40 protein-coding genes and 1 CRISPR repeat array are annotated in these 42777 nt (G+C 43.8%); of the genes, 32 read left to right on the plus strand and 8 right to left on the minus strand.

Annotated elements, in window-relative coordinates:
- The 3 genes from HY960_10250 to HY960_10260 form a co-directional block, all read right to left on the minus strand.
- Positions 1–434: hypothetical protein (locus HY960_10250; GenBank protein MBI5216120.1), on the minus strand; the 434-nt coding region annotated here is incomplete at its 3' end.
- Between the two features lie 643 nt (positions 435–1077).
- Positions 1078–4329 (minus strand): choice-of-anchor B family protein, encoded by a 3252-nt coding sequence (locus HY960_10255; protein ID MBI5216121.1) that lies wholly within the window; start codon positions 4327–4329, stop codon positions 1078–1080.
- 46 nt (positions 4330–4375) lie between these two features.
- A complete protein-coding gene (locus tag HY960_10260) occupies positions 4376–6820 on the minus strand; it encodes a choice-of-anchor B family protein (GenBank protein MBI5216122.1) in 2445 nt (814 codons plus the stop codon).
- Between the two features lie 142 nt (positions 6821–6962).
- On the opposite strand from HY960_10260, the gene HY960_10265 reads away from it, so the two are divergent.
- Genes HY960_10265 through HY960_10275 form a run of 3 tightly spaced genes read left to right on the plus strand, consistent with a single transcriptional unit; the run spans position 6963 to position 8703 of the window.
- Positions 6963–7373, plus strand: coding sequence for an EVE domain-containing protein (locus HY960_10265; protein ID MBI5216123.1), 411 nt, complete (start codon positions 6963–6965; stop codon positions 7371–7373).
- Between the two features lie 4 nt (positions 7374–7377).
- On the plus strand, positions 7378–8133 hold the full coding sequence (locus HY960_10270; protein MBI5216124.1) for a dienelactone hydrolase family protein: 756 nt from the start codon (positions 7378–7380) through the stop codon (positions 8131–8133).
- Positions 8134–8151: 18 nt separating this feature from the next.
- A complete protein-coding gene (locus HY960_10275; protein ID MBI5216125.1) occupies positions 8152–8703 on the plus strand; it encodes a hypothetical protein in 552 nt (183 codons plus the stop codon).
- Positions 8704–8706: 3 nt separating this feature from the next.
- On the opposite strand, the gene HY960_10280 is transcribed toward HY960_10275, so the two are convergent.
- Positions 8707–9735 (minus strand): hypothetical protein, encoded by a 1029-nt coding sequence (locus tag HY960_10280; protein MBI5216126.1) that lies wholly within the window; start codon positions 9733–9735, stop codon positions 8707–8709.
- 439 nt (positions 9736–10174) lie between these two features.
- Here HY960_10280 and HY960_10285 point away from each other — a divergent pair, with 439 nt between their 5' ends.
- From HY960_10285 to ftsZ, 29 genes are all read left to right on the plus strand, one after another.
- Positions 10175–10735 (plus strand): DUF177 domain-containing protein, encoded by a 561-nt coding sequence (locus HY960_10285; protein ID MBI5216127.1) that lies wholly within the window; start codon positions 10175–10177, stop codon positions 10733–10735.
- A gap of 11 nt (positions 10736–10746) precedes the next feature.
- Entirely contained in the window at positions 10747–10929 is a 183-nt protein-coding gene (gene rpmF, locus HY960_10290; protein ID MBI5216128.1) for a 50S ribosomal protein L32, read from the plus strand.
- Positions 10930–11015: 86 nt separating this feature from the next.
- Positions 11016–12023, plus strand: coding sequence for a phosphate acyltransferase PlsX (plsX, locus tag HY960_10295; GenBank protein MBI5216129.1), 1008 nt, complete (start codon positions 11016–11018; stop codon positions 12021–12023).
- A 16-nt stretch (positions 12024–12039) separates the two neighbouring features.
- Positions 12040–13032, plus strand: coding sequence for a ketoacyl-ACP synthase III (locus HY960_10300; protein ID MBI5216130.1), 993 nt, complete (start codon positions 12040–12042; stop codon positions 13030–13032).
- 108 nt (positions 13033–13140) lie between these two features.
- Entirely contained in the window at positions 13141–14046 is a 906-nt protein-coding gene (gene fabD, locus HY960_10305) for an ACP S-malonyltransferase (protein MBI5216131.1), read from the plus strand.
- A gap of 138 nt (positions 14047–14184) precedes the next feature.
- Positions 14185–14931, plus strand: coding sequence for a 3-oxoacyl-[acyl-carrier-protein] reductase (fabG, locus tag HY960_10310; protein ID MBI5216132.1), 747 nt, complete (start codon positions 14185–14187; stop codon positions 14929–14931).
- Between the two features lie 48 nt (positions 14932–14979).
- Complete coding sequence (locus HY960_10315) at positions 14980–15216, plus strand: acyl carrier protein (GenBank protein MBI5216133.1); 237 nt, start codon at positions 14980–14982, stop codon at positions 15214–15216.
- 51 nt (positions 15217–15267) lie between these two features.
- A complete protein-coding gene (fabF, locus tag HY960_10320) occupies positions 15268–16521 on the plus strand; it encodes a beta-ketoacyl-ACP synthase II (protein MBI5216134.1) in 1254 nt (417 codons plus the stop codon).
- A gap of 7 nt (positions 16522–16528) precedes the next feature.
- Complete coding sequence (rnc, locus tag HY960_10325; protein MBI5216135.1) at positions 16529–17296, plus strand: ribonuclease III; 768 nt, start codon at positions 16529–16531, stop codon at positions 17294–17296.
- A gap of 31 nt (positions 17297–17327) precedes the next feature.
- The gene (locus HY960_10330; GenBank protein ID MBI5216136.1) at positions 17328–18653 is read left to right on the plus strand and encodes a BamA/TamA family outer membrane protein; all 1326 of its coding nucleotides are present in this window, start codon (positions 17328–17330) and stop codon (positions 18651–18653) included.
- The gene (locus tag HY960_10335) at positions 18654–19373 is read left to right on the plus strand and encodes a 16S rRNA (uracil(1498)-N(3))-methyltransferase (GenBank protein ID MBI5216137.1); all 720 of its coding nucleotides are present in this window, start codon (positions 18654–18656) and stop codon (positions 19371–19373) included. It abuts the gene before it with no gap.
- A 287-nt stretch (positions 19374–19660) separates the two neighbouring features.
- On the plus strand, positions 19661–20110 hold the full coding sequence (mraZ, locus tag HY960_10340) for a division/cell wall cluster transcriptional repressor MraZ (GenBank protein MBI5216138.1): 450 nt from the start codon (positions 19661–19663) through the stop codon (positions 20108–20110).
- 41 nt (positions 20111–20151) lie between these two features.
- Positions 20152–21081 carry a 16S rRNA (cytosine(1402)-N(4))-methyltransferase RsmH gene (gene rsmH, locus HY960_10345; protein MBI5216139.1) on the plus strand — a complete coding sequence of 310 codons (930 nt, stop codon included), beginning with the start codon at positions 20152–20154 and terminating at the stop codon, positions 21079–21081.
- Between the two features lie 3 nt (positions 21082–21084).
- Complete coding sequence (locus HY960_10350) at positions 21085–21501, plus strand: hypothetical protein (protein MBI5216140.1); 417 nt, start codon at positions 21085–21087, stop codon at positions 21499–21501.
- Positions 21502–21537: 36 nt separating this feature from the next.
- A complete protein-coding gene (locus tag HY960_10355; GenBank protein MBI5216141.1) occupies positions 21538–23610 on the plus strand; it encodes a PASTA domain-containing protein in 2073 nt (690 codons plus the stop codon).
- A gap of 9 nt (positions 23611–23619) precedes the next feature.
- Entirely contained in the window at positions 23620–24357 is a 738-nt protein-coding gene (locus HY960_10360; GenBank protein MBI5216142.1) for a hypothetical protein, read from the plus strand.
- An 11-nt stretch (positions 24358–24368) separates the two neighbouring features.
- Positions 24369–25874 carry a UDP-N-acetylmuramoyl-L-alanyl-D-glutamate--2,6-diaminopimelate ligase gene (locus tag HY960_10365; protein MBI5216143.1) on the plus strand — a complete coding sequence of 502 codons (1506 nt, stop codon included), beginning with the start codon at positions 24369–24371 and terminating at the stop codon, positions 25872–25874.
- A complete protein-coding gene (locus HY960_10370) occupies positions 25871–27298 on the plus strand; it encodes a UDP-N-acetylmuramoyl-tripeptide--D-alanyl-D-alanine ligase (GenBank protein MBI5216144.1) in 1428 nt (475 codons plus the stop codon). The genes HY960_10365 and HY960_10370 overlap by 4 nt, the downstream gene beginning before the upstream one ends.
- Entirely contained in the window at positions 27298–28422 is a 1125-nt protein-coding gene (locus tag HY960_10375; GenBank protein MBI5216145.1) for a phospho-N-acetylmuramoyl-pentapeptide-transferase, read from the plus strand. Before HY960_10370 ends, HY960_10375 begins: the two co-directional genes overlap by 1 nt.
- Positions 28419–29789: a UDP-N-acetylmuramoyl-L-alanine--D-glutamate ligase gene (locus tag HY960_10380; GenBank protein ID MBI5216146.1), complete on the plus strand. Its 1371-nt coding sequence runs from the start codon at positions 28419–28421 to the stop codon at positions 29787–29789. The genes HY960_10375 and HY960_10380 overlap by 4 nt, the downstream gene beginning before the upstream one ends.
- Before the next feature lie 2 nt (positions 29790–29791).
- Positions 29792–30940, plus strand: coding sequence for a cell division protein FtsW (locus HY960_10385; protein ID MBI5216147.1), 1149 nt, complete (start codon positions 29792–29794; stop codon positions 30938–30940).
- 1 nt (position 30941) lies between these two features.
- The gene (gene murG, locus HY960_10390) at positions 30942–32051 is read left to right on the plus strand and encodes an undecaprenyldiphospho-muramoylpentapeptide beta-N-acetylglucosaminyltransferase (GenBank protein MBI5216148.1); all 1110 of its coding nucleotides are present in this window, start codon (positions 30942–30944) and stop codon (positions 32049–32051) included.
- 4 nt (positions 32052–32055) lie between these two features.
- Positions 32056–32589, plus strand: coding sequence for a hypothetical protein (locus HY960_10395; GenBank protein MBI5216149.1), 534 nt, complete (start codon positions 32056–32058; stop codon positions 32587–32589).
- A gap of 15 nt (positions 32590–32604) precedes the next feature.
- Complete coding sequence (locus tag HY960_10400; GenBank protein MBI5216150.1) at positions 32605–32967, plus strand: sulfite exporter TauE/SafE family protein; 363 nt, start codon at positions 32605–32607, stop codon at positions 32965–32967.
- 70 nt (positions 32968–33037) lie between these two features.
- Positions 33038–34423, plus strand: a complete 1386-nt coding sequence (locus HY960_10405) for a UDP-N-acetylmuramate--L-alanine ligase (GenBank protein MBI5216151.1) — start codon at positions 33038–33040, stop codon at positions 34421–34423.
- Positions 34424–35344, plus strand: coding sequence for a UDP-N-acetylmuramate dehydrogenase (gene murB, locus HY960_10410; protein ID MBI5216152.1), 921 nt, complete (start codon positions 34424–34426; stop codon positions 35342–35344).
- A complete protein-coding gene (locus tag HY960_10415) occupies positions 35344–36141 on the plus strand; it encodes an FtsQ-type POTRA domain-containing protein (protein ID MBI5216153.1) in 798 nt (265 codons plus the stop codon). The genes murB and HY960_10415 overlap by 1 nt, the downstream gene beginning before the upstream one ends.
- Positions 36142–36153: 12 nt before the next feature.
- Positions 36154–37401 (plus strand): cell division protein FtsA, encoded by a 1248-nt coding sequence (ftsA, locus tag HY960_10420; protein MBI5216154.1) that lies wholly within the window; start codon positions 36154–36156, stop codon positions 37399–37401.
- A gap of 203 nt (positions 37402–37604) precedes the next feature.
- Entirely contained in the window at positions 37605–38774 is a 1170-nt protein-coding gene (gene ftsZ, locus HY960_10425) for a cell division protein FtsZ (GenBank protein ID MBI5216155.1), read from the plus strand.
- 183 nt (positions 38775–38957) lie between these two features.
- On the opposite strand, the gene HY960_10430 is transcribed toward ftsZ, so the two are convergent.
- The 4 genes from HY960_10430 to cas1 form a co-directional block, all read right to left on the minus strand.
- A complete protein-coding gene (locus HY960_10430) occupies positions 38958–39812 on the minus strand; it encodes an FAD-dependent thymidylate synthase (protein MBI5216156.1) in 855 nt (284 codons plus the stop codon).
- A 40-nt stretch (positions 39813–39852) separates the two neighbouring features.
- On the minus strand, positions 39853–40023 hold the full coding sequence (locus tag HY960_10435) for a hypothetical protein (GenBank protein ID MBI5216157.1): 171 nt from the start codon (positions 40021–40023) through the stop codon (positions 39853–39855).
- Positions 40024–40179: 156 nt separating this feature from the next.
- Positions 40180–41062: a CRISPR direct-repeat array (repeat unit 46 nt; unit sequence GTTGTAGTTTGCTTTCAAATTTTGTTCTACATAGATTTGCACCAGT).
- Between the two features lie 113 nt (positions 41063–41175).
- Complete coding sequence (gene cas2 / locus HY960_10440; protein ID MBI5216158.1) at positions 41176–41505, minus strand: CRISPR-associated endonuclease Cas2; 330 nt, start codon at positions 41503–41505, stop codon at positions 41176–41178.
- Positions 41492–42412 carry a type II CRISPR-associated endonuclease Cas1 gene (gene cas1, locus HY960_10445; protein ID MBI5216159.1) on the minus strand — a complete coding sequence of 307 codons (921 nt, stop codon included), beginning with the start codon at positions 42410–42412 and terminating at the stop codon, positions 41492–41494. The genes cas2 and cas1 overlap by 14 nt, the downstream gene beginning before the upstream one ends.
- Positions 42413–42777: the final 365 nt, after the last annotated feature.

A 42777-nucleotide genomic window follows, 5' to 3' on the forward strand; every position in this document is an offset into this window, starting at 1 on the left:
ATAATGCTGTTCTGTCCTTCACCGAGAATGTATTGTGTAAACGTGAAGTCGTGGCTTGTCGTGTCTAACGTTGTCACATGAAGTATTGTGCCGCGCCCCGCTTTATATGTGTAAGTATGTTTCGGCAACAATTCTTCATCAAAAATTACTGTAACAATTGGAGGGTGGAGAGTGGTAAGTAAACTATCATCCCGGTGTACCGTAAAATCATCGCTGCCGTTACTCATTGTAACACGGAGCCATAGTTCTGTTACACCGTTCTCCTCTAAGGTAAGTTGCGGTATGGGGATTATCTCTACTCCAGTTTCGTTGCACGAGCAACCAAACATTACAAGACAGAGAAAAAGAAAAAGGATAGCAAGTCGAAATATTATTTCGACTGAATCAAGTCGCCTGATGTTCTCAAATCCCTTGGTGTATAAGTTAGTAAACATTATTCACCTTATTGGTTATGGATTCTCCTGTAAACATACGGAGAGCAAACGTAATATTCAATCTTCCTTTCACGATACCTTGTATTGTAATTGTACTGCCGCAACGTTAAAAAAATCTCTGTCCGTGTAAAACCTCAAACTAAACCACCCCGGCATCTCCCAAAATTACCGGGGCGATAAAGAAAGGTGAGCCGGCTTTTCCTAACCAGCTTTGAGATAGGAATGGCTCACCTTTTTGGTTGTTAAAACCCCCTGTCCGGGCTCGCGTTAGTATTGAAGTTTAATCCACGAAAACTTCGGATGATGATGGTCTGAAGAGCAATACGTTGGATTAGTGTAAAGGAACGGAAATTGTGCTTGATTATCAATACGTAATCTACCCTATTTTTGGGTAGTAAATTACCCTCGCGTCGTAAAACTACGATACGAGGATAAAAGAGGGGGAAAAGAGGAAAAAACGAGAAATGCCACTCCTGTACGAGCGTCGTTACAATATGATGTGGCCTTTTTTGCTTGCGTATTTTGTGAGAAGCGCTGGAACGAGATGGCTATGGTGTATTTCAGTTTTAGACATTACAAAAAAACCGTTCTGTTAGAACACAGAACGGTTTTTTTAAAAGTCAATCCATCATTTCACATGGATCTATTTTACATAAATTATTTTCTTAACTTCAGAAAATTCTCCTGCAACCATCCGCACCTGATAAATTCCGCTTGACATTCCGTTCGCATTCCATTCAACAAACCTGTACCCTGCAACCTGCAACCCGTCAACCAACGTTGCTACTTCCTCACCGAGTGTGTTATATACTTTAATCGTAACAAAACCTTGTACCGGAAGTTGATAACTGATAACAGTACTCGGGTTAAACGGATTCGGGTAGTTCTGATGTAATGCAAAGGAGGTCGGGAGCGATACTGCATTACTACCGGCATAACGAAGCGTAAGTTTGTTCGACTGTAGAGAAGAGAAACCGACGTTTGTCATTTCCTTCTGTCCGTCTTCCGATTCGAGCATCCATTTTCCTTTTTGCATTGGCTGAATATTCCATTCAATTGTCAAGGGATATTCGGGAGACTGAATCGAGATGGGGAGTGATTTGTTTTCTTCTTGTACAGTTTCAACAAATTGTTGTGATGTAAACCGAACATCGAACGCGCCAACCGGCGGAACAGGGGGGAGTTCGAAATATTCTATTGGCACAAGCGATAGTTCTTTGTTCCCAAAATATAAAACTTGTTTATGATTGAAGTTATCCTTGAGCGTCAATGTGTTCAGTTGGGATATTGTTTTCTGAACAACTTCTTCTGAGTTTGAAGACTTGGCGAATGCGGATAAAACTAATTTTCCACTGTTCGATGTTTTCACCCAATATCCTTTTCCGGGTTGAAGAGTCGTTGCCGCCTGATAACTTCCGTCAAATCCATAGTACGAGGAAGAGACAATCCCTGCGGGGATGCTGGAAATCTTCGAGGTCGCAATTGCTTCGCCTGATGCGCCGATGATGTTCCACTTGCTGTTTACATAGATAGTATCTTTCAGTGTCATTGTTCCAGTTACCTGAACAGAATCAGTTTGGTCGAACTTCAACCAATAGCCGGTTCCGTGTTCAAGTGAATCTGCCGACACATAGCCGCCCTCGTAGGCAAACGCTTGTGAAGTTGCGGAAGGAAATAGTGTACTCACACTTTTGTCTTCCACGGAAAGAGGGAGCGAAAGTAAATTCCAACTTGCATTGAATGAGATGTTGCTCGTCGTTTCATACATCGTCGGTCCGATATAAATATCATCTACATACCAACCATCGGCATTGTTCGAAGAGTTAGCAACAAGACGAAAACGAACAATCACAGTGTCGTTCGTATAGGCAGAAAGGTCGAAGCGTTCTGTAAACCAATCGTTTGCATCTGCTGAATAATCAGTCCATTCAGGATGCAAGTTCATGTTATAGACTCGTAACGAGGTCCAACTTTGTCTTTGGTTCTTACTGATTTCAAGAAATCCAAAATCGGCAAAAGCAATAATTGCTATCGTTTTGAATTGAAGCATGCCCGTGCTACCGAGAATAACCGGGGGCATTTCAACATATGAAGTGGTTGAATGTGGATACAACCCACCCGGACTATCAGTTAAAGAATGTGTGCCGCTTGCAGATGCATCCATGGTTGAATCCCAAGTTCCTGTTTTATTGAGATACGGAAGGGATGATTCAAAATCTTCCGAGAGCAGTGTGAGAATTCCGCCATAGGCAGTTACCGATGATGTTGCCGCGCTGTAATGGACTGGCGTTTCATTATCTCGTGCTTTGATATAGTAGGAATGAAATCCCTGGACACTATCAATGTGTGAACGTGTTTGACCGGAATCGGGAGAAGTTTGTGCAACACTATCAACAAGGACTCCATCCCGGTAAATTAAAATATATGCAAGGTCGTTGAGCGGTGTTCCGTCAACCTGACGAGAGGGGTTTTTCCACGTAAGTAATGCGCCGCCCGTTGCATCGAGCGCATTGAAATTAGATGGAACGTTCGGAGTAGCATGTCCTCCGGCATACGCACCGGCAATCGCTCCGGTACTCGAATCGGCTGCCGTTACAGCACGAAGGGTGTAATTGTAATACTGATGCAACGTTAACGAATTATCTGTGTAGTGTTCGATTCCCGAATCAACGACTGCGATGAGAGTGGTATTTCTGTACAAGTGCATCTCATAGTTTGTCAGAGGGTCGCCGGAATTCGTTTCCGTCGGGTCGTTCCATGTCAACTGAACACTGTTCGGGGTTTGGTAATCGCTGTATGCAGTGAATGACTCAGGCGTTTTCGGTCCGTTCAAATTTACATCAACAACATATAATCCTGATGACATATCGCCGACGATAATTTTTCCGGAAGGAAAATACGGATAGGTTGACCACGCACCATCGTAGTTTGCATTGTCATTACTTGGATATGTATCGTATCCTCCTACTTCCACAGGAGAAGCCGGGTTCGTTATATCAACTACTTTTACTCCGGCAGTATAGTACGACATGATTGCAAGATTATCTTTCACAAACACATTATGCACAATTGCAGTTGGGCTCCCGACATACTCAGCAACTTTTGTAAACGTTGGAGGATTTTGCATGTCCCAGATTTTGAGTGTCTTTGCTGTTCTTCCAATTTCATCTGTTGATAAAACGTATCTCCCATCAGAAGTTGTTGTTGTATTATGAGTGCCTGCATCGTCATAAGAAATAGTGTGAAGTAATTGCGGACTCGTCTTATTCGTTGCATTAATAATTTGAACACCTACTCCGTAAATTGCCGCACCGTAAATTGTATCGTTGCGAACAAAGCAATCATGAATGTAGTTGCCTGCAAACTCGCCTTGATACGCTGGGTTGAGCGGGTCAGCAAGACTAAAGATGAGAATTCCGCCCGGAGACCAGTTTGCACATCCATTGAGATACATGTATCCATCTTTGATATGGAGTGTATGCCCGCGTGTGATATTTTTTGAGCCTTGGGAGTAATAAAAACTCTTGACGAGATGAACGGAATCGGGTAAATATGAAAGGTCCATTATCTGAACACCGCCGCCACCTTCACTGACATTATAGGCATAATTGCCGTGAACCTGTAACTCCCGCCAACTCGAACAAACACCGGGTACAAAATCCCGTTCAACCATATTGTTTACGTCGGTAATTTCAACAAAGGAAGTCCCGCAATAACTGCCAAGGATTGCATATTCCCGACCGCTTCCATCAGTCCATCCCCAAGCGCCGGAAACGTATGAACCACCCTGAGGGGGAATAAAATGCCCCAGATAACGGACTGCGCCTGTTGCTTGAGCGAATGTTTGTACTTGCGTACATAAAAGAATTGTTAAAATGATTTTCAAATAGAACATTGATGATTTCATTATATCCCCGATGAATATTTATTTATGAATTACGTTATCGTAAAATAATCAATTTCTTCCTCTGAACCGCATGTGTTCCATCACGTTCATTCACTTCTAATTGATAGAAGTACACGCCGCTTGGAACACCTTGCGCATCCCATTGAACAGAATATTTTCCTGGCGACTTTTCCTCATTCAGTAATACCACTGCTTCTCGACCCAGCACATCGAATACCTTCAACGTCACAAATCCGAAATCCGAAATCCGAAATCCGAAATTCGTTGTCGGATTGAACGGGTTCGGAAAGTTTTGTTCAAGCGATATTCCGGCAGGAGTATTTATTGACTCTTCTTCCACGCCGACTGTCGAAGCGACTGTAATATCATCAATGTACCAGCCATCCATTTGCCTGCTTGCATCAGTGACAAGTAAGAACCGGAGATACACTGTATCACCTGCGTAACGGGATAAACTTACTGTTTGAGGAAACCAATCACCACTATCGGCAGAACTGTCTTTCCACTCTGCATGATATGATGAGTGAGCGACATAGAGCCGGGTGAATGTTTTGTTATCGGTCGAACCTTCAACAAAACCAAAATCTCCCAGACCAATCGTTCCAATTTGTTTGAATGAGAGAACATGATTTGCCGTCGCCCTGAGCGGCGGAAGTAAAAAGTACGTGCTTGAATTCGTCGGATAAAATCCTTCAGGACTATCGGTTATTGATGCGTTACCTGAAACTGAAATAGCGTGGGTTGTATCCCAATCACCCGTGTGAAAGACTGAGGATAATCCCGAATCGAAATTTTCTGAATAAGAAGAAGAGACCGAACCTGCGTAATCAAAAATTGGCTCAGTCAGGGAACTGGTATTGTTCGGAGTTTCATTATCGCGCGAGAGGATAGTATATGTATGATATCCGGATGTTGAATCAATGTATTCGCCATACGATGCAGTGTCATCCGTATTCACATTCACTGTTCCAATCAAAGCGTTGTTTCTGTAAATATCAATAAATGCTAAATCGTTCAGCGGGGTTCCGTCTAATTGTTGAGATGGAGTTATCCATGAAATTTTTGCACCAGCATCAATACTGGTAACATCGAATGAAGTAGGAGGTTTGGGTTGCGCATGTCCACCCGCATACACGGTGAATCCTGTTGCTGAACTTGAATCAGTTGCAGACACAGCACGAACCGAGTAACGATACGCTTGGTGAAGTACCAATCCTGAATCGGTATATTGCTGAACGCCTGAATCAACCTCCGCAATAAAAATACCATCACGATAAATATGAATTGAAAAATCAGTTAAAGGAGTTCCCGAAACAATTTCAGTCGGGTCAACCCATGACATTGTTGCAGAAGATGGAGTTTGAAAATCACTGTAGGCTCTGAAGAACGTTGGAGTCCGTGGGGCGTTGGGATTTATATCAACAATGTACAACCCGGTTTCCATATCCCCGATGATGATTTTGCCAGAAGGAAAGAATGGATAGGTTGACCATGCGCCCGTGTATGCTGCAATGTCAGAATTCGGATATGTATCGAATCCACCTACTTCGACGGGATGAGTGGGGTCAGCAATATTCAGAATTTTTAATCCCGCAGTGTAGTATGACATGTACGCTAAAGTATCTTTAACAAAGACATTGTGTACAATCGCTGTAGGATTGCCTTGATATTCTGCAACCTTCGTTACTGTTGGCAAGTGTTGGATGTCCCAGATTTTTAGAGTCTTCGCAGTAGTCCCGATTTCATCTGTGGTGAGAAGATATCGTCCATCGGATGTAGTTGCACAATTATGTGTGCCTGCACCCGTATAATTGAATCTAGTGATGAATATTGGATTCGATTTATTAGAAACATCAACAATGTCAATTCCTCCATCATAAATTGCTGCGCCGAACAAGGTATCGTTTCTTGCAAAACTATCATGGTAGTACCGTTCGCTATATTCTCCCTCGAATGTTGGATTTTCCGGGTCGGCAAGGTTGAAAATAACTGCGCCACCGCGAGGCCAGTTACTGCATCCATTCAAATACAAATATCCGTCCTTGATGTGGTTGGTATGAGAGGAAGAAATATTTTTTCCACCTTGAGAGTAATTAAAACTTTGAACAAGATGTACCGAATCGGGTAAATACGAAAGGTCAATAATTTGAACACCGCCACCTCCTTCAGTGACGACATAAGCATAGTGTGAATGAGTTTGAAGTTCTCTCCAAGTTGATGAGGGTCCCGGCACGAAATCCCTTTCAACAGGATTATCGGCGTCGGTTATCTCGACAATGGATGTTCCCGAATAACTTCCCAACAATGCGTACTCTTTTCCCGAAACGGTATCTGTCCATCCCCAGCATCCGGCGACGTAGGAACCTCCTTCCGGCGGAACATAATGACTTAGAAGCCGCACTCCCCCTGATTCCTGAGCAGGAGATATGTGTAACAAAACAAATACTGTGATAACACCTATAAATAAAGTACGAACCATTTGTTTTCTTTCTCTGAACGGATTAAATAATGGATAAAGATAAAAAATGTGAACTAAAGTACAGAAATCAAATAATTCACACAACAACTTGAGCATTTTGCTTGACTATCTCAATTCCTTTTCGTATTCTTATCCAACAACTATGACGTACTGGCTGTTGAAAACTGAACCAACATCGTTTTCTTTCGCTGACTTACTTCGTGAGAAGAAAGCAACTTGGGACGGTGTGTCAAATAATCTCGCCCTTAAGCATCTCCGCTCAATCAAAAAGGGAGACATTGTCTTTATCTATCATACCGGAGACGAGAAATCGGTTGTCGGATTGGCGGAAGTTGTCTCAAATCCATATCCCGACCCAAAGCAAAGCGATGAAAAACTTGTTGTCATTGACATAAAACCTAAACGAACTTTCTCCCGAAAAGTTTCTCTTTCTGAAATAAAATCAAGAAAAGATTTTGCACAGTTTGATTTAGTCAGGAATTCCCGACTTTCCGTTATGCCAGTGAGTGAAACCCACGCAATATCACTCTTGAAATTATCTGAATCTGAATAATCCCATGAAAAGTACAACCTTCGTTCTCTTCTATATTATTTTCTCTGCTTGTTTGATTTCACAGACGAGGAATATCACTTCAACGATGGTACATTACACAAGCGGAGAAGATACAGTCCATGCATACCTAAGTATTCCTGAAGGAAAAGATACTGTTCCGGCTATCATTCTGATTCATGAATGGTGGGGTCTGACAGATTGGATGAAACAAAACGCTCGCTCTTTTGCGAGAAATGGGTATGCGGCGCTTGCTCTTGATTTATATCGCGGAAAAGTTACTACGCTCCCGGATGAAGCAAGAAAAATGAAAACCGAATTACCGAAGGCGCGTGTTTCACAAGATGTCCGAGCCGCGTTTCGTTTTTTGCAGCAACAGCAAAATATATCGCCGGAAAAAATCGGCGCGATTGGTTGGTGCATGGGGGGAGAATATTCATTGAAGGCGGCGGCGGAAATCTCTGAACTTGCTTCCACTATTGTAGTGTACGGTGAATTGTTGAATGACTCTTCATCAATCAAAGCAATCAACTGTCCTGTACTGGGAATTTTCGGGGAAGCAGATGCCTCAGTAACTCCGGCAAAAGTTAAAGTTTTTCAGGATGCGGCTTTATCATATGAAAAACAATTTGAGATGGAGATGTATCCCAACGCCCGACATGCGTTTATGAATCCGAATAATGAAGCAGGATACTCCGTGCTTGCCGCGTCGGGAGCGTGGATTCGGATTTTTACTTTTATTGAAAAAACTTTATCGCACTAACCTGATGAAAACAGAACGATGATGAAAAATTTCACTTTGAAAATATGGCATTGGACGAAATCGTATGTGGAACGATATCCTATTGTTATTGCTGCTGTTGTTATCTATCTGTATTATTTCGTTACCTCACTCAATCTGTTTGAACACTCGGACCAAAAAAGAACATTCTTCGATTTTCTCGTCCAGTTCGATTCACTAATACTGCTGTGGTTGATTGCCGCGGCGTTGCTTCAGATCCAGAAGTATCGCAAAGCGAACAAAAAAGAAATCGAACGTCGGCATGAAGTTGAGCGGATTATTGACCGCCAAAAAATTTACAAACAGATAGTCAACGATGTTACGATGTTGATGCAGGACAGTGTCAACAATCCTCTCGCAATTATTTCGGTTACCACACAGGAACTGCGCCGCAAATTTGAAAAAGACGAAGAAATGCTTCGCTGGATAGGAAGAATCGAAACATCCGTCGCCCGTATCAATGATACGATGCGCGGCTTGCGGGGCTACGAGGCGGAAAAGATGCTCGAATCAACGACCGAGATAGTAACTCACAAAGAACCGGCAGACTAATTTTTATCGTTGGAAAATATTTCCGCCTTCGGCGGAGGAACATTTCACATCTATCTTCATTTCTTTTCCGTCTCGACGCACTAAAAATCTAAGCGTTTTCCCAACCAATGCTGTTCGCGGATTGAATATCTTCGCAAACGACGCTATTGATTGAAATTCAATGAGAGTTTTTTCTGCGCCGGAGGTCGGGTCGAGTTCAGCATCGCCGAGCGATGAGTCTTTCACGGTGATTGCCCCGAATTTATATACGCCAAGTATCACATCGCCTGTCTTCAAAGGAGAACCGGAGATGTACGGTTCGGAAACAACGATGTTTTGCGCTCCGACTTTATACCAGATTCCAAAGAACGGCGCCCCGACAGGTGCAACCGTGACATGAAGTACCGGCGGTAATAAATCTGAAACAACTTTTGATTCGACATATGGCATTTTCGGAGTTTCCATTGTCTGGAGGAGGTTGAAAAATTCCCGCGACTTTGTCACCATATCGCGCATAGATTCCCATACTTTCGTCCAACCGCCATTCTTTTGAACTTCACCTGTTTGAACTTCTGTTTTTTGTTTCCATGGCGTAGTATAAAATTTCAAAATTTCGTCCACACCTTCCTGAGCATTTTGTACGGCGTGATGAAATCGCTGTGTCAATCGGTTGGTGTTATCATCGAACGCCGCTTGTGTGAGAATTTCCCGTTCGTTGTTGAGCGTTCGTAACATACTCTGACCGGTAAAAAGAGAATTATCAACATAGGGGAGTAGCGATTTCACTTTTCCCTGAGCATCGGTATTCCACTTCAAATCCGATTTGTAATGTCCATCTTTGATTTCATCAACTGCACGGAGATATTTCCATAACATCCTGTTGTATTCGTTGATGTATTGAAACTCGCGTTGGTCATATGCCAACCGCTGTGGAGTTTGAACCGAATCTCCTGATGCTTCCAGAAGTGAAGTCGCAGTGAACATCAAACAAACAAGTACCAGAAAATAAAAATGAAGCACAGAAATAAATCTACTTCGTACCATTATAGACATTGTAATTCTCCAAAATAGTTCTTGAAAATATTGTATTCCGAAAAGGACGCTTGCCAATACACAGGTAAGCATTCTCGTCGAGAGATATAGCCGAATCAGTGATTCGACTTACATTTCAATCTGAATATACATAAATGAATAAGAAATGCAATTGAACGAAATCAACAAAATTGGTTCTGTTCAGAGTAAAAGAAAGAGATTCTTGTCGCGTGAAATTCAACTTCTTATGTCAGCGTTATAAAGAGTTGGAGGATGGGTAGGCGTTACAATTGTAATCTCGTCTGTTTGAAAGCCTCATTTCTCAGCGTCATCGGATGATTCGGGAGTCAGTAATTGAATGAGTGGTTTTGTTTATGCCCATTTTTTATTATATTTCTCCGTCTTTTTTCAAAAACCAAGTGAATTTGGTGTGATTTAATCGTTCTTTGGAGGGATTACTATGAAACATGTACAATCAGATTTAAGAATCAGAATTTCCCAACTCTCCGAAGGGATTCACAATTATCAGTTAATTTCACATCCGACCGAACTTGACTTGGCGGAGAATTTTCAGGAGTCCATCTCTATAGATGCCTCCCTCGAAAAAACAAAACGCCAACTCTATTTGCGGGCTTCGGTTTCAACTAAAGCAAAATTTCAGTGTGACCGTTGTGCGGTTGAATTTGATTTTCCGATTCAATCATTGTACAACATCTGCTACACATTCGACGAAAAGAACTCCGAGTCTTTTCCTGATGATGAGTTGAGGACAATTCACATCGGTACGCCATATCTCGAACTTGTAGATGACGTTCGGGAGTGTATCATGTTGGCGGTTCCGATGAAACTCATTTGCAAGGAAGAGTGCAGGGGACTTTGTCCGCACTGCGGCGTGAACATGAATGAGAAAGATTGTGTCTGCGCAGAAGAAAACACTGATTCACGGTGGGTGCATGAGCCCCATGGCGCATCAGCGCCATTTGACGTATTACGAACATTGATATCAAACAATAAAAATTAAGGAACAAGAGAATGCCAAATCCGAAACGGCGACATTCGAAATCTCGTGGCGCAAAGCGCCGTACACATTACAAGGCAACTGCGCCGTCAACGGGCGAATGTCCCAACTGCCACGACCAGAAACTTCTTCACAGAGCCTGTCCGAATTGCGGCTACTATAATAGTCGCTCTATCATGATTCCGAAAGAATCATAACTCCATTTCTACCATTGTTCATACACCGATGAATTTTCGGTGAACTTGTGGACGACACACACACGATACGAATTGCAGTGGATGCGATGGGTGGCGATTACGCTCCTCAAAATGTTGTCGCGGGCGCGCTTGATGCTCTCCGCGAATCCAACAACAGGTTCGAGGTCGTACTCGTCGGACAGGAATCTCTTATCCGTTCGCATCTCCAACCATCTTCCGCTGAGCGATTGAATTACAAGATTGTTCACGCGGCAGATGTGATTGATATGCACGACGGCGCAACAGCCGCGCTCCGACAGAAGAAAGATTCCTCCATCGGTATCGGAATGACTTTGCATAAAGAAGGGAAAGTTGACGCGTTCGTCAGCGCGGGACATACCGGCGCGATGGTCTCCGCTTCAACGCTTATTCTTGGTCGGCTTGATGGCGTGAGTCGCCCGACAATCGGCGCATTCTTTCCAAGCGAAAAGGGTGTTTGCCTGTTGCTCGATGCCGGAGCGAATGTGGATTGCCGTCCTCAGCACTTGTATGAGTTCGCCATCATGGGGAGTATCTACGCGAAGGAGATGTTTAATTTTTCCAATCCATCGGTCGGACTTCTCAGCGTCGGCGAAGAAGAATCGAAAGGAAATGAAGCAGTGAAAGAAGCGCACAAACTTCTCTCGCAAAGCGGGATTAACTTCATTGGCAATGTCGAAGGGCGAGATATTCTGAGTGGCAAAGCGCAGGTGGTTGTGTGCGATGGATTTGTCGGAAACATCGTCCTGAAATTCGGTGAAAGTATTCCTTCGTTCATCAAGAACAGATTGAAAGAAGCATTCAGCAAAAATCTTTTCTTGAAATTGTTAGGCGGAATGATGAGGAATTCGCTCCGCTCTGTTTTCAAGAGTATGGATTATGAAGAGCATGGCGGAGTGCCGGTGCTTGGAGTGAAAGGCGTGGCGATTATCGGTCACGGTAAATCCACTCCGAAAGCAATCAAGAATATGATTTTGAAAGCGGAAGAGACGGTGCGCAAGAACATCAATGAACGGATACAAGAAGCGCTTTTGTCCGCTGATGGTGGACTCAAACAAATAGCAATTGAAAGGTAAAGAGTTGTCAGAACGAATTCGTGCGGCAATAACTGCCGTTGGTCATTACGTTCCCGAGAAAATTCTCTCGAACAAAGATTTGGAAAAAATGGTGGAGACAACGGATGAGTGGATTCTCACACGAACGGGAATCCGTGAGCGCCGAATCCTTGAACACGGCGCAACGTCCGACCTTGCGGCGCCTGCCGCGCTTGCCTGTTTGAAAAACCGTGGCATTGAAGCGAGCGAGATTGATTTAATCATTGTTGCCACAATTTCTCCCGATATGTTTTTCCCTTCGACTTCGTGTTTAGTGCAGGAGAAAATCGGCGCGAAGAATGCGTGGTGTTTTGATGTTTCGGCGGCATGTTCAGGTTTTGTGTTTGCACTTGTCACCGGTTGTCAGTTCATTGAAGCGGGAACGCACAAAAAAGTGTTGGTAATCGGCTCGGATAAGATGAGCGCAATTACGGATTACACAGACAGAAATACATGCGTGTTATTCGGTGATGCCGGCGCGGCTGTTTTGCTCGAACCAAGCGATGACCCGAACTTGGGAATTATTGACCATCGCCTGTATTCTGATGGCGCTGGAAAAGATGCGTTGTATCAAAAAGGGGGTGGAAGTCTTAACCCGCCAACCTACGAAACGATTGATAACAAAATGCACTACATCTATCAGGATGGAAAGTCGGTGTTTAAAGTTGCCGTGCTCGGAATGGCTGATGTCTCCGCCGAAATCATGAAACGGAATAATCTTACCGGAGCCGATGTAGATTGGCTTGTACCGCATCAGGCGAACTTGCGTATCATTGACGCGTGCAGGGAACGGATGGGACTTGACCCATCGAAAGTCATGATTAACATTGACAAATACGGAAACACAACCGCCGCAACAATTCCGCTTTGTCTTTCAGAATGGTGGCAAGCGGGAAAATTGAAACGTGGGCAAACAGTTGTGCTTGCAAGTTTTGGTGCGGGCTATACTTGGGGAGCGGTGTTGGTGAAGTGGAGTGTGGATAAGCGGTGAGCCGTAGCGTTATTGTGCGATACGAGATGTGTGATATGGTATGTGTTGAATTTGTTGACGACTAAGAACATAAAAGCAAGACTAAAAACAAGAAACGAAAAACTGTAAATGCAACAAGGTGCATACATATTTCCCGGTCAAGGTTCCCAATACGTTGGAATGGGAAAAGATTTGTTTGAGCAAAACGAGACTGCTCGTGAGATGTTCAAGCAGGCAGATGAATTGCTTGGAGTTTCACTCAGCAAGATTTGCTTTGAAGGACCGGAAGAAGAACTCAAGCAAACGAAGAATACACAACCTGCGATTTTCTTGCACAGCGTTATTCTTTCGAAATTGCTCGGGCAACAGGATGTTTCTATGGTTGCCGGACATTCGCTTGGAGAATATTCAGCGTTGGTGTATGCAGGTGTTTTATCGTTTGAAGATGGTTTGAAGATTGTTCGCTTGCGAGGTGAACTTATGCAACGAGCAGGAGAACTTCAACCCGGAACGATGGCGGCAATTGTCGGACTTGAATCGAATATTCTTGAATCTGTTTGTGCAGAAGCAAGCACAGAAGGAATTGTTCAGTGTGCAAACTTTAATTCTCCCGGGCAGATTGTTATTAGCGGCTCAGTTTCCGGAGTGAAGAAAGCAATGGAACTTGCCAAAGCACGTGGCGCAAAGTTAGTGAAAGAATTGGTTGTCAGCGGTGCGTTCCATTCTCCGTTGATGGAATATGCTGTTGAAGGATTATCGAAAGCGCTGGATGCAATCACGATTAATGATGCAACGATTCCCGTGTATGCAAACGTGACAGCAAAGCCCGTAACCAAAGCGCCGGAAATCCGTCAACTCCTGAAAGACCAATTGACGAAACCGGTTCGATGGGAAGAATCAATAAAGAATATGGTTGCAGATGGAGCGAAGAGGTTTGTCGAAGTCGGACCCGGAAAAGTTCTTCAGGGTCTTGTAAAAAGAATTGATGCAAGTGTAGAAGTAATTGGCATTGACAAGTTTTCAGATATAAAATAATGCAAAATGCAAAACGCAAAAATGAAAAAAGATGCCCGGTAGTTGATTCCCGAATGACCAATGACGAATGACAAATAACTAATTACAAAGTATTCAGCCGCCAAAGGCGGGCAAGAAGAATTAAGTACAAATATGAAACTGAATTTAGAAAATAAAATTGCCTTAGTAACCGGCGGTTCGCGGGGAATCGGACGGGCGATTGCTTTGTCGCTTGCTTTAGCCGGAGCGAAGGTAGCAATCGTCTATCGGAGCGCGGCAAGTGAAGCGGAAGAAGTTGTTCAGGCAATCAAAGCGAACGGTGGCGATGCCGTTGCATTTCAAGCAGATGTTGCATCGTTCAATCAAGCGGTGGAGATTGTTACAAAGGTTGTTGCTCAGTTCGGACGACTTGATATATTGGTCAACAACGCAGGCATTACGAAAGACGGTTTACTTCTTCGCATGAGCGAGGAGGATTGGGATGCGGTTATCAACACGAATTTGAAAAGTGTGTTCAATTTTACAAAAGCATCAGCCAAACAAATGATGGGGCAAAGGGCTGGCAAGATTATCAATATCACGTCGGTTGTGGGAATTACCGGGAACGCAGGTCAGGCGAACTATGTTGCTTCAAAAGCCGGAGTCATCGGATTTACCAAATCAATGGCAAAAGAGTTATCTTCACGCAACATTCACGTGAACGCTGTCGCTCCCGGATTCGTGGAAACAGACATGACAGGGAAATTAACTGAAGAACAGCAAAAAGCGATAGCGGAGAAAATTCCGTTGAAGCGAACGGCAAAGCCGGATGAAATTGCAAGCGTGGTAACATTCCTCGCTTCGTCAGCTTCGGATTACATCACAGGTCAAACGATTTGTGTTGATGGCGGGCTGACATTATTATAATAGAGTATATAAATCATAATTCATTAACAATATTACATAAAGGATCCAATCATGGATATCGAAGCAAAAGTTAAAGACATAATCATGAACAAGTTAGGTGTAGAAGCATCGCAGATTACACCTGCCGCATCATTTACCAATGACCTTGGTGCAGATTCGCTTGACACAGTCGAGTTGGTCATGGAATTTGAAAAAGAATTCAACGTTCAGATTCCCGATGAAGATGCGGAAAAAATCACCACTGTCGGTGATGCAATCAGTTATTTAACAGGTAAAGCAAAGTAGTTCATTTGGTCGAAAGACTGAATCATTTTCTAACACGAACAGGAATTGGCTATGAATAACCACCGTCGTAGAGTTGTTGTGACCGGAATGGGAGCGGTCACGCCCATCGGCATCGGCATCGAAGAGTATTGGAAGAACGCAGTCGCAGGTGTGAGCGGCGGTGGACCCATTACATGTTTTGATACCGCTCAGTACGATACGAAAATTGCATGTGAAGTGAAGAACTTCAATCCGCTGAACTTCATGGACCGCAAAGCATCGAACAGAATGGATTTGTTCACACAATATGCAATGGTGGCGGCGGAGATGGCATTCAAACATTCCGGTTTGAGTTTGGAAAAAGAAAACGGTGAGCGCATCGGGGTGATTTTCGGATCGGGAATCGGCGGCATGTGGACTTGGCACAAGCAAATGCAGGAATACATGAACGGCGGTCCCGGAAGAATCAGTCCGTTTTTCGTACCGATGATGATTGCCGATATCGCTGCGGGACAAATTTCGATGCGATATGGTTTCAAAGGACCGAACTACGCAACAACGTCTGCTTGTGCAACTTCATCTCATGCTATTGCCGATGCGTTTATGTTGATACAACGCGGCGATGCAGAAGTGATGTTCTGCGGCGGCTCGGAAGCGGCGATAACACCGATGGGAGTCGGCGGTTTCAATGCGATGAAAGCAATGTCAACACGAAACGATGCGCCACTCACGGCAAGTCGTCCGTTCGATGCTCAACGCGACGGATTTGTGATGGGCGAAGGCGGAGGCGTATTGGTGCTTGAAGAACTGACTCACGCTCTTGATAGAGGTGCGACGATTTATGCAGAAGTCGGCGGTGTTGGGTTAACGGCGGATGCTCATCATATCACAGCGCCGGCGCCGGGAGGAGAAGGCGCGGTTCGTTCGATGCGGATTTGTATTCAGGATGCAGGATTGAAACCGGAAGATGTTGATTACATCAATGCTCACGGAACATCAACTCCATATAATGACAAGTCAGAATCGGAAGCAATCAGAACATTGTTTGGCGAGCATGCGTACAAGTTACACGTCACATCAACAAAATCAATGATTGGACATTTGCTCGGTGCAGCGGGAGCGGTTGAAGCGATTATCACCTCGCTCTCGATTCAGAATGATTTGCTCACGCCAACCATCAACTACGAAAATCCCGACCCGGAATGTGACTTGAACTATGTACCGAATCAGGCGATGAAGAAAACCGTGAATGTAGCTATCAGCAACACGTTTGGTTTTGGCGGACATAACGCTTCGATTCTCCTCAAGAAATATCCTTTGAATTAATTGTTCTATGAATGATTTCATTCGTCGCATACTTGCATGGCTTCGGGAGGAGCAGACGAGTGATTCTTCATCAATTACGGCTGAGATAAATTTTGAACGGCTTCAGCGCGTCATAAAGCATCGAATAAAAAACAAATCGCTTTTTTCTGAAGCGCTTTCCCATCGTTCATACATTAACAAGCCGGAAAACGGAACGTTGGTTTCCAATGAACGATTAGAATTTCTTGGAGATTCTGTTTTGAACATGGTTGTGGGAGAATATCTCTTCCATCGTCACGCATCTTTGCCGGAAGGCGACCTTACAAAAATGCGCTCTCGGCTTGTGAACAGAAAGGCGCTTTCCGCCTATGCCGGTTTGATTGACTTACAGGAATTTATCCTGATTGGAGCGAGTATTCCTCGTTCTGTAGAGCGCGGGTTGGAAAAAATTCTTGCCGACGCATACGAAGCGCTCGTCGCCGCTATCTATCTCGATGGTGGGTTTCGGGCGGCAGAACAATTTGTGCAACGACAAATGGTAGCGGCAGTCGAACAACGATTGGTTGTTACTGAAGATGCTAATTTCAAGAGCCAGTTGCTTGAATATTCACAGGCAGAAAGTCTTTCTATTCCCCGCTATGTTACCATCAAAGAGGATGGACCCGACCACGACAGAGTATTCACAGTTGAAGTCTATCTCGGCGATGAACCGTATGGTGTCGGGATGGGAAAAAACAAAAAAGATGCAGAACAAGCTGCGGCAGAAAAAGCGTTACAAAAATTTCAACTCGTTTAGTCTTCATCTCATCATCAAAGAATAACAATTGATGAGAACTCTTCTTTTCATATTTTTATTTTTCTTTTTTGTTGAATTTATTTCGGCGCAAATTGATGTTGCTGAGGATTCAACCACATACACGTTTCCGGATTCTTCATTCCGACTTGGTGAAGTGAGCGTATTCGGAAATGAAGATACCAAATCGTTTGTCATACTCCGCGAAATGACAATAAAGCAAGATTCACTTATCACACACGAAGGTGTTGAATATGACCGGAACAGAATTTACAGTTTGGGATTATTCAATAAAGTGGAAATGGAAGTCGAACCGGTTTCCGCCGTAAAAGCGAATCTCAACATTACTGTTCATGAGCGATGGTTTATTTATCCGTATCCGATTTTCGGGTTGAGGGACCGTGATTGGAGTAAGATTTATTACGGTGCGGGATTAGCCCATACTAATTTTCGAGGACGAAACGAAAAAGTATTTGGTTCGTTCGCACTCGGTTATGACCCTTGGGTTGCGTTATCATATCGAAATCCGTTTTTAGAAGAAAGCGGAACACACTTTTTGGAAGGTAGACTTGTCTATAATAAAGTGAGAAACAAAAGCGTCCAGTTGCAACAGCAACATGGTGATTTCGATGAACAACATTTTTTATTTTCGGCAACAGTAGGAAAAAGATTGGGTACTATGCACACGGTTTGGGTGAATCTCGGCTATCGAATAGTTGATATCCCGGAAAATTTGTTTTCCGGAAATCAATCAGGGAAAAACAGGTTTTTACAGGGAAGCGTTGGATATACTTATGATACAAGAGATTTGCATGAATATCCCGGTTTCGGAACATACACCGGAATAAGCATAACGAAGTTCGGCGTGCCTTCCACGACGATAGATTTTACACATTTCAATGCAGATTATCGCCGGTACATTCCGTTGAGTTCTGAGTTTGTTTTAACAGCGCGTGCATTCGGTGTTCTCACGGCAGGCGATGAGAAGCCCGTTTACGAACATGTTTACTTCGGTTATGGTGAACGGCTCCGGGGACATTTCAGAGAAGTAATAGAAGGGGAAAACCTGTTCGGCGTTTCCACGGAATTGCATTACACAGTATTGGAACCCACGTATATCAAAGCAGAATTTCTTCCAAAAGAATTTTCATTGTGGCGATTCGGAATCACTGCCGCCGCGTTTGCCGATGCAGGAACTGTATGGTTTCGCGAACAACCAGCTGTGCCAACACCGTTGCCGAGCGGGTATGGAGCCGGGTTGCATTTTCTCTTGCCATACAGTTTTGTTGTACGAACAGAAATTGCGTGGAATGAATTCGGGAAGAGTGAATTCATTATTGATTTAGGAGCGTCGTTCTGAATGTCGTTAGATTATTTTTATTCACCAAAAAAAAATATCTCAGGCGATACTGTACATATTGAGGGAGATGAATTTTTACATCTCGCTCATGTTATGCGAAAAAGGGAAGGAGAAAGAGTGCGTGTTGTGGATGGAGAAGGAACTGCTTATGATGTTGAACTTACAAATCTGACAAAGAAAGTTGCAGAAGGAAGGATTCTTGAAACGTTCCAAAATCATAATGAGTCTGAATGTTCCATAACGCTCGCTGTTAGTATTTTGAAAAACCCTTCGCGTTTTGATTTTCTTATAGAGAAAGTAACGGAGCTTGGGGTGAAGGATATTATTCCACTTCACACCGAACGAACAATACCTTCACATGCAAAGGTTGAGCGTTGGCAGAAACTTGCACTTGCAGCAATGAAGCAATCATGTCGCTCTTATCTTCCTAAGGTACGCAGCTTGGCAACTTTGGACGCACTTGCTGTTACCGATGTACATTATGAACAGAAAATTTTCTGTCATGAAAAATCGGATGAGAGATTTTTTAATATCGAACATGGAGGAAAACAAAATACATCCGTTCTTCTATTAATCGGACCGGAAGGTGGTTTCAGCGAGGAAGAAGTCACGAAGCTTTTGGAGAGAAGATTCAGAGTTGTAAGTCTCGGGGAAAGAAGGTTGCGAACGGAGACTGCCGCTATCGTTGCAGTTTCATTATTTACCGTTCCCAACAAATAAATTTGAAAATATTTTTTCTTTTTACAGACTCACAAAAAAAATATTTTTAATATTCTCTCTTATAGTTTGAGTGTAATTTATCGGGACGGTTTTATCCCTTGAATTTGTTGGAGTTGCGGATGGCGAATTCAAGGTTTTTCTTATCTGACATAATCAAAAATATATTTTAAGTTACATCTGAAATTCTTGACAAATTCAAGAATTAGTCTATATTTACAAGAACTTTGTGGGTAAATATGGGAATTTATGTCAATAAATGTTATTATTCCACAGGGTTTTGGTAAATTATGTCATCATTCAAAGGAACATATCAATATTCTGTTGACGCAAAAGGTCGAATCAGTCTTCCAATGAAATTGAAGAAGAATGTTTCACCTCAAGCGGATAACTCGTTTGTGATTACTCGCGGGAAAAAGCAATGTCTCTTTCTTTATCCACAGGATGAATGGGACAAGATCGAAACCGAGTATCGTAAACTGAACAGTTATGTTGATGATGATGATAATTTTCTGCACTTGCTGTATGAGTGTGCAGAAGATGTATCGCTTGATTCACAATCTCGAATAATGATTCCGCCATCGCTCCGCGAATTTGCTAACATTCAATCCGATGTTCACGTTATCGGACTGTTATCAAAAATCGAGATATGGAACCCGCAACTGTATGTGGAATATAAGAAAAGTATTCCGGAATCGTATGAACAGATTGCGACAAAAGTTATGACTTCAAAGGGATAAGGTTTGCCGTAGTTAGGTTGGACGGCAGAGTTGTTCTTTACATGATAGAAGGTTATCACAAGCCCGTACTTGTCGATGAAGTTGTTCGATTATTATGTGCAGGGCTTGATGGAGTATATGTTGATTGTACTTTAGGGGGCGGCGGTCACGCCGCAAACATTTTGCAACATGTAACGCCTCAAAGCACGCTCATCGGAATTGATAGGGATACCGATGCGCTGGACGAAGCAAGAAAAAATTTAATTGAATTTACCGGGCGTGTCCTGTTTGTTCAAGACAATTTTGCAAACGTTCGTATTCGTGTTGAGGAATTGATTGATGGAAACATCGTCGGCATGTTGTTGGATCTGGGTGTGTCGTCTCATCAAATAGATGCTGCTCATCGGGGGTTTAGCTTTCAATCAGAAAGCAGGCTTGATATGAGAATGAGCCGGAATCAGCAGTTGGATGCGTGGACTGTGGTGAATACGTATGACGAGCCACAGATATCTAATGTGTTCTGGAAATACGGTGAAGAGCGGTTTTCAAGAAAAATCGCACGAAGAATCACCGAACGACGCCGGAACAAAACACTTGATACCACGCGTGAACTTGCTGAAGTTGTGGAGTCTGTCGTAGGGCAAAGGATGTTGACAAAGTCGCTGGCGAGAATTTTTCAAGCGTTACGGATTGAAGTGAATAACGAACTTGAAAATCTTCAACAAGGGCTTTGTGATGCAGTTGAGATGTTGCATCCCGGCGGGCGATTAGTGGTAATTTCTTATCACTCGCTCGAAGATAGAATTGTGAAAACATTCTTCCGGGAACAATCGCAACCTGAAACTACCGGAGCGGAAAGTTTGCTTCGGAGAATAGACATGAATGCAAAAATACGTGTGTTAACGAAAAAACCAATTGTTCCGACAGAAACAGAAATCAATAGAAATCCACGCGCCCGAAGCGCAAAATTAAGAGCAGTAGAAAGATTATAACTCATGGCAAATTCTTTAACAATTTTCCCCGGTAACTCCCTCGGTTCCGATACATCGAAACGTCGTCTCATTTTCAATGGTGGCTCGTCAAGCAAAGATGCGCGTTCACAACAAGCAAATACTGTGAAGGCACATACGCGGTTCAATCCGATGTTTATGATTTTCGTTGTGCTTGCTGTTGCTTTTATTGCTGTGTTTTTTATTTGGAATAAAATAACCGTGAGTTACCTGTTGAGCGACATTAACAGAATGCAAATTGAATACAAAAATATCCTGGCCAAAAATGCCCGGCTGTTGCAAGAGGTGAACGAAAAATCAGCGCCGGACACAATAAAAAAATATGCTGAGACAAAACTCGGCCTGACGTACAGGAAAGAACGACCTGTAGAATTTGTCATGGATAATCAGACCGTCCGTTAGGTGAACTTACAATAGTATTCAAAAAGTGAGCATGCCATGGTGTATAATGAATCTGTGCAGGAACAGTTATCTTTTGAAAAAAACGAGAGAAACAAAAAACGCCGGTTAGTCGTTTTATTTATTTTTTTTATAGCGCTCTTCATTGGTGTCGTCGTTCGGTTGACAACGCTTCAGGTGCTTGATGCAGAAAAGTTACGTGCAGAAGCAAAAGACCAATACGAAAAAAAAATAACGTTGCAAGCCAAGCGCGGTTCTATTCTTGATAGAAATGGTGAGGTGCTTGCATCCAATACGACGTTATATTCCTATGAGGTTGATAAAAAGGGAGCGGGCGATTCCCTTCCCCGATTAATTGAAATATTTTCGAAAACGTTCGGAAAACCGAAATCGTTCTTCGAGTCAAAATTAAAAAGAAAGCAGAATTATATTCCCCTTGTTCGACAGGTTGATGCTGAGACATTGCGAAATAAAATTCCCGAATCCTTCAAAGGATTAACAGTCTATAAGGAACCGAAGCGGCTATATCATCATAAAACAGCGGCAGGGCAATTATTGGGTTCGACCGATATTGATAACAAGGGAATCATGGGGCTTGAACTTTCTCTGAATGAACAACTTCGCGGTGAGAAAGGATATGTTACGTTGTTGAAGGATGGCTTAGGGGGAGCGAGACCGGAAATCGAATATCCGCGTGTTAATCCGACGAACGGCAGTACGTTTTTTCTAACTATTGACCTCGCCCTGCAATTTATTGCAGAGGAAGAACTTCGTATCGGCGCTGAAAAAAATAAAGCAGAAAGCGGACTTGCTCTCATGATGGATCCCAAGACCGGTGAATTATTAGCCGTCGCTCAATATCCTTCGATGGATCCGATGAATCCATCATCATGCAATCAGAAAGACCAAAAATTAAAAATGATTACAGACAGAGTAGAGCCGGGCTCTGTCTATAAAATCGTAACCGTAGCATCTGCATTGGAAGATAAGTTGGTAACACCGGAACAATTGTTTGATGCAGAGGATGGAACATGGGTTGTCCCGATTGGCAAAGGACGAATACGAAAAATTGTTGATGACCATCCACACAAAATTATTTCCGTACAACGAGCGATGGAGGTTTCCAGCAATATTGTAATGGCGAAGATAAGTAACGTCGTGGGCGCTGAACGATTTTTTAAAATGAGTCGAGCGTTTGGGTTTGGAAGTCCGACGGGAATTGAACTGCCCGGAGAAAACAGGGGTGTATTGAAAAAGCCAAGTAGTTGGTCACGAACTACTTTAAATACGATGGCGTTCGGGTACGAAGTTGGTGTAACGCCCTTGCAATTACTTTGCGCGTATTCAGTTATTGCAAATGGCGGATATTTGGTCAGACCACATATCATTAAAAAGGAAGTTGACGCGAACGGTAATATTCTTCATGAACTACAAACTGAAATTATTCGGAAAGTATTATCGTCTTCGACAGTTGATATCATGAAAGAGATGTTTGAAGGCGTCGTTGATACGGGAACTGCAACATCTGTTCGGATTCCCGGCGTACGAATTGCCGGAAAAACCGGAACGGCGAAAAGAAATATTAATGGAAGATATGAACCGGGAAAGTACACGGCAACATTTGTAGGATTTTACCCGGTTGAAGATCCGAAAATAGTTTGTCTTGTTATGCTTGATAATCCTAAGGGCGGCTCGTACTATGGTGGTATGACGAGCGGTCCGGTATTCAGAGCAATTGCTGAACGCATAATAACTACGACTGACAGGTTAGGTAACGTATCAATTGAACAACCTGTGATGGTACAACAACAACTTCCTGAACAACAACAATATTCTCAGCCAATCCCTGAGACTCGAGTTGAAGATTCTATGATGATTCAGCCGATGCAGGGATATTCGCCCGAAGAACGTGTAGTTCCCAATTTACTTGGACAGAGTGTTCGGAAAGCAGTCGGAATACTTTCCAGCGGACGACTTGATCCGGTAGTAGAAGGCTTCGGTGTTGTTATCAGTCAGGAACCGACAGCAGGGAAAGTTGTATCTCTTGGAACGAAAGTTATTCTCAAGTGTGAACCGAAATCGGTAACGCTTCAACCACATGGATTGAATTGATTGAATACGATGGTAGTATCTGGTAAAAATATTGTTCTTGTTTGTTGTTTGATTTTCTGCATCGGCATATGTAATGTCAGAAGTCAGGAAGGAAAGAAAATTAAACGTCAGATAGAAACCGGTTATATCCCGGCACAAGATGGGAATCTTGTGCCCGACCAATCCGAAATCATCAAGTCATTCGATGAGAGAGGAAATCTGATTGAAAAGAAAAACACAAGAAATATACCGGCGGAAAACAGAACCATGAAATACCGGTTGAATCATTATTATAACAGTGAGAACAGGTTTGACTCAAGTCTGGTTTTTAATGATGATAAATTCGGGCTCAAGTTAGAGTATAGGTATAATTCTTCTGGACTGGTTGACGAAATTCAGGAATACAATTCATTACGGGAACCAAATTTCCTAACAAAACAATTCCACGATTCGTCCGGTAATAAAATCAGAGAAGAACTCTACACCAAAGATAAAAAGTTATACAATTTTAAACTGTACTCGTACGACTCGAACAACAACCTGATAGACGAATCCGGGTCAGAACAGGGCCAGAAACGTTTTCACTGGATCTATAAATACAATAAGAAAAATCAATTGATAGAACGGAAGGATTTTTCCGGACAAGAAGTTTTGTTGCGCAAACATACATACGAATATGATAAGGAAGGACGACTCGTCCGTGAAAATATTTACAACGAAAGTGAAACTCTTGAACGAATCGTTAAGGTACGGTACGAATTTTACTGAGTGAACGAAGAATGAATCTCTCAAAATTATTAGTCGGTGTACCGGTAACCAAGATGTTTCAGACGTTGTATGGCAAAATGGTCGTCACGCATGAAACAGAAGTGAACAATGTTCGTTCAGATTCGCGCAAGGTCGAGCGGAATGATTTGTTTGTGGCAATTCGTGGAAGTGACAGAGATGGAAATCAATACATCACGCAGGCAATTTCGAACGGTGCGAAAGTTATTGTAACTGATAGCGACAGCGCCATTCCTGACTCCTATTTTATGCACGCGGGAGTTGTGAAAGTGGTTGTTGCCGATGCTCGAATTGCATTTGCACAGATCACTTCTAATTATTTCGGAAATCCTTCGTCATTACTCGAAAAAATAGGAATTACCGGAACCAACGGGAAAACAACATGTTCGTTTCTTTCAAACTTTATAATGGAATTGAAAGGAAAGTCGGGATTAATCGGAACGATTGAGTATAGAATCGGAAACAAGCGATTACCTGCTACTCACACAACCCCGGATTCATTCGAACTTCAACAATTGTTTGCAAGCATGGTGAATGATGGTTGCACATCTTGCGTGATGGAAGTTTCTTCGCACGCATTGCATCAGCATCGCGTGCATGGTATTGACTATCAGGTTGGAGTCTTCACGAACCTGACGCAGGACCATCTCGATTACCATCGGACGATGGATGAATATTTCCTTGCGAAGAAAATGTTGTTCGATTCGCTCCCGAAGAGTTCAACAGCGGTGATTAACATTGATGATGAATGGGGAAGAAAACTGTATCAAACGGTTTCATGTAAGAAGTTGTCCTACGGGAACGGTTCTGATGCAGAACTCAGGGCGAGCAACATCACGCTTTCGGTTTCAGGAACGAGTTTCCAACTTGAGTTCGGAACTTCTTCGATGACGATTCAAACACCGCTTGTCGGGAGATTTAATGTTTATAATGCTCTTGCATCAATCGGTGTCGGATATACGATGGGAATTTCATTTGATGAAATTCAAAAACGATTCTTGACGATGCAACCCGTGCCGGGAAGATTTGAACAGATTCAATCTCCCAAAGGATGGACAGCAATTGTAGATTATGCACATACGCCGGATGCATTGGAGAAGGCGTTGAAAGCAATTCATGATGTTTCCGGTCAGAATCGAAAAGGAAAAATCATTACCGTGTTCGGTTGCGGCGGAAACAGAGATGCAACAAAACGCCCGAAGATGGCGCGCGTCGCTTCCGAGTTAAGCGATGTCGTGATTGTTACATCAGATAATCCGCGCTTTGAAGAACCGGAAATGATCATTGACCAGACAATGGAAGGAATTCTTCCACAGAAAAACACTATTCGTGAAGCAGATAGAGCCGGCGCGATTTCGCTCGCATTACATCTTGCAAAAGAGCATGACATTATTCTCATCGCCGGTAAAGGACATGAAGATTATCAAATCATCGGTGATAAAAAATATCCGTTCAGCGATAGGCAACAGGTGTTGGAATATATGGAAAGAGAACAGTGATGTTCACCGTAGATGAACTTCTTTCCATCAACCATGTTGCCGCGGAAAATTTTCCGGGCAAAATAATTTCCATCAAAGGTGTAGCAATAGACTCTCGGATCATCCGGAGAGGTGAATTGTTTGTTGCAATCAAAGGTGAACGATTTGACGGACATAATTTCCTTTCCGACGCTGTGAAAAAAGGCGCGGCGTGTGTTGTCATCAATGAACAATATCGGAATTCGAAATTCAAGTTTCCCTATATCGTTGTGACTGATACGACGAAAGCGCTTGGCGAGTTAGCACGATTACACAGGAGGAAATTTAATATCCCGATTGTTGCTATTACCGGAAGCAGTGGGAAAACCACTAACAAAGATATGACGTACTCGGTATTGAAACCAAAGTATAATGTATTGTGTACACAGGGAAATTTGAACAACCATATCGGTGTTCCGCAGACATTGTTCAGGTTGAACAAGAAGCATGAAATTGCAGTCATTGAAATGGGAATGAATCACGCAGGTGAAATACAATACCTGTGTGAAATTGCTGAGCCGACGCATGGACTCATCACGAACATTGGAAAAGCGCATATAGAATTTTTCAGAACTGTGAATAAAATCGCAGAAGCAAAAGGCGAACTTTTCAATTGGTTGAGTAAAGAAAGAACTCGGGTCGGTTTTGTAAATGTTGACGATGTCCGGGTGCAGACACAAGCACGCGTGTTGACAAAGAAAGTAACGTACAGCGAGTACACGCATCTTGCCGATGTACAAAGTACGTTGCAACATGTTAATGATGATGGTTCGTCTCGCTTTATTGTTCGGGCAAAAGGGTGGAAGGAACTGCTTGAAATTACACTGAAGGTTCCGGGTGTACACAATGTATCCAACGCTCTCGCCGCCATTGCTGTCGGAAAACACTTTGATGTACCGCCTGAAAATATTCGATCGGCTTTACAGAAGTTCAAAGCAATTGATGGACGAATGAACATCGAAATAGTTACCGGCGTAATGATTATTGATGATGCATACAACGCCAATCCTGATTCGATGATGTCGGCGTTGAAAACTCTTGCAACGATTGATTGCCAAGGAAGACGAATTTGTGTCCTTGGCGACATGCTTGAATTGGGAAAGTTCTCCGTCAGTGAACATCGAAAAATCGGTGCGGCGCTTCCAAAACATCGTTGCGATGTACTCCTGACTTTCGGTACGTATGCGAAGTGTATCCACGAAGCGACGAATGTCAATCAAAAAAAGAATTTTACAGACAAAACGAAATTACTGAATGAACTACTCAAAGTCGTTCAACCCGGTGATGTAGTTCTTTTCAAAGGTTCGCATGGAATGAAACTGAAAGAAGTGATTGATGCGCTGAAGCAATCACTGGAGAATCTCCCCCAGAAATCAATCAGACAAGGAAAGCAGGGAGTGAACTAATGTTTTATTATTTGTTTGAATTTCTCCGTCAGGAATTTGGTATTCCCGGTTCAGGATTATTTCGTTACATCACGTTTCGTGCAGGCGGAGCGGCAGTCACGGCTTTAATCATAGCGTTCTGGATTGGACCGAAAATCATCCGCATGTTGAAGCAACGGCAAATCGGTGAAGCCGCAAAGTTGGAAGCGCCCGAAACACATCGCAAGAAAGCGGGAACGCCGACGATGGGCGGTTTGATAATTCTTGCCGCAACGTTAGTGCCTGCCTTGCTTTGGACAGATTTAAAAAACGCATACATCGTTCTCATTTTGTTTGCAACTGCGGCGCTCGGCATGGTCGGGTTCTTAGATGATTATCTGAAAGTAGTGAAGAAGAAACCAAAAGGATTGATTGGAAAATATAAAATTGTCGGTCAAGTGTTTGTCGGATTGGTTGTCGGTGGAACGATATATTTTCTCCCATATTTGTTTGATGAGACATTGATACCATACGCATCGAAATCAACAATGCCGTTTGTGAAAAACTTGGAATTTGATTTAGGGTATCTCTACATCCCGATGGTGATTTTTGTTATCACGGCGACGAGCAACGCGGTCAACCTTACTGACGGTCTCGACGGATTGGCGGCGGGGACGGTGAGTATTGTTGCAATGACGCTTGCGGTTATCAGTTACATTTCCGGTCACGCGCAATTGAGCGAGTACCTGACGATTCCATTTCTTCGCGGCAATGGTGAGTTGAGCATTTTTTGTGCGGCAATGGCTGGTGCGTGTCTTGGTTTTCTTTGGTTCAATTCGTTCCCGGCACAGGTGTTCATGGGTGATACCGGTTCACTCGCACTTGGCGGCGCGATTGGAGTTTTGTGTGTGTTAATCAAAAAAGAATTTCTCCTGCCAACGCTCGGCGGAGTGTTTCTTATGGAAACTGCTTCGGTGATTATTCAAAAAGTCTGGTTCAAATACACAAAGAAACGCTATGGTGAAGGGCGAAGGGTTTTTCGTATGGCTCCGATTCATCATCATTTTGAAATGGCTGGATGGGATGAACCGAAAATTGTTACGCGGTTTTACATCATCGCGATTCTCATGATGATTTTAAGTTTGGCAACGTTCAAAGTACGATGAAAACCGAGTTCAAATATAAAAACGTCAGCATCATTGGCGCGGCGAGAAGCGGAGTTGCGGTTGCGCAACTTCTCAGATCGCAAGGCGCGAATGTGTTCGTCAGTGATAAGGATTTGAGCGAAAAAGTTACTTCTCTGATTCCGCATTTCAAATCGCTTGGTGTTGCGTATGAATTCGGTCAGCATACATCACGAGTGTTTGAAACTGATGTACTCGTTCTCAGCCCGGGTGTTCCATCGAACGCACAGGTTGTGCTTGATGCGCTCAGCAAAGGAATCAAAGTTGTAAGTGAAATCGAAGTTGCAGGTTGGTTTTGTCTGGCTCAGATTATTGCAATCACGGGAAGTAATGGCAAAACAACGACGACAACTCTCACGGGAAGAATGTTCTCGGATGCGGGAAAGAGACATGCAGTTGCGGGAAATATCGGAAATGCGTTTTCGTCTGTCGTTAGTCAATTGGATTCAACTTCAACTGCTGTACTGGAAGTGAGCAGTTTTCAACTTGACCATATTGATACGTTTCACCCGAATGTTTCTGTCATCTTAAATATTACACCCGACCATCTTGACCGTTACAGTGGTTCGTTTGATGCGTACAAAGGAGCAAAAGGCAAAATATTTCTGAATCAAACAAAAGCAGATTATTTGATTTATTGCTATGACGACCAGCAGACGAAAGACCTTGTGTTCTCGAAAGCGATTTCGTTTGTTCGTGCACTTCCGTTCGGTGTGAAACGCGAGTTTGAATCGGGCGCGTATGTACGCGATGGTAAAATGTTTACATGCATCGAAGGAAAAGAACAGGAAATTATCAACGCGAAAGAAATCAGCATCAAGGGTGTCCATAATTTATATAACGCTATGGCGGCAACACTCGCGTCTCAGGTGATGGGAGTGAGCGTTGCATCTATTCGCTCAACATTAAAAAATTTCAAGGGTGTTGAACACAGGTTGGAGTTTGTGCGAGAAGTGAACGGAGTTCGGTACATCAATGACTCCAAGGCGACAAACATTGATTCGGTTTCGTATGCTTTGAAGGCGTATGAACATCCCATTGTGCTTCTGCTTGGCGGCAGAGACAAGGGGAACGATTACTCTGCGCTCTATGAAGAAGTGAAGAAGCACGTCAAAACAATCATTGCTATTGGCGAATCTGCTGACAAGGTTGTGAAATCGTTTGAGGCACAGACAAAGATTGAACGGGCAGATTCAATGAAGGAAGCGATTGAAATTGCACAACGAGTTTCTGTTGCCGGTGATATTGTTCTGCTTTCTCCCGCGTGCGCTTCATTTGATTGGTTTGAAAATTATGAGCATCGCGGTCGCGTGTTCAAAGAATTTGTTCATCAACTTGAGGAGAAATAATCATGTTTCGTCGTAACCATGTTGATTTGACATTACTCATATCCGTCTTGACACTGATGTTTATGGGAATCGCGATTGTCTATAGCGCTTCCGCGGCATGGGCTGTGAGAAGTTATGGCGGTTCGGAAGATATGCTCATCAAACATGCAGGCAAAGTAGCAATCGGATTAATAATGCTCATGCTTGGAATGACGATTGACTATAAAAGGTGGAAGAATATTGCAAAATTTGCAATGATAGTTATTATCATTCTTCTTGGGGCTACCCTGATTGCCGGCGCTCTGTACAAAGGTGCGCTTCGTTGGTTCCTTGGATTTCAGCCTTCAGAACTTGCAAAATTTGCCTTGATATTTCATCTCGCAGCCCTTGCTTCTACTTATAAGGAAGATATCAGGGTATTCAAAGAAGGTTTTCTCAAAATGCTGGCATGGATTCTCACTGTTACGATGTTAGTTATACTGCAACCGAATTTTAGCATGGGCGCGCTTATTTTCGGGTTGGGAATTCTTATGTTGTTTTTAGCACGTGCAAAGGTAATGCATCTCCTTTCCGTGTTTCTCTTGTTACTTCCTGCATTAGGTTGGTACATGTGGAGCGCGGAATACAGGAAGAAAAGAATTCTGGATTTCTTTAGCGGCGCGAGTACCGGGCAATCGAGTTATCAACTCACGCAAAGTAAAATCGCTTTCGGCGTCGGTGGAATTCTTGGAGTCGGACCCGGCGATAGTCATCAGCGCGATTATTTTCTCCCCGAATCGTACGGAGATTTTGTCTATGCAATTATTGGTGAAGAATACGGAATGGTCGGAAGTGTTGCCGTTCTTGTTCTCTTCATCATTATCATGTACCGGGGGATGAAAATTGCTCAGGCGGCGGAAGATATGTTCGGAAGATATTTGGCGCTCGGAATTACAAGTGTCATCACGCTTTTTGCAATCGTGAATGCCGGGGTTTCAGTCGGATTGTTCCCAACTACAGGGTTGCCAATGCCGTTTGTTAGTTATGGCGGTTCCTCAATGATAGTTTCCGCGTTTGCTGTTGGTGTGTTATTGAATATTTCATCACAAACAAACATGTTTCCCCGTGTTCGGGAAAAAGTTGTTGTGGCTCCGGAGAAGGCAAACGGAACTGCGGTGGGAAAGGTGTATTGATGTGGCAGAAATTCGAGTCATCTTTGCGGGCGGCGGAACAGGTGGACACCTGTTTCCGGCAATCGCTATCGCGGATGAACTCAAACGACTTGTTCCTGATGCAGAGTTGTTGTTTATCGGAACAAAAAATAAAATCGAAGCGAGAGTGGTTCCACAAAAAGAATTCGCGTTCCGAACAATCTGGATTAGCGGTTTTCATCGCCGACTTCGGCTCAGTAATTTTTTATTTCCGTTGAAGGTCGTTGTGTCGCTCGTGCAATCATATTCAATTATAAAGCAATTCAAACCGGATGTCGTCATCGGAACGGGCGGCTATGTTTCCGGTCCGATTGTGTACGCGGCATCCGTGATGAAGATACCGACGCTGATTCATGAGCAGAACAGTTATCCCGGCGTGACGACAAGAATGTTGGGAAATCGTGTCAAGCAGGTTTGCATTACATTCGAGCAGGCAAAAAAATATTTGAAGCGAGTAGATAATGTCGTTCTGACCGGAAACCCGACACGGGGCTCGTTAGAAAAGGTTCATCAGTCTGAAGCGTTCAACTATTTTGGTTTTGATTCATCGGGCAAACAAAAGACTCTTCTTGTGTTTGGAGGAAGTTTGGGCGCGACAACAATCAACAATGCTGTAGTTCAACAACTTGAAAAATACATCGGACAAGGATTCAGAATCATCTGGCAGACCGGCAAAGAAGATATTGAACGGGTGAAAACATCAAGCAACAAAATCGCCAAAGAACATTTGTGGGTGAATGCTTTTATTGACAGGATGGATTATGCGTACGCAATCAGTGACATAGTAATTTGCAGAGCAGGCGCGACGACCATTGCTGAACTGACACGACTCGGCAAACCGGCAATCCTGATTCCGTATCCGTTCGCCGCGGCAGACCATCAAACAGAAAATGCAAAAGCGATGACCGAATCCGGCGCGGCGTTGATGGTGAGAGATTCCGAAGCGAAAGAACGATTGTTTGATGTTGTACAATCGCTATTGAACGATACTGAAAAATTGCAGGCAATGTCAATCGCGAGTAAGCAACTTGGAAAACCAAATGCGGCTGAAGAAATTGCACGACGCATCATCGAGTTAGGTCGGAGAAAGTAGAAGTATGTTAACCACACTTCCTCCTGATGCAAAAGTGTTCAAGTACAAATTGGACTTTTACTATGTCCAAACAATTTTCTATCTCGTTGCGCTTGTACTGTGGGCAGGATTTCGCGGAACATTTTCACTTCCGAAACTACCACCGATGCAGGCAGACCCGATTTTGTACATCATACTCACGTTTGTTGTCGTATCGTTGCTCACTGTTCTGTTGAACAAATTGCGTGAACGGCGGCTCATCGTACTACAGGATAGAATGGTGTTTCACCGGAAGTCGCACGAGCGGGAAGTGCTGTTCTCGGATATCGAATGGATGTACATCGGTCGTGAGCGGCGTGTGCAAACTGCCGGAAGATTTCAGGTGGTGTTGTTTAAGTTGAAAGACCGTCTTCGTCTGATTCGCATTCGCATCGGGCGATATGAACATGAAGACGAATTGTTGATTGAAATGGAACGGATAGCTGAAATTGTCCCGAAGATGAAACGTCCGATGCAGATGTTACGTGCGCCGAGAATTGCTCAACAACTTTTTAGTTAGGAATTGAATATGAACGTGACTGAAGTTTTTCAATTTGTTGTGTTGGGATTTGCCGTCGGAATTTTAAGCGGCATGATTGGCGTTGGCGGCGGAGTTGTGCTGGTTCCTGCACTCGTCTTGTTGTTCGGTTGGCAACAACACGTCGCTCAGGGAACGACACTCGCGATGCTGACGTTGCCCGTGCTTTTTCTCGGTGCGATGGAATATTACAAGGCGGGAAATGTGAATATGAAAGTGGCTCTGCTCATGGGCTTCGGATTGCTAATCGGAAGTTACCTTGGCGGAACGTTTGCAAATAAAATCTCAGGTGATATTCTGAAAAGAATTTTTGGTGTTGCGTTGTTATTAATCTCTTTGAAAATGATTATCGGAAAGTGAATTGTCGGGGATGATTGGCGTTAGTGGATTAGTTGTGTTGTGAAGCCAATCATCCCGGCAGTTAAAATTTATGTTTAGTTCAATTAAAAAAATACATTTTGTGGGAATCGGTGGAATCGGCATGAGCGGCATTGCCGAGATTCTGCTTGACCAGAATTTCAAAGTCAGTGGCTCGGATAAATCGCTCAGCGAGATTACCGAACGGTTGCAATCGCTCGGCGCGGAAGTGTTTGAAGGACACAAAGCAGAAAATCTGAAAGAGGATGTTGATGCGCTTGTGTATTCATCTGCCGTCTCGCTCGATAATGAAGAAGTCCTTGAAGCGCAGAGAAGAAAAATTCCCATCATCCGCCGTGCGGAAATGCTCGCGGAAGTTATGCGTCTCAAATACGGAATCGGAATTGCCGGTACGCACGGGAAAACCACGACGACATCCATGGTCGGACTTGTTCTGCTCGAAGGCGGTTTCGACCCGACAGTTATTGTCGGTGGAAGATTGAATGGACTTGGCGGAACAAACGCACGGCTCGGTCAGGGTGATTTCATTGTTGTCGAAGCGGACGAGTTTGACCGCTCGTTTCTTTCGCTCACGCCAACCATTGCCGTGTTGACGACGCTCGAAGTTGACCATCTCGATTGCTACCGCGATTTGGAAGACCTCAAATCTGCATTCGTTCAGTTCGCGTTGAAGGTTCCGTTCTACGGTTTCAATGTTTTATGTCTTGATGAACCGGCGTTGCAGGATATTTTGCCGCTCCTCAGCAAGAAGAAAGTCATCACCTATGGTTTGAACCCACAGGCAGATTTGCAGGCGTATGATATCCGACATCGTGAGAACACAAGCACGTTCATGGTGGTGAAGAATTACGCGGATTTGGGTGAGATTACGATTCAAATTCCCGGCAAGCACAACGTGCAGAACGCGCTTGCCGCAATTGCCATCGGCCTTGAACTCGGAATCCCGTTCGAGAAAGTGAAAGCCGGAATCGAAAAGTTCTCCGGTGTGATTCGTCGCTGGGAAAAGAAGGGGGAAGTTGCAGGTATTTCGCTGTACGATGATTATGCACATCATCCGACAGAATGTAAGGCGACATTGCTTGGCGCAAAGTCCGGTTGGAGAAAGCGAGTCGTCTGTGTGTTTCAGCCGCACTTGTATTCGCGCACGAGAGATTTTTATGAAGAGTTCGGCAAAGCATTTTTGCTTTCCGATGTGCTGATTGTTACCGATGTCTATCCTGCGCGTGAAGAGCCGATTCAGGGAATCACCGGCGAGTTGATTACTAACGCGGCAATGCAGTACGGGCACAAAGGCGTGCATTATGTTGCCGATAAAAAACAAGTGCCGCAGTATCTCATGGGGATTGTCAAGTCGGGCGATCTCGTCATAACGATGGGTGCGGGCGACATCTACAAATATGGAAATGAATTTTTGAATTTGTTGAAGAAGAAAAACTAAGTGTTCGTCATTGAAGACATACAACAATTTTATCGCGGTCGCATCGCATTGAATGAGCCGTTGAGCAAATACACTTCGTATCGCATTGGCGGTCCGGCAGATTTTTATTTCGAGCCGGCTGATAAGAACGACGTGATTGCTCTCGTTCAGTATTTGCATGAGCGTGCGATAAAATTCTTCGTCATAGGGAACGGAAGCAATTTGCTTGTTTCGGATAGCGGAGTGCGGGGTGTTGTTCTCAATCTCGAACAAGGTTTGAATCAATTAACAACCGATGGTGAACTTGTCTATGCAGAAGCGGGCGCACGATTGACAAAGTTTGTTGATTTCTGTATCCAACTTGGATTGCAAGGAGTAGAAATGCTTGCCGGAATTCCCGGAACAGTTGGCGGCGGCGTGATAATGAACGCAGGCGCGTACGGCGGAGAGATTTCCGATTATCTCATGGAAGTGGAAACAATTCGTGATGGGAAAGTTCTGAGCATCAACAAAGAAGCGGCGCAGTTCGCGTACCGTCGTTCAGGTTTGGTGCGTGATGTTGTATTGAGTGCGTCGTTCAAACTTCAGCCGGGAGACAAAGCAGAGATGATGAAACGCCGCCGCGAGTTACTCATCAAACGAAATGAATCGCAACCGCTCAACTTCCCGAACTCGGGAAGCATCTTCAAAAACCCGGCAGGAAATTATGCGGCAAAGTTAATCGAACAAGCCGGGCTGAAAGGCACGATTCAAGGTCATGCTCAGATTTCAGAAAAGCATGGAAATTTTATTGTGAACACCGGCGGCGCGTTTGCTCAGGATGTCATCGGACTGATGCGACTTGCACGAACGACCGTATTGGAAAAATTTGGAATAGCATTGGAACCCGAAGTGAAACTGATAGGATTTACCGAAGATATTGTAAAGGAATTTTGTAACTGATGGAAAAAGAACCGAAAAATACATCGAAGAGAAATCAAAAAAGAAAATCATCCGGCTACATTTGGTGGCTCATCCCGATTATTGTTGTCTTCGCAACGCTTGCAGTGTATGGATTGCAATGGAAGTCGCAGTTGAAAGTTGAGCGCGTTCTTGTTGATGGCGCAAAATATTTGCAAGCGAAAGAAGTGGTTTCGCTTTCAACCATTCAGCAGAGCATGTTTCTTGATGATATCGAAGCGAGCGTGGTCGAAGAAAAATTACTTCAACATCCGCTCATCAAGTCTGCGAAAGTTGAAAGTCAATTGCCTGACGCGATGAGAATTACTATTACGGAGCGCGAACCGTTTGCCGTTGTCAATGGAAACCCGGTTCTCTATGTTGACTCGGAAGCGGTTTTGTTGCCTCAACTTCCCACCGTGCAGTTTGATTTACCGATCATTAACGGCATAACCGGAATTTCCTCAGTCGAATTAGGAAAACAAATTCCGAACCCATCGGTGTTTTTGGCTATTGAAGTTCTCAAACAAGCAAAGTCAGTCCATTGGTATGATGCAATTTCTGAAATCAAAGTCGGGACAAACGGAGAAGTGATGTTTAACGCGATTGAACATGCTGTTCCGATTTTTATCGGCAAGGAGGATTTCGCCCAACGACTTCAGAAACTCGAGACATTCTGGAGTAATTTTGTGAAGAACGGAGCCGCCGCGCAATTACAATATCTCGACCTCCGCTTTGATGGATATGTGGTCGTGAGGTGGGATAAACCCAACGAACGAACGACAAGAATACCGTTGTAAGGAAATGATGTAATGGACAGAACAGAACAGGAAATTATTGTTGGATTAGATATTGGCACGACGAAAGTCTGCGTCGTTGTTGCCGCGATTGATGAGATTGGCGGTTACAATATCCTCGGCATCGGGAAAAGCCCGAGCGAAGGATTGACCCGCGGCGTTGTGACAAACATTGATAAGACGGTTCGCTCGATTCAAAGCGCCGTCGCTGAAGCAGAAGCCCGTTCGGGTATTCAGATTCAATCGGTGGTTGTCGGAATTGCCGGAGACCATATTCAAAGTTTTCAGAGCCGCGGTGTTGTGGCAATCAGCGCGGCAGAGAAAGAAATTACACAGGCAGATGTCAATCGTTTGATTGAAGATACGAAGCGCGTTGCTCTTCCGTCCGACAGGAAAATCATTCATGTTATTCCACAAGAATTTATTATTGACGGACAAGACGGAGTGAACGACCCGGTCGGAATGTCCGGTGTGCGTCTCGAAGCGAATGTTCACATCATCACGGGCTTGGTGACAGCGGCACAAAATATTGTGAAGTGTGTCCAGCGCGCCGGGTTGCATATCCGCGACATGGTCCTTGAACCGCTTGCTTCAAGCTACGCAGTGCTTGATGAACAGGAAAAAGAAGTCGGTGTTGCCCTGCTTGATATTGGCGGCGGTACAACCGATGTCGCTGTGTTTGAAGACAGAACAATTCGTCACACAGCCGTTGTCCCGATTGCCGGAACTCAGGTGACGAATGATATTCGGAAAGGATGTCTCGTTCTGACGGAACAGGCAGAGCGGTTGAAATGTCAGTACGGGTTTGCCTACATGCCAAGTGTTATGGATGATGAACCGATAACAATTCCGGGCATCGGCGGCAGACCGCCGTTGGAAATTGACAAGAAACTTCTTGCGCGTATTATCCAACCGCGCATGGAAGAGATATTTGAAATCGCCGCGATGGAAATCAAACGTTCCGGCTATTCCCGGCATCTCGGCGCGGGAGTTGTTCTTACCGGCGGCGGTTCACTTATCAAAGGTGTCTCGGAACTTGCGCAGGAAGTTCTCGGCTTACCGGTGAAAATAGGAATCCCGTCCGGGTTCAAATCCGGTTTGGTGCGTGAAATTGAAAACCCGATTTACTCGACTTCGGTCGGGCTTGTTCTCTATGCACTACAAAATAAAGATTCTGTTCCGCTTACGATGAACAACGGGAAAGGAAGTTTTTCTCTCAAGACAACTTTTTCAAAGATGAAGAGTTGGTTTGAAGAGTTATGAGATTGCGATGTGAGATTTGAGATTTGAGATACGAAGAACGCATGGGTGTAGAGTGCAGGGTGATAAGGTTGTGAGCGTTGAACAGGAACGAATCATACATCCAAATGACGAATGACAAAAAAGTTTATAAAATCAATCAAAAATAAATAACCAATTAACTAATTAACCAATAAACATATTAACTAACTAAAAGGGTAACAACAGTGATAGATTTAGATTTCAATTATGACAACGGTGCGAAATTACGCATCGTCGGTGTTGGCGGTGGTGGCGGAAATGCCATCAACAGCATGATTAATCGCGGGATGCAGGGATGTGATTTCTTTGCCGTCAACTGCGATATGCAAGCGCTGAACCGGAACCTTGCCGCGAACAAAATTCAAATCGGCAAGAACCTGAGCCGCGGACTTGGCGCAGGCGCTGACCCGACAATCGGTCAGCGGGCAGTGGAAGAAAACCGCGAAGAAATTAGCCGCGCATTGCAGGGAAGTGACATGGTCTTCGTCACTGCCGGGATGGGCGGTGGAACCGGAACAGGCGGCGCGCCCGTCGTTGCAAACATTGCGAAAAGTCTCGGCGCGCTTGTTGTCGGGATTGTCACCAAGCCGTTCACGTGCGAAGGAAAGAAACGCATGGCGCTCGCGGAAGCAGGGCTCGACGAGTTGAAGAAACAAGTTGATACGCTCATCGTTATTCCTAATCAGAAATTGCTTTCGATAGTGGAACGCAACACGCCGCTTGTTGATGCATTCGATAAAGCAAATGAGGTACTCCACAATGCGACCCGTGGTATCTCCGAACTCATTACCGTTCCCGGTCTCATCAATGTTGATTTCGCAGACGTGAAAACAATCATGCGGGAGATGGGGGATGCGTTGATGGGTTCAGGTATTGCAACAGGCGAGAACCGCGCAACCGAAGCGGCGCATGCGGCAATTTCCAGTCCGTTGCTCGAAGGTGTTTCCATTCAGGGCGCGCAAGGTGTGCTTGTCAACGTGACAGGCGGACCGAGCATGTCGTTGGTGGAAGTGAATGAAGCAGTCAGTGTTATTCAGGAAGCCGCAGGCGATGACGCGAACGTCATTATGGGCGCGGTGATTGATGATACAATCGGTGATAAGTTAATGGTGACGGTGATTGCAACCGGCTTTAACAGGAAAGCATCTGCCGGAGTTCGTGTCGCAAAGCCATTGCCGAAAGTAGAGCGCATCCCGACCGGTTTGCATGAACTTCAATCGTTCGATACGCCGGCGTATGTTCGTCGCGGGATTGATATTACTCCGCACCCGTATCAGCACGAAGAGAGAGAAGATGCGAAGATGGAACTTGCGGAAATTGAAAAGCCCGCGTTCCTCCGAAAAATTATGGACTAACTTAAAGACTGTCTTGTCGAATTCCTGCCTGTCACAGGCAGGGTATTTCGGCATCTACATACAGCTTGAAATAGACCCTGAAACAAGTTCAGGGTGACAAACTATCATTATGTTACCTCACTGTTCCAAATCGCGAAGGAGTAAATCCCGTTATGGTTAGCGGGAGCCTTCGCGAGATGGAAATTATTTGAGGCGTTGGAGTTTCTCGATAAACTCCTCGGCTTCGCGTCCCTTCAATCCTTTACTCTCAAGAAATTCTTTTGAGAGGGGTTGAGCAGGTAACAGTTCTTTGAGTGCGTTCAATTCAAGACGGGTAAACCGTTCTGACTTCAACATGTAATCTTCAAACGCTTCCCATGCGAGCGGGACAACTGCCTTCGTTATCTCTGCCATCGCTTCGGCATAAACGCGGATTTCGTACTGCGCGTGCGGGTCAATCCGCAAACGGAGGAAGTGAAACAGGTTGTGCAAATCAATCTTCCAGTACCACTCGGTATAAAGAGAAAGGGGAAGATTGATGCGGGCAAGTTCGCGGGCAATATCCGACTCAAGCAATTGCTCATACTCAGTAAACAACTCTCGTTGTGTTTCGGTCAGAATGTTGATAACATTTTGCCGTAGGTCTGCCGGGACTTCCTCTTCCCGTCGTCCCTGTTTATTCATCAGACTTTGAAAATGAATTGCTTCATGTTCCGGCACATAGAATTCATCCTTCATCACCGAATATCTGCCTGAATATTCATTAACGTTCGCTGTCCGGTGACGAATCCATTGCCGGGCAACAAAGATAGGAAGTTTCACATGGAATTTCAGTTCGACCATTTCAAACGGAGTGGTATGAAGATGTCTCATTAAATACCGGATAAGTCCCCGGTCTTCGTTCACCGATTTTGTTCCTTTACCATACGAGACCCTCGCCGCCTGAACGATGGATTCATCTCCTCCCATAAAATCCACAAGCCGGACGAATCCGGCATTCAAACATTTGAATTCTTTATCGAGTACTGCTTCTGCTGATTGATTGACTACGTGTGCCATTGCTTTCTTTTATTTTGCGTGCAAATATACTGGAACTGAGTCAATATTCAAACAGGTGGGGTAGTTGTAGTTTGCTTTCAAATTTTGTTCTACATAGATTTGCACCAGTTAAGTTTTTCGCTTCCTGCGCCGTAGTAACGTTGTAGTTTGCTTTCAAATTTTGTTCTACATAGATTTGCACCAGTTCGATAAGAGATAACACGTCAGACATAGCAGTTGTAGTTTGCTTTCAAATTTTGTTCTACATAGATTTGCACCAGTGCAAGGCAATCAATAAGCCCCATCTCCATTGTTGTAGTTTGCTTTCAAATTTTGTTCTACATAGATTTGCACCAGTTTCCTCGACCAACTCCAAATGGCTATTGTAGTTGTAGTTTGCTTTCAAATTTTGTTCTACATAGATTTGCACCAGTTTATTTTATTCTCTTTCCCTAATTTTACATGTTGTAGTTTGCTTTCAAATTTTGTTCTACATAGATTTGCACCAGTTCCGAGCGCGTTGTTTGGGTACGTCGCATCGTTGTAGTTTGCTTTCAAATTTTGTTCTACATAGATTTGCACCAGTTGCCATGCCAAAGGAGAAGCTTAACACATAGTTGTAGTTTGCTTTCAAATTTTGTTCTACATAGATTTGCACCAGTGCGATGCCGTCCCACCGCTCTCCAACATACGTTGTAGTTTGCTTTCAAATTTTGTTCTACATAGATTTGCACCAGTCACCTTGCCGATCGTTTCCGTTTATTGTTAGTTGTAGTTTGCTTTCAAATTTTGTTCTACATAGATTTGCACCAGTCTAAAGAAGTAATATAAGAGGCAAGGTAAGGGTTGTAGTTTGCTTTCAAATTTTGTTCTACATAGATTTGCACCAGTTGTTCCACTCTTTAGGTTTGTCACCTTCTAGTTGTAGTTTGCTTTCAAATTTTGTTCTACATAGATTTGCACCAGTACAGATGCTTGACCTGATTGAGACGGCGCTGTTGTAGTTTGCTTTCAAATTTTGTTCTACATAGATTTGCACCAGTCGAAGGACACAGACATGACGACCACACAGAGTTGTAGTTTGCTTTCAAATTTTGTTCTACATAGATTTGCACCAGTCTACAGTGGGGAATGGGACGAGGGCTCATAGTTGTAGTTTGCTTTCAAATTTTGTTCTACATAGATTTGCACCAGTTTGCAATTTGCGCTCCACACCGTAAACAAAGTTGTAGTTTGCTTTCAAATTTTGTTCTACATAGATTTGCACCAGTATAGGTTCTGCTAATCCCATATACTATATGGGATTAGCGGATATTCAGAACAACAAAAAAAAAGAAATCCCGACCATGTATCAGCCGGGATTTCTTTTTTTTCCGATAGGTTGTCAGAACATCTCTAATTGTTGTGGGGGAGGTTTGGCATCTACGGGGTCTTTTCCTTCAAATATTTCCATCATCCCGAACTGTTTATCGGTAATCCGGAGTATCCCGATTTTCCCTTTGGAGGGAAGAAACGACTTTACACGCTTGATATGGAGGTCTGCCTGGTCGTGGCTCATGCAATGCCGGACATAGATGGAAAACTGAAACATATCGAAACCGTCTTTCATCAATTTCTTTCTGAATTGGGTATACACTTTCCTGTCTGTTTCGCTTACAACCGGCAAATCAAAAAAGACAAGCACCCACATAATTCTATACTCATTCAGGCGCATCGTCGGAGGAGTTCCGCTTGGGGAATTCGGGATACAGCATCTTTGTCGCCTCTTTTTTGAAACATTTTACCAAGGAAGCGCATGTCCGGGTAATGCCAAGTTGCAACGGTTTCCGTTCCTCTTCCATCACTATATCGCCGCCAAGAAAGGAGAGGAGGTTCCGTTTTGTTTCGGGAACAAGGTCTATTACCTCACTGCTTTCTTCAATCATTTTCCTTACGATTTCATCCACAAACGGACGGTACGGCTCCATCAAATCATCGGCAAGGCTGAAGGAGTTGTACTTGTTTTTATGATGGATACCGAGCGCAGGATGCATTCCTGAACTGACAATTCCCCGCGCAACACTTGCCCGAAGCACGGCATATCCGTAATTCAACAAATGGTTGGGAGAGAGACCTTCCGGGTCTCTCGTAAATTCGGGAAGTGTTGGGAAGACCCGTTTCCAATAAAACGCTGCGGCTCGTCCTTCATAATTATCAGGGTCGCCGGAGCGGACTTTGGAAGCATAATGTTTCATCGGCTCAATATCAACCTTGATGTGTTCCAGCACCGCCGCCTGATTGAGAATTTTTTGCTTGATAGTTTGTTGCCAGAGTTGTTTCCGTAATGGGAGCGATGATTCCATTTGCGCCCGAAGGATTTCTGCATGAACCGAGTTTGCTGAAATAGGCAACATTACGCCGCTCGGATGGTGCGTCTTATCGCATGTGATGATGATACCCTCGTTGGCAAGAATTGCATTCAACACAGAATCGGTTACGGTAATTTGCCAGTGGTCGAGCATCAACACACCGATGTCCTCAATCGGCACAGAGGATTCTTCTTCATCCCGCTTGATAACAAGTTGGTCGTCTTGTTTTTTCAAGAAAGCGGAATTGTTGATAAGAATCGTTTTTTTAATCATCCAATAATTTCTTTTTTAATAATATTGCCAAGAATATCAATTTCTGCTCTAACACAACATATAGTGTTAGGTACTTTCTGAATAACTAAAGGTGGTTCTGTTTTCCTATCATGCTTCATGTCCAACTTAGAAGCATACAAGTAGCCAAAAACAATAATGCCATTTACATCAAATTTAATAACCCTAAATAAATTATTAACTAAATACTCTTTGTCGTTCCAATCGAGTTATATTCAAAAGGTGTGTAAATATTTAGGGTAGAAAAACCAGATTGAAAAAAAAGCGGCGTATCTGTATCTTAGGAAAATAAATTCACTACAACTTAATAACCTAAGGAGATACGCCAATGAAAAAATATAAAAAAC

Source organism: Ignavibacteriota bacterium (genome assembly GCA_016212665.1).
GTDB lineage: Bacteria > Bacteroidota > Ignavibacteria > UBA10030 > SZUA-254 > FW602-bin19.

Coding starts and splice junctions, on each gene's coding strand:
- HY960_10255 (MBI5216121.1), bottom strand. CDS start 4,329: ATGTTCTATTTGAAAATCATTTTAACAATTCTTTTATGTACGCAAGTA.
- HY960_10260 (MBI5216122.1), bottom strand. CDS start 6,820: ATGGTTCGTACTTTATTTATAGGTGTTATCACAGTATTTGTTTTGTTA.
- HY960_10265 (MBI5216123.1), top strand. CDS start 6,963: ATGACGTACTGGCTGTTGAAAACTGAACCAACATCGTTTTCTTTCGCT.
- HY960_10270 (MBI5216124.1), top strand. CDS start 7,378: ATGAAAAGTACAACCTTCGTTCTCTTCTATATTATTTTCTCTGCTTGT.
- HY960_10275 (MBI5216125.1), top strand. CDS start 8,152: ATGATGAAAAATTTCACTTTGAAAATATGGCATTGGACGAAATCGTAT.
- HY960_10280 (MBI5216126.1), bottom strand. CDS start 9,735: ATGTCTATAATGGTACGAAGTAGATTTATTTCTGTGCTTCATTTTTAT.
- HY960_10285 (MBI5216127.1), top strand. CDS start 10,175: ATGAAACATGTACAATCAGATTTAAGAATCAGAATTTCCCAACTCTCC.
- rpmF (MBI5216128.1), top strand. CDS start 10,747: ATGCCAAATCCGAAACGGCGACATTCGAAATCTCGTGGCGCAAAGCGC.
- plsX (MBI5216129.1), top strand. CDS start 11,016: ATGGGTGGCGATTACGCTCCTCAAAATGTTGTCGCGGGCGCGCTTGAT.
- fabD (MBI5216131.1), top strand. CDS start 13,141: ATGCAACAAGGTGCATACATATTTCCCGGTCAAGGTTCCCAATACGTT.
- fabF (MBI5216134.1), top strand. CDS start 15,268: ATGAATAACCACCGTCGTAGAGTTGTTGTGACCGGAATGGGAGCGGTC.
- rnc (MBI5216135.1), top strand. CDS start 16,529: ATGAATGATTTCATTCGTCGCATACTTGCATGGCTTCGGGAGGAGCAG.
- HY960_10330 (MBI5216136.1), top strand. CDS start 17,328: ATGAGAACTCTTCTTTTCATATTTTTATTTTTCTTTTTTGTTGAATTT.
- HY960_10335 (MBI5216137.1), top strand. CDS start 18,654: ATGTCGTTAGATTATTTTTATTCACCAAAAAAAAATATCTCAGGCGAT.
- mraZ (MBI5216138.1), top strand. CDS start 19,661: ATGTCATCATTCAAAGGAACATATCAATATTCTGTTGACGCAAAAGGT.
- rsmH (MBI5216139.1), top strand. CDS start 20,152: ATGATAGAAGGTTATCACAAGCCCGTACTTGTCGATGAAGTTGTTCGA.
- HY960_10350 (MBI5216140.1), top strand. CDS start 21,085: ATGGCAAATTCTTTAACAATTTTCCCCGGTAACTCCCTCGGTTCCGAT.
- HY960_10355 (MBI5216141.1), top strand. CDS start 21,538: ATGGTGTATAATGAATCTGTGCAGGAACAGTTATCTTTTGAAAAAAAC.
- HY960_10360 (MBI5216142.1), top strand. CDS start 23,620: ATGGTAGTATCTGGTAAAAATATTGTTCTTGTTTGTTGTTTGATTTTC.
- HY960_10365 (MBI5216143.1), top strand. CDS start 24,369: ATGAATCTCTCAAAATTATTAGTCGGTGTACCGGTAACCAAGATGTTT.
- HY960_10375 (MBI5216145.1), top strand. CDS start 27,298: ATGTTTTATTATTTGTTTGAATTTCTCCGTCAGGAATTTGGTATTCCC.
- HY960_10380 (MBI5216146.1), top strand. CDS start 28,419: ATGAAAACCGAGTTCAAATATAAAAACGTCAGCATCATTGGCGCGGCG.
- HY960_10385 (MBI5216147.1), top strand. CDS start 29,792: ATGTTTCGTCGTAACCATGTTGATTTGACATTACTCATATCCGTCTTG.
- HY960_10395 (MBI5216149.1), top strand. CDS start 32,056: ATGTTAACCACACTTCCTCCTGATGCAAAAGTGTTCAAGTACAAATTG.
- HY960_10405 (MBI5216151.1), top strand. CDS start 33,038: ATGTTTAGTTCAATTAAAAAAATACATTTTGTGGGAATCGGTGGAATC.
- HY960_10415 (MBI5216153.1), top strand. CDS start 35,344: ATGGAAAAAGAACCGAAAAATACATCGAAGAGAAATCAAAAAAGAAAA.
- ftsA (MBI5216154.1), top strand. CDS start 36,154: ATGGACAGAACAGAACAGGAAATTATTGTTGGATTAGATATTGGCACG.
- HY960_10430 (MBI5216156.1), bottom strand. CDS start 39,812: ATGGCACACGTAGTCAATCAATCAGCAGAAGCAGTACTCGATAAAGAA.
- HY960_10435 (MBI5216157.1), bottom strand. CDS start 40,023: ATGTCTGACGTGTTATCTCTTATCGAACTGGTGCAAATCTATGTAGAA.
- cas2 (MBI5216158.1), bottom strand. CDS start 41,505: ATGCGCCTGAATGAGTATAGAATTATGTGGGTGCTTGTCTTTTTTGAT.
- cas1 (MBI5216159.1), bottom strand. CDS start 42,412: ATGATTAAAAAAACGATTCTTATCAACAATTCCGCTTTCTTGAAAAAA.